44 protein-coding genes and 1 riboswitch (1 of these 45 cut by a window edge) are annotated in these 57,671 nt (G+C 63.4%); of the genes, 14 read left to right on the forward strand and 30 right to left on the reverse strand.

Annotated features, from left to right (window positions below):
- Positions 1 to 326 precede the first annotated feature (326 nt).
- The gene (gene thiC, locus B597_RS30895; protein ID WP_003293935.1) at positions 327 to 2,210 is read right to left on the reverse strand and encodes a phosphomethylpyrimidine synthase ThiC; all 1,884 of its coding nucleotides are present in this window, start codon (positions 2,208 to 2,210) and stop codon (positions 327 to 329) included.
- 98 nt (positions 2,211 to 2,308) lie between these two features.
- Positions 2,309 to 2,415: riboswitch (TPP riboswitch) on the reverse strand.
- 174 nt (positions 2,416 to 2,589) lie between these two features.
- Between thiC and B597_RS30900 the strand changes: the two genes are divergently transcribed.
- A complete protein-coding gene (locus B597_RS30900) occupies positions 2,590 to 4,050 on the forward strand; it encodes a TolC family outer membrane protein (protein ID WP_003293936.1) in 1,461 nt (486 codons plus the stop codon).
- Between the two features lie 223 nt (positions 4,051 to 4,273).
- On the opposite strand, the gene waaA is transcribed toward B597_RS30900, so the two are convergent.
- Positions 4,274 to 5,542 carry a lipid IV(A) 3-deoxy-D-manno-octulosonic acid transferase gene (gene waaA / locus B597_RS30905; RefSeq protein ID WP_003293939.1) on the reverse strand — a complete coding sequence of 423 codons (1,269 nt, stop codon included), beginning with the start codon at positions 5,540 to 5,542 and terminating at the stop codon, positions 4,274 to 4,276.
- A gap of 634 nt (positions 5,543 to 6,176) precedes the next feature.
- Between waaA and B597_RS30910 the strand changes: the two genes are divergently transcribed.
- The 4 genes from B597_RS30910 (at position 6,177) to B597_RS30925 (ending at position 9,720) form a co-directional block, all read left to right on the forward strand.
- Complete coding sequence (locus tag B597_RS30910; protein WP_003293941.1) at positions 6,177 to 7,352, forward strand: NAD(P)/FAD-dependent oxidoreductase; 1,176 nt, start codon at positions 6,177 to 6,179, stop codon at positions 7,350 to 7,352.
- A complete protein-coding gene (locus B597_RS30915) occupies positions 7,349 to 8,158 on the forward strand; it encodes an aldo/keto reductase (protein WP_003293942.1) in 810 nt (269 codons plus the stop codon). Before B597_RS30910 ends, B597_RS30915 begins: the two co-directional genes overlap by 4 nt.
- Before the next feature lie 161 nt (positions 8,159 to 8,319).
- Complete coding sequence (locus B597_RS30920; protein ID WP_024161828.1) at positions 8,320 to 9,207, forward strand: hypothetical protein; 888 nt, start codon at positions 8,320 to 8,322, stop codon at positions 9,205 to 9,207.
- A 246-nt stretch (positions 9,208 to 9,453) separates the two neighbouring features.
- Positions 9,454 to 9,720, forward strand: coding sequence for a helix-turn-helix domain-containing protein (locus B597_RS30925; RefSeq protein WP_003293945.1), 267 nt, complete (start codon positions 9,454 to 9,456; stop codon positions 9,718 to 9,720).
- Between the two features lie 277 nt (positions 9,721 to 9,997).
- On the opposite strand, the gene hldE is transcribed toward B597_RS30925, so the two are convergent.
- On the reverse strand, positions 9,998 to 11,419 hold the full coding sequence (gene hldE / locus B597_RS30930; RefSeq protein ID WP_003293946.1) for a bifunctional D-glycero-beta-D-manno-heptose-7-phosphate kinase/D-glycero-beta-D-manno-heptose 1-phosphate adenylyltransferase HldE: 1,422 nt from the start codon (positions 11,417 to 11,419) through the stop codon (positions 9,998 to 10,000).
- A 108-nt stretch (positions 11,420 to 11,527) separates the two neighbouring features.
- Positions 11,528 to 13,333, reverse strand: coding sequence for a lipid A export permease/ATP-binding protein MsbA (msbA, locus tag B597_RS30935; RefSeq protein WP_024161829.1), 1,806 nt, complete (start codon positions 13,331 to 13,333; stop codon positions 11,528 to 11,530).
- Positions 13,334 to 13,742: 409 nt separating this feature from the next.
- Here msbA and B597_RS30940 point away from each other — a divergent pair, with 409 nt between their 5' ends.
- Entirely contained in the window at positions 13,743 to 14,396 is a 654-nt protein-coding gene (locus B597_RS30940; protein ID WP_003293949.1) for a BUD32 family EKC/KEOPS complex subunit, read from the forward strand.
- Here the strand turns inward: B597_RS30940 and B597_RS46930 are convergent.
- From B597_RS46930 to glnE, 13 genes are all read right to left on the reverse strand, one after another.
- Positions 14,379 to 15,230: a lipopolysaccharide core biosynthesis protein gene (locus B597_RS46930; RefSeq protein WP_152028147.1), complete on the reverse strand. Its 852-nt coding sequence runs from the start codon at positions 15,228 to 15,230 to the stop codon at positions 14,379 to 14,381. The genes B597_RS30940 and B597_RS46930 overlap by 18 nt on opposite strands.
- An 18-nt stretch (positions 15,231 to 15,248) precedes the next feature.
- On the reverse strand, positions 15,249 to 16,565 hold the full coding sequence (locus B597_RS30945; RefSeq protein WP_152028148.1) for an O-antigen ligase family protein: 1,317 nt from the start codon (positions 16,563 to 16,565) through the stop codon (positions 15,249 to 15,251).
- 146 nt (positions 16,566 to 16,711) lie between these two features.
- Complete coding sequence (locus tag B597_RS46290; RefSeq protein ID WP_082321483.1) at positions 16,712 to 17,758, reverse strand: glycosyltransferase family 9 protein; 1,047 nt, start codon at positions 17,756 to 17,758, stop codon at positions 16,712 to 16,714.
- Positions 17,745 to 18,887, reverse strand: a complete 1,143-nt coding sequence (locus B597_RS0223225; RefSeq protein ID WP_003293955.1) for a glycosyltransferase — start codon at positions 18,885 to 18,887, stop codon at positions 17,745 to 17,747. The genes B597_RS46290 and B597_RS0223225 overlap by 14 nt, the downstream gene beginning before the upstream one ends.
- Complete coding sequence (locus B597_RS30950; RefSeq protein WP_003293956.1) at positions 18,884 to 20,629, reverse strand: carbamoyltransferase family protein; 1,746 nt, start codon at positions 20,627 to 20,629, stop codon at positions 18,884 to 18,886. The genes B597_RS0223225 and B597_RS30950 overlap by 4 nt, the downstream gene beginning before the upstream one ends.
- A gap of 83 nt (positions 20,630 to 20,712) precedes the next feature.
- On the reverse strand, positions 20,713 to 22,164 hold the full coding sequence (locus tag B597_RS30955) for a lipopolysaccharide kinase InaA family protein (RefSeq protein ID WP_003293957.1): 1,452 nt from the start codon (positions 22,162 to 22,164) through the stop codon (positions 20,713 to 20,715).
- 106 nt (positions 22,165 to 22,270) lie between these two features.
- Positions 22,271 to 23,008 carry a lipopolysaccharide kinase InaA family protein gene (locus B597_RS30960; protein ID WP_003293959.1) on the reverse strand — a complete coding sequence of 246 codons (738 nt, stop codon included), beginning with the start codon at positions 23,006 to 23,008 and terminating at the stop codon, positions 22,271 to 22,273.
- Positions 23,005 to 23,820, reverse strand: a complete 816-nt coding sequence (rfaP, locus tag B597_RS30965; protein ID WP_003293961.1) for a lipopolysaccharide core heptose(I) kinase RfaP — start codon at positions 23,818 to 23,820, stop codon at positions 23,005 to 23,007. Before rfaP ends, B597_RS30960 begins: the two co-directional genes overlap by 4 nt.
- A 571-nt stretch (positions 23,821 to 24,391) precedes the next feature.
- Positions 24,392 to 25,516 (reverse strand): glycosyltransferase family 4 protein, encoded by a 1,125-nt coding sequence (locus B597_RS30970; protein WP_003293962.1) that lies wholly within the window; start codon positions 25,514 to 25,516, stop codon positions 24,392 to 24,394.
- Between the two features lie 106 nt (positions 25,517 to 25,622).
- A complete protein-coding gene (waaC, locus tag B597_RS30975; RefSeq protein WP_003293963.1) occupies positions 25,623 to 26,624 on the reverse strand; it encodes a lipopolysaccharide heptosyltransferase I in 1,002 nt (333 codons plus the stop codon).
- On the reverse strand, positions 26,625 to 27,659 hold the full coding sequence (gene waaF / locus B597_RS30980; protein ID WP_003293965.1) for a lipopolysaccharide heptosyltransferase II: 1,035 nt from the start codon (positions 27,657 to 27,659) through the stop codon (positions 26,625 to 26,627). It abuts the gene before it with no gap.
- A 133-nt stretch (positions 27,660 to 27,792) separates the two neighbouring features.
- A complete protein-coding gene (gene ilvE / locus B597_RS30985; protein WP_003293966.1) occupies positions 27,793 to 28,716 on the reverse strand; it encodes a branched-chain-amino-acid transaminase in 924 nt (307 codons plus the stop codon).
- Between the two features lie 51 nt (positions 28,717 to 28,767).
- Positions 28,768 to 31,713 carry a bifunctional [glutamate--ammonia ligase]-adenylyl-L-tyrosine phosphorylase/[glutamate--ammonia-ligase] adenylyltransferase gene (glnE, locus tag B597_RS30990; RefSeq protein WP_003293968.1) on the reverse strand — a complete coding sequence of 982 codons (2,946 nt, stop codon included), beginning with the start codon at positions 31,711 to 31,713 and terminating at the stop codon, positions 28,768 to 28,770.
- Positions 31,714 to 31,983: 270 nt separating this feature from the next.
- Here glnE and aceE point away from each other — a divergent pair, with 270 nt between their 5' ends.
- Entirely contained in the window at positions 31,984 to 34,629 is a 2,646-nt protein-coding gene (aceE, locus tag B597_RS30995) for a pyruvate dehydrogenase (acetyl-transferring), homodimeric type (protein ID WP_031323306.1), read from the forward strand.
- 27 nt (positions 34,630 to 34,656) lie between these two features.
- Entirely contained in the window at positions 34,657 to 36,654 is a 1,998-nt protein-coding gene (aceF, locus tag B597_RS31000) for a dihydrolipoyllysine-residue acetyltransferase (RefSeq protein WP_003293970.1), read from the forward strand.
- A gap of 102 nt (positions 36,655 to 36,756) precedes the next feature.
- Here the strand turns inward: aceF and B597_RS31005 are convergent, their stop codons facing one another.
- The gene (locus B597_RS31005; RefSeq protein ID WP_003293971.1) at positions 36,757 to 37,239 is read right to left on the reverse strand and encodes a hypothetical protein; all 483 of its coding nucleotides are present in this window, start codon (positions 37,237 to 37,239) and stop codon (positions 36,757 to 36,759) included.
- Between the two features lie 153 nt (positions 37,240 to 37,392).
- Between B597_RS31005 and B597_RS31010 the strand changes: the two genes are divergently transcribed.
- Both B597_RS31010 and msrA read left to right on the forward strand, forming a co-directional pair.
- The gene (locus B597_RS31010; protein ID WP_031323307.1) at positions 37,393 to 40,065 is read left to right on the forward strand and encodes a sensor domain-containing protein; all 2,673 of its coding nucleotides are present in this window, start codon (positions 37,393 to 37,395) and stop codon (positions 40,063 to 40,065) included.
- A gap of 95 nt (positions 40,066 to 40,160) precedes the next feature.
- Positions 40,161 to 40,808: a peptide-methionine (S)-S-oxide reductase MsrA gene (gene msrA / locus B597_RS31015; RefSeq protein ID WP_003293974.1), complete on the forward strand. Its 648-nt coding sequence runs from the start codon at positions 40,161 to 40,163 to the stop codon at positions 40,806 to 40,808.
- Between the two features lie 413 nt (positions 40,809 to 41,221).
- On the opposite strand, the gene B597_RS31020 is transcribed toward msrA, so the two are convergent.
- The 8 genes from B597_RS31020 to bioB form a co-directional block, all read right to left on the reverse strand.
- Entirely contained in the window at positions 41,222 to 43,000 is a 1,779-nt protein-coding gene (locus B597_RS31020) for an acyl-CoA dehydrogenase C-terminal domain-containing protein (protein WP_003293975.1), read from the reverse strand.
- 359 nt (positions 43,001 to 43,359) lie between these two features.
- Complete coding sequence (locus B597_RS31025) at positions 43,360 to 45,165, reverse strand: phenylacyl-CoA dehydrogenase (RefSeq protein ID WP_024161834.1); 1,806 nt, start codon at positions 45,163 to 45,165, stop codon at positions 43,360 to 43,362.
- A 372-nt stretch (positions 45,166 to 45,537) separates the two neighbouring features.
- Entirely contained in the window at positions 45,538 to 45,786 is a 249-nt protein-coding gene (locus B597_RS31030) for a hypothetical protein (RefSeq protein ID WP_003293976.1), read from the reverse strand.
- Between the two features lie 87 nt (positions 45,787 to 45,873).
- Complete coding sequence (gene bioD / locus B597_RS31035; protein ID WP_003293977.1) at positions 45,874 to 46,560, reverse strand: dethiobiotin synthase; 687 nt, start codon at positions 46,558 to 46,560, stop codon at positions 45,874 to 45,876.
- Position 46,561: 1 nt separating this feature from the next.
- Positions 46,562 to 47,377 carry a malonyl-ACP O-methyltransferase BioC gene (gene bioC / locus B597_RS31040; protein ID WP_003293979.1) on the reverse strand — a complete coding sequence of 272 codons (816 nt, stop codon included), beginning with the start codon at positions 47,375 to 47,377 and terminating at the stop codon, positions 46,562 to 46,564.
- Positions 47,370 to 48,095, reverse strand: coding sequence for an alpha/beta fold hydrolase (locus B597_RS31045; RefSeq protein ID WP_003293980.1), 726 nt, complete (start codon positions 48,093 to 48,095; stop codon positions 47,370 to 47,372). Before B597_RS31045 ends, bioC begins: the two co-directional genes overlap by 8 nt.
- A complete protein-coding gene (bioF, locus tag B597_RS31050) occupies positions 48,088 to 49,266 on the reverse strand; it encodes an 8-amino-7-oxononanoate synthase (RefSeq protein WP_003293981.1) in 1,179 nt (392 codons plus the stop codon). The genes B597_RS31045 and bioF overlap by 8 nt, the downstream gene beginning before the upstream one ends.
- Before the next feature lie 108 nt (positions 49,267 to 49,374).
- Complete coding sequence (bioB, locus tag B597_RS31055; protein ID WP_003293984.1) at positions 49,375 to 50,430, reverse strand: biotin synthase BioB; 1,056 nt, start codon at positions 50,428 to 50,430, stop codon at positions 49,375 to 49,377.
- 85 nt (positions 50,431 to 50,515) lie between these two features.
- Between bioB and B597_RS31060 the strand changes: the two genes are divergently transcribed.
- Together B597_RS31060 and B597_RS31065 are read left to right on the forward strand one after the other, a co-directional pair.
- Entirely contained in the window at positions 50,516 to 51,220 is a 705-nt protein-coding gene (locus tag B597_RS31060; protein WP_003293985.1) for a ComF family protein, read from the forward strand.
- Positions 51,221 to 51,291: 71 nt separating this feature from the next.
- Complete coding sequence (locus B597_RS31065; protein WP_003293986.1) at positions 51,292 to 52,266, forward strand: serine/threonine protein kinase; 975 nt, start codon at positions 51,292 to 51,294, stop codon at positions 52,264 to 52,266.
- A gap of 153 nt (positions 52,267 to 52,419) precedes the next feature.
- Here B597_RS31065 and B597_RS31070 read toward each other — a convergent pair whose 3' ends face one another.
- Positions 52,420 to 53,259, reverse strand: coding sequence for a 23S rRNA (adenine(2030)-N(6))-methyltransferase RlmJ (locus B597_RS31070; RefSeq protein WP_024161835.1), 840 nt, complete (start codon positions 53,257 to 53,259; stop codon positions 52,420 to 52,422).
- A gap of 134 nt (positions 53,260 to 53,393) precedes the next feature.
- Between B597_RS31070 and B597_RS31075 the strand changes: the two genes are divergently transcribed.
- Both B597_RS31075 and B597_RS31080 read left to right on the forward strand, forming a co-directional pair.
- Entirely contained in the window at positions 53,394 to 54,437 is a 1,044-nt protein-coding gene (locus B597_RS31075; protein ID WP_003293987.1) for an NAD(P)H-dependent flavin oxidoreductase, read from the forward strand.
- 82 nt (positions 54,438 to 54,519) lie between these two features.
- Entirely contained in the window at positions 54,520 to 55,053 is a 534-nt protein-coding gene (locus tag B597_RS31080; protein ID WP_003293989.1) for a sterol desaturase family protein, read from the forward strand.
- Here the strand turns inward: B597_RS31080 and B597_RS31085 are convergent.
- The 3 genes in view from B597_RS31085 to crtY are tightly spaced (each overlapping or abutting the next) and all read right to left on the reverse strand, a layout consistent with a single transcriptional unit that may run on beyond the window.
- A complete protein-coding gene (locus B597_RS31085) occupies positions 55,013 to 55,939 on the reverse strand; it encodes a phytoene/squalene synthase family protein (protein WP_024161836.1) in 927 nt (308 codons plus the stop codon). The two genes, B597_RS31080 and B597_RS31085, sit on opposite strands and share 41 nt — an antisense overlap.
- Positions 55,936 to 57,441 (reverse strand): phytoene desaturase, encoded by a 1,506-nt coding sequence (locus B597_RS31090; RefSeq protein ID WP_003293994.1) that lies wholly within the window; start codon positions 57,439 to 57,441, stop codon positions 55,936 to 55,938. The genes B597_RS31085 and B597_RS31090 overlap by 4 nt, the downstream gene beginning before the upstream one ends.
- On the reverse strand, positions 57,438 to 57,671 hold the 3' portion of the coding sequence (gene crtY / locus B597_RS31095) for a lycopene beta-cyclase CrtY (protein ID WP_024161837.1). 936 nt of this gene lie beyond the right edge of the window; the window shows 234 of its 1,170 coding nt (coding positions 937-1,170); its start codon lies beyond the right edge, outside the window; the stop codon is at positions 57,438 to 57,440. Before crtY ends, B597_RS31090 begins: the two co-directional genes overlap by 4 nt.

Below are 57,671 nucleotides of genomic sequence, written 5' to 3' on the forward strand. Positions count from 1 at the left end.
ACCACCGAGCCAGGCCCTTTTCGCGGCCAGGGGCCGCTCCTACGGAGCCGTGTCTCGAATCCGCCACCTGCCCGTAGGAGCGGGCCGCGCCCGCGAACCGACTGACAACCACCGAGCCTGGCCCTTTCGCGGCCAGGGGCCGCTCCTACGGAGCCGTGCCTCGAGTCCGCCACCTGCCCGTAGGAGCGGGCCGCGCCCGCGAACCGACTGACAACCACCGAGCCTGGCCCTTTCGCGGCCAGGGGCCGCTCCTACGGAGCCGTGTCTCGAATCCGCCACCTGCCCCGTAGGAGCGGGCCACGCCCGCGAACCGATTCACGACATGGTCACACCTGCCTGTAAATCACCGACCCCTCGTCCTTGAAGCGTTCGGACTGCTCGGCGAAACCGGCCTCGATGGCTTTCTGTTCGTCGGTCAGGCCGTGTTCGGCGGCGTATTCGCGCACTTCCTGGGTGATCTTCATCGAGCAGAACTTCGGCCCGCACATGGAGCAGAAATGCGCCACCTTGGCCGACTCCTTGGGCAGGGTCTCGTCGTGGTAGGCGCGCGCGGTGTCCGGGTCCAGGCCGAGGTTGAACTGGTCTTCCCAGCGGAACTCGAAACGCGCCTTGGACAGCGCGTTGTCGCGGACCTGCGCGCCCGGATGGCCCTTGGCGAGGTCGGCGGCGTGGGCCGCGATCTTGTAGGTGATGATGCCGGTCTTGACGTCATCCTTGTTCGGCAGGCCGAGGTGCTCCTTCGGCGTCACGTAGCAGAGCATGGCGCAGCCGAACCAGCCGATCATCGCCGCACCGATGCCGCTGGTGATGTGGTCGTAGCCAGGCGCGATGTCGGTGGTCAGCGGGCCGAGGGTGTAGAACGGCGCCTCGTCGCAGCATTCGAGCTGCTTGTCCATGTTCTCCTTGATCATGTGCATCGGCACGTGGCCCGGGCCTTCGATCATGGTCTGCACGTCGTGCTTCCAGGCGATCTTGGTCAGCTCGCCGAGGGTTTCCAGCTCGCCGAACTGCGCGGCGTCGTTGGCATCGGCGATCGAGCCCGGACGCAGGCCGTCGCCCAGCGAGAAGCTGACGTCGTAGGCCTTCATGATTTCGCAGATTTCCTCGAAGTGGGTGTAGAGGAAGTTCTCCTGGTGATGCGCCAGGCACCACTTGGCCATGATCGAGCCGCCGCGGCTGACGATGCCGGTGACGCGCTTGGCGGTCAGCGGTACATAGCGCAAGAGTACGCCGGCGTGAATGGTGAAGTAGTCCACGCCCTGCTCGGCCTGTTCGATCAGGGTGTCGCGGAACAGCTCCCAGGTCAGGTCCTCGGCCACGCCGTTGACCTTCTCCAGCGCCTGGTAGATCGGCACGGTACCGATCGGCACTGGCGAGTTGCGGATGATCCACTCGCGGGTTTCATGGATGTGCTTGCCGGTGGACAGGTCCATCACCGTGTCCGAGCCCCAGCGGATGCCCCAGGTCAGCTTGGCCACTTCTTCTTCGATGGAAGATCCCAGCGCCGAGTTGCCGATGTTGCCGTTGATCTTCACCAGGAAGTTGCGACCGATGATCATCGGCTCCAGCTCGGTGTGGTTGATGTTGGCCGGGATGATGGCGCGACCGCGGGCGACTTCCTCACGCACGAATTCCGCGGTGATTTCCTTCGGGATGGCGGCGCCGAAGCTGTGGCCGGCGTGCTGCTCCTTGAGCAGGCCGGCTTCGCGGGCCTCGGCCAGCTTCATGTTCTCGCGGATGGCGACGTATTCCATCTCGGGCGTGATGATGCCCTTCCTTGCATAGTGCATTTGGCTGACGTTCATGCCGGCCTTGGCCCGGCGCGGGTTGCGCACATGGGCGAAGCGCATGGCGGTCAGTTCGGCGTCGTTCAGCCGGCGCTGGCCGAACTCGGAGGTCAGCCCCGCCAGCTTCTCGGTATCGCCGCGCTCCTCGATCCAGGCGCTGCGCACATCGGCCAGGCCCTTGCGCACGTCGATGCTGACGCTCGGGTCGGTGTAGGGGCCGGAAGTGTCGTAGACGGTGACCGGGGCGTTGATCTCGCCACCGAAATCGGTCGGCGTCACGTCCAGGCTGATCTCGCGCATCGGCACGCGGATATCGGGGCGCGAGCCCTGCACGTAGACCTTCTGCGAACGCGGGAAGGGTTGAATGGACTGTTGGTCGACCTGGGCGGATTCACTCAGATTTTTATTGCTTTGCACGCTCATCGGCTTCTCCTGGGAAATGTCGGAGCGAACCTGAGCAACACGGCGGATGAAGGAGGGCATCGGGCGCCGCAGCGGCGGCGAGAGACTCGCCGACTGATGGGCGAGGACATCTTGTTCCCTACGCAGGCCTTAACCTGATCAGGTTCAACGGGATCCGGAACTTTCCGATCTCAGCCTTCGCTTCAAGGCACCCCGACAAGAACATCGGCGAGTCTAATCAAGAGCCAGGGGGAACGCCATGGCAACGATGAAAGTAATCGACCGCTCGGTCACTCCAATCGGCTGGCACAAAGGCCGCCGGTCGCCCGCACGCGCGCCTTGACCCCCCGTCAGCCGGCGCTTAGCCTTGCCCATCAGCTCTATTCAGGATGGACCCAACATGCTGCGCAGACTCCCCCTGGCTCTCGCCGTGGCTTCCCTCACCGCCGGAGCGGCCTGGGCAGAGGAGAGCATCCCGCTGGCCAGCAAGACCGACCTGGTCAGCGTCTACCAGCAAGCCGTCAACAACAACGCCGACCTGGCTGCAGCACGTGCGCAGTTCCAAGCCCGCCAGCAAGTCGTGCCGCAGGCGCGGGCCGGCCTGCTGCCCAACCTGAGCGCTGGTGCCGAGTTGAGCGATAGCGAAACGGACGTGGACACCAGCATGGGCGCCAGATCGCTGTCGCGCAGCGGCACCGCCTACCAGGCGACGCTGAGCCAGCCGATCTTCCGCGCCGACCGCTGGTTCCAGCTCAAGGCCGCGCAAGCCGTCAGCGAGCAGGCCGCACTGGAATACTCCATCGCCGAACAGGACCTGATCCTGCAGAGCGCCCAGGCCTACTTCGCCGTGCTGCGCGCGCAGGACAACCTGGCGGCGGTTAAAGCCGAGGAAGCCGCGTTCAAGCGTCAGCTCGACCAGGCCAACGAGCGCTTCGAGGTCGGCCTCTCCGACAAGACCGATGTACTCGAAGCCCAGGCCGGCTACGACACCGCGCGGGCCAATCGCTCAATCGCCCGGCGCCAGGTCGACGACGCCTTCCAGGCGCTGTTCACCCTGACCAACCGTGAATACCTCGCCCTGGAGGGCATTCGCCATACGCTGCCGGTGCTGGCGCCGGTGCCGAACGAGGCCAAGGCCTGGGTCGATACGGCGACACGGCAGAACCTCAACCTGCTGGCGGTGAACTACGCGGTGAGCGCAGCCGAGGAAACCCTGCGCCAGCGCCGCGCCGGCCATGCACCGACGCTCGATGCGGTGGCCTCCTATCGCAAGGGCGACAACGACTCGCTGGGCTTCACCAACACCGATGTCACCGGCCTTCCGTCAGGATTGATGCCGCGCTATACCGGCGATGTCGAACAGCGCAGCATCGGCCTGCAACTGAACATTCCGCTCTACAGTGGCGGCCTGACCACCTCGCAGAGCCGTGAGGCCTATTACCTGCTCAACCAGAGCGAGCAGCAGCGCGAAAGCTTGCGCCGCCAGGTGGTCGAAGCCACCCGCAACCTGCACCGGGCGGTGAACACCGACATCGAGCAGGTCGAGGCCCGCCGGCAGTCGATCATCTCCAACCAGAGCGCGCTGGAAGCCACCGAGATCGGCTATCAGGTCGGCACCCGCAACATCGTCGACGTGCTCGATACACAGCGCCGCCTGTATGCGGCCGTGCGCGACTACAACAACGCCCGCTACGACTACATCCTCGACAACCTGCGCCTGAAGCAGGCCGCCGGGACGCTCAACCCGGACGACCTGCAACAGCTGGCAGCCTATCTGAAGCCCGACTACGACCCAGACACCGACTTCCTTCCCCCGGACCTGCCGCAGACCATCGGCCAGCCGGTGCGGGTGGATTATTGAGCTGGGGCTTTCGTGTTTCGCTTGGACCGTGACTTGGTGGGCTGAAGCCCACCCTACGGTTCGTCGCCGCCAGGCGACATGAAGTACCACCCGTGTCGGGCCGCGAAGCAGAGCGCAACGCGATCCCTTCAGCGTGGCCAGACCGTAGGGTGGGCTTCAGCCCACCAGCCGTTTTATCGAGCACCTCGCAGCTCACGCGCCAGGTCGACCCACTGCCCGCAGTCTAGCCAAGCAGGTCACCCAACCCCGCCAACAGGCGCTGCAACGCGCCCTGATTGGCCTTCAGCACGCCCAGCCCGGCGTCACGCATCCTTTGTGCCGCAGCCGGGTCGCGCCAGAGTTGGCCGACCGCCTGTGCCAGCTGGTCGGCATCCTGCACTTCGCGCAGGGCGCCGGCGTCGCGCAGCTGAGCGGATATCTCGAGAAAATTGAACAGGTGCGGACCGCTGAGCACCGGCTTGCCCAGCGCTGCGGGCTCCAACAGGTTATGCCCGCCATTGGGCACCAGGCTGCCGCCGACGAAGGCGATATCCGCCAGGGCATAGAGAAACAGCAGCTCGCCCATGGTATCGCCGACCAGCACCTGGGTTCCGGCATCGACCGCCTCGCCCGTGGACCGTCGAAGCGTGGCGAATCCCGCCTTGCGGCATAGCTCGACCACCGAGCCGAAGCGCTCCGGATGCCGCGGCACCAGGATCACCAACGCCTGCGGTTGCTGCGCCAGCAACTGCCGGTGCGCGTCCAGAATGATCTCGTCCTCGCCGGCATGGGTGCTGGCCGCGATCCATAGTGGCCGCGCCTGCGCAGCCCATTGCCCGCGCAATGCAGTCGCCCGCGCCAGCAGGGCCGGATCGACGGTGAGGTCGAACTTGATCGATCCGGTCACCTCGACACACTCGGGCCGCGCGCCTAGCTGGCGAAAGCGTTCGGCCTCGACGGCGGTCTGCACCGCAACCAGGCTCAGCTCGGCAAGCATCGGCGCGGTCAGTCGGGCGAACCGTGCATAGCCACGGGCCGAGCGCTCGGACAGCCGCGCATTGGCCAGCGCCACCGGAATACCGCGACGGGCACATTGATGGATATGGTTGGGCCAGAGTTCGGTTTCCATCACCACCGCCAGCTTCGGCCGGATACGATCGAGAAAGCGTGCCGCCGCCCAGGGCAGGTCATAAGGCAGGTAGCAGTGCTGCACGCTGTCGCCGAACAGCGCCTGAATGCGCTCGGAGCCAGTCGGCGTCATGCAGGTGACGGTGATGGGCAGTTGCGGATAGCGGGTCATCAGCTCGCGGATCATCGGCGCCGCGGCAATGCTTTCGCCGACCGAAACTGCGTGCACCCAGATGCCGCCTGACCGAAGGGGCGGCAATCCGACAGCGAAGCGCTCGCCGATGCGCCGTGAATAGGCAGGCGCCCGCCAGGCGCGCCAGAGCAGACGCAGGAACACCAGCGGCAGGCCAAGGTGAAAAAGGAGGCTGTAAAGGGTGCGATTCATGGCCGCGGAGTTTACTCGAAAGCAGGTAGCAGCCACGACCCGCCAGCAGCAAAAGCTCGCCCCGAGGGCGGGCCTCCCACAAAAGCCGTCAGCCACCACCAACCCCGTGGGAGGCGCGCCCCCGCGGCGATTACAGGCCACAGGCCTGCCTCAAGCAAGCAAGCCCCGAAGCCAGCCCTCCCACCAAAACAACCAGCCCCACCAACCCGTGGGAGGCGCGCCCTCGCGGCGATTACAGGCCACAGGCCTGCCTCAGGCAAAAGCAAACCCCGAAGCCAGCCCCCCACCAAAACAACCAACCCCACCAACCCCGTGGGAGGCGCGCCCCCGCGGCGATACAGGCCACAGACCTGCCTCAAGCAAAAGCAAAAGCAAACCCCGAAGCCAGCCCTCCCACAAAACAACCAGCCCCACCAATCCCGTGGGAGGCGCGCCCTCGCGGCGATACAGGCCACAGGCCTGCCTCAAGCAAAAGCAAAAGCAAAAGCAAACCCCGAAGCCAGCCCTCCCACCAAAACAACCAACCCCACCAACCCCGTGGGAGGCGCGCCCTCGCGGCGATAGCAGCCGGCGCAGGCCGGGCTCCGGTTATACTGCCGACCCGTATTTACAGTTTTACAGGCGAGGTCTGCACATGCCCGAATCCCTCAGCACCGACGTCCTGATCGTTGGCGGTGGTGTCGCCGGTCTCTGGCTCAACGCGCGCCTGCGCAGGCAAGGTTTTGCCACGCTTCTGGTGGACAAGGGCACGCTGGGCGGCGGGCAGAGCGTGAAGTCCCAAGGCATCATCCACGGCGGTACCAAGTATGCGCTGAGCGGCGCGCTGACCGGCGCCTCCGAGGCCATCGCCGATATGCCCCGGCGCTGGCGCGAGGCGCTCGAAGGCAAGGGCGAGCTGGATCTCACAGGCGTGCGCCTGCTTTCCGATGCGCACTACCTCTGGTCGCCGGGCACGCTGGCCGGCAACCTCACCAGTTTTTTCGCCAGCAAGGCGGTGCGTTCGCGGGTCGGCCAGGTCAAGGGCGACGAGCTGCCGCCGGCGCTGCAGCACCCGAAATTCAAGGGCAAGGTCTACCGCCTCAGCGAACTGGTGCTCGATGTGCCCAGCCTGATCGCACGCCTGGCCGAGCTGAGCGGCGACAGCCTGCTGGCCGGCCAGCGAATCGAACCGCTGCACGACGGCACTGAGCTGGTCGGCCTGCGCGTCGATGGCCGCGAGATACGGGCCCAGCGCATCGTCTTCAGCGCCGGCGGCGGGACCGCCGAACTGCTCGCCGCACTCGGACTGGAACAGCCGGCCATGCAGCGCCGCCCGCTGCACATGGTCATCGTCAAGGCGCCGACGCTCAAGCCGCTCTATGCCCACTGCCTGGGCGGCGGTACCAAGCCGCGGATCACCGTGACCAGCCATCCGGCAGCGGATGGCGAGTGGCTCTGGTATCTGGGCGGCGATCTGGCCGAAGCCGACGGTGTGGCCCGCGATGAGGCCGCGCAGATAGCCGCGGCGAAGAAGGAGCTGGCCGAACTGGTGCCCTGGATCGATCTGTCCGCCGCGCACTGGGCCACGCTGCGTATCGATCGCGCCGAGCCGGCTCAATCGGCCCTCGCCCGTCCGGACAATGCCTTCCTCGCCGAACAGGGCCGTCTGCTGGTCGGCTGGCCGACCAAGCTGGCGCTGTCACCGGACTTTTCCGACCGTGTCGAAGCCGCCCTCGCCCGCGACGGCATCCGCCCCGGCCAGCATCCCGCACTACCGGAACTGCCACGTCCGCCGCTGACCGGCCCCTTCTGGGAGGGCCTGCTGCCATGAACACGACGTTGCACGACCTGCATCGCCCGCTCGGCAGCACCGGCCTGACGATCTCGCCGCTGGGCCTGGGTACGGTCAAGCTGGGCCGCGACCAGGGCGTGAAATACCCCAATGGCTTCGCCATCCCCGACGACGCCCAGGCACGCCAACTGCTGGCGCTGGCCCGCGACTTGGGCATCAACCTGATCGACACCGCCCCCGCCTATGGGGTCAGCGAGGAGCGCCTGGGGCCATTGCTGGCGGGCCAGCGCGACGACTGGGTGATCGTCAGCAAGGCGGGCGAGGAGTTCGAGAACGGCCAGTCGCGCTTCGACTTCTCCGCCGCGCACACGCGCTTCTCCGTCGAGCGCAGCCTCGAGCGCCTGCGCACCGACCGGATCGAACTGGTGCTGGTGCATTCGGACGGCAACGATCTCGACATCCTGCAGCACAGCGAGGTCTACCAGACCCTCGCCGAGCTCAAGCGTGAAGGCAAGATTCTCGCGTTCGGCCTCTCCGGCAAGACCGTCGAAGGCGGACTGTTGGCGCTGGAACAGGGCGATTGCGCCATGGTCACCTACAACCTCGCCGAACAGGCCGAGCGCCCGGTGATCGACTATGCGGCGGCCCATGGCAAGGGCATCCTGATCAAGAAAGCCCTGGCCAGCGGTCATGCCTGCCTGGAGACGGGCGAGGACCCGGTACGGCGCAGCTTCGAGCTGCTGTTCCGGCAGCCCGGCGTGAGCGGCGCCATCATCGGCACCATCAATCCGCGGCACCTCGCCGACAACGTGCGCGCCGCCGCCGCCGTTCTGACGGGCAACTGAGGGGCAATTGGGCTAGGCTTCCCATCCCGCCGCCGCGCAATGACGCCGGTGGCGCCGGTAGGCTGAAACCCATTCTATGGATGAATTTCTGGCTTGCGGTATCTCCGCAGGCACTGCAACCCCGACGCCGCTAGCGGCGATCCGACGCAAGGAGGAGCCGAATGCCGAGAGTTCTGGTGCGCAAGAGCCCCGCCGCGTTCAAGACCCTGCCACTGTACGTCGAAGCCAGCCCGGACAGCCTGAGCTACCAGAGCCTGGGCCGCCCCTTGAACTTCAGCGAAGTGATCGAGCGCCGCCGCCCGGTGAGCGTACCCACCCCGGGCCATTTCGCCATCGAGCTGGCCAACCTTGGCGTCTCGGTGCGCCTGACCCTCGGTTGGCAGGGCCGCGAATACTGGGTACTGGTCCGCCAGCAGCGCCTGGACCGGGGCGACGTGGTGCTCAAGCTGATTTCCGGCTACGTCCCCGCGCACGAACTGAACCTGCCGCTGCTCACCGCGATCCAGGAAATCGCCGAAGAGTGCCTGCTGGAAACCCCGGAAGGCTGGCTCGCCGGGCGCTTCGGCGACACCTGGCTGCCGACCCCCTACGACGGCGCCCTGCGTTACCGGGAAGCGGTGCACTTCAAGCTCGCCTCGCAGTCGGGCGCCACGCGTCCGGTGCACTGCGGCAACATGGTGCTGATGGAGCGCCCGCGCGCCTATGTACATTTGCCGACCGCCTCGCTGCAGCTGGTCTACGACATGCGCCTGGAACTGCCGAAGGAGGCCCGCCAACTGAGCCTGTTCCACGTCGACGAACGCCTCGAGGACGGCCATCTGTTGGCACGCCTGGATCGCAGCCGGCCGGACCTCTACCTGATCCCGCTGCACCAGGGGCAGCCACAGGATCAGCTACTGCAACTGCGCAACGGCCAGTTCAGCCCGGTGGGCACGCGGGGGCTGTGGCTATCGGAAAGCTTCGCCCGGCAGGACGGCTGGGTGGTACGCGACGAACGTGTTCGCTGGAAGGACTGGTGGGCCGCCAGACCGGTCGCCCTGGCGCGCTGAACAGGTTGTGTACCGATTCGCCTGCGAACATGCACCATTGTAGGAGCGAGCCATGCTCGCGATCCCGGCCCTGCAGAGCTATCGCGGGCATGGCCCGCTTCTACAGGGAGACTCTACACGCCGACAAATAGGCAATAAATATCCATTTAATCACTCAGCAGCACAAAAACAGGTACTTTAATTGCCTTTAGCAAGATGCAGGCTACGCGCCTTCCTCAACGACTCGCCAGATGGAGACTCACCTGAATGGATATCACGGAGCGCGACCGCATCCTGACGGAGACACGGACGCAACTGGCGTCCGGCGATATCACCATTGGACAAGCCGTCCGCAGGCTCCGCAAGGAAATCACCGGCCTGCAGCAGGCCAGGTTCGCCCAGATGTGCAAGCTGTCCCTGCGCGCGCTGCGTCAGTTGGAGCACGACGAAGCCAATCCGACCGTGCACACTCTGAACAGCGTATTCGGGCCCTTTGGCATGCAGGTCGGCATCGTACCGAAGCCTCAGCGCTGACACCTACGCTGGGATTGCGTAAGGCCGCAGGACTGCTAAAGCTTGAAGCTTGAAGCTTGAAGCTTGAAGCTCAAAAGCATCGCCCCGACGTCGGGCATCCACAGGGACGTGGTGAATGCCGCAAGCCCGTCGGGAACGGGCGGCCTCCCACAAAAGCAGCGAGCACCACCGAACCCTGTGGGAGGCGCGCCCTCGCGGCGATGCAGTAGCCGTAGGGCGGGTGAAACCCGCCGTTATCGAGTTGGCATCCCGCTCGATCGGCGGGTTATAACCCGCCCTACGCCTTGCGGATCTTCTCGACGATGGCCGTGGTCGAGCTGTTCTCCACCAGCCCCAGCACCTTCACCACGCCGCCATAGGCCTTGACCAGGTCGGCGCCGACCACCTGATCGACACCGTAGTCGCCGCCCTTGACCAGTACGTCGGGGCGAACCTGAGCCAGCAGGTTTTCCGGCGTGTCCTCGGCGAAGCACACCACCCAATCCACCGCCTCCAGGCCGGCCAGCACCGCCATGCGACGATCCACCGAATTGATCGGTCGGCCCGGCCCCTTGAGGCGGCTGACCGAGCCATCGTCATTTACTGCCACGACAAGGCGGTCGCCCTGCGCGCGAGCCTGCTCCAGATACGTCACGTGTCCGGCATGCAGGATGTCGAAGCAACCGTTGGTGAAGACGATCTTCTCGCCCTGTGCGCGAGCGTCCTCGACGACGGTCAGCAATTGCTCGACGGTCATCACGCCGCGTTCGGAGCCCTCCTCGCGCTGCACCGCACGGCGCAGTTCCGGCGCGCTGATGGCAGCGGTGCCGAGCTTGCCGACCACGATGCCGGCGGCCAGATTGGCCAGCGCCACCGCCTGCGGCAGCTCCTCGCCGGCAGCCAGGGAGGCCGCGAGCGTGGAAATCACCGTGTCGCCGGCACCGGTTACGTCGAAGACTTCGCGCGCGCGCGCCGGCAGGTGCAGCGGCGCATGCTCGGGCCGCAGCAGGGTCATGCCGTGCTCGCCACGGGTCACCAGCAAGGCGCCCAGTTCCAGCTGGCGCATCAGCTCGGCCCCTTTGGCCACCAGTTCGGCCTCGTCGGCGCAGTGGCCAACGATCGCCTCGAATTCGCCGAGATTCGGCGTGATCAGCGACGCGCCCCGATAGATCTCGAAATCCTTGCCCTTGGGATCGGCCAGCACGGGAATGCCATGGCGGCGGGCGGCCTGGATCAGCGCCTGGTGATTCTTCAGCGCACCCTTGCCATAGTCCGACAGCACCAGCACCTTGACCCCGGCCAGCAGGCTTTCCACGTCCGTTAGCAGCGCGGCCGGATCGGTATCGAACGGCTCCTCGAAATCCATGCGCAGCAACTGCTGATGGCGGCTCATCACTCGCAGCTTGACGATGGTCGGCTGGTGTTCGAGGCACTGAAAATGCGCCCGTACACCCGCCGCGGCAAGACTATCGACCAGGCTCTGGCGCGCCTCGTCCTCGCCGGTCACCCCGACCAACGCAGCCGGAGCACCCAGCGCGGCGATATTCAGCGCCACGTTGGCCGCACCACCCGGACGATCCTCGACCTGCTCGACCTTGACCACCGGCACCGGCGCCTCCGGCGAAATCCGCGACGTACCGCCATGCCAGTAACGATCGAGCATGACATCGCCCACCACCAGAACGGGGGCTTGGTCGAAACGGGGCATGGACAGCTTCATGGGGGCTCCGGAGAGGAAGAGAAAACGGTGCAGAGCATACCAGCATGAAGCCATGCCAGTTCATTCCAGTCTGAGACCTGTGATTGCAGACCGGGAGGCCATCATCCGTTAGGCTTTGTCTTCATCCTTGAACTGCTTGGCATGCAGGCCGGCGTAAGCTCCGTTCGCCGCGAGCAGTTGCGTGTGGGTACCGCGCTCGACGATACGCCCCTGCTCCATGACCAAGATGAGATCGGCCTTCTCGATGGTACTCAGGCGGTGTGCGATGACCAGAGTGGTACGCCCGCTCATCACCTGGTCCAGCGCGCCCTGGATGTGGCGCTCGGATTCGGTATCCAGAGCCGAGGTCGCCTCGTCCAGAATCAGCACCGGCGCATTCTTCAGCAGTGCACGAGCGATCGCCAGGCGCTGGCGCTGGCCACCGGAAAGCAGCACGCCATTCTCGCCAACCGGGGTCTGGTAGCCCTGCGGCATCTGTTCGATGAACTCGTCGGCATAGGCTGCCTGGGCAGCGCGACGGATATCCTCGATCGGTGCGCCTGCGAGATCGCCATAGGCGATGTTGTTGGCAACCGTATCGTTGAACAGCGTGACCTGCTGGGTGACCAGTGCGATATGCCGGCGTAGATTGCGCAGCCTGTAGTCTTCGACCTCCGCGCCATCCAGCAAGATTTGCCCCCGATAATGGTGGTAGAAACGCGGAATGAGGTTAGCCAGGGTCGACTTGCCGCTACCCGAGCGCCCGACCAACGCCACCATCTGGCCCGGTTCGGCGGTGAAGCTGATGTCGTGCAGCACCTGTTTGTCGGTGCCCGGGTAAACGAAGCTCAAATCATTGACTTCCAGACGCCCGGCAACACGTTCGCGCTCGAGCGTTCCGCTGTCGGTCTCGGGCGACTCGTCCAGTTGCTCGAAAATGCTCTCCGCACCAGAAACGCCCTTCTGAATGGTGGAGCTCACCTCCGAAAGCTGCCTGATCGGCTTGGGCAACAGGCCGGCAAGCGTGATATATGCCACCAGATCGCCGGCCGACGCGTCGCCACGCATGTACAGCACCAGGAACATCAGTACGGCCATGGCACTGTAGATCACCAGTTGCAATGTCGGCGTGTAAACCGCGTTCGTCTTGACCATGCGTAACTGCTTGCCGGTATTGTCCCTGCTGGCGTCGAGAAAGCGGGCCTGCTCGTAGGCCTCGCCACCGAAGCTGCGCACCACCCGGTAGCCCTGGATGGTCTCGGATGCGACATGGGTGACGTCACCCATCGCGACCTGAATCTTCTTGCTTTGCTTGCGGAATTTCTTGCTGGCGCTGGCCACCATAAGGCCTATGAGCGGCAGGATCGCCACCATCACCATGGTCAGCTTCCAGTTCATCCAGAGCAGCGTGGCGAACAGGAAAATAACGGTCATACCCTCGCGCACCACCACCTTGATCGCATCCGTCGCGGCGCCCGTCACCATCGTCACGTTGTAGGTGATACGGGAAATCAGATGGCCGGAGTTGTGGCTGTCGAAGTAGCGGTTGGGCAGCGTCAGCATATTGTTGAACAGTGCGATGCGCAGATCATGCACCAGGCCCAGCGAAACCCTGGCCAGAAAATAGTTGCCGAGAAACGAACCGATGCCTTGCAGCAGGGCGATGAACACGATCAGCAACGGCACGGCTTGCAGCAGCTTCAGCTCCGCCAGCCACGCCTGATCCTGCAGATAGGGAACCTGAGCAAAAAAACTGGCGTCCGGGTTGTTCAGCCCATCGACGAAAAATTTGAGGATGTAGCCGAGCATCGGCTGGGTGGAGGCGAAGATCAGGAAGCCAAACAAGCTGATAGCGAACAGCCCCCAGTAGGGGAGCACGTAGCGCAGCAACCGCAGATACACCTTTACGCTGGATTGCTGGGTAGAATTGGCCATTCGGCGAGCCCCATGAAATGGCTAGAGAAACAAGATGCGGATTGTAACAGCGCCGGAACTGGAAAGCTGGCTGACCGGAGCGCCGACTGGGCCAGGCGGCGTAGAATATTAGCCACGTCAAGATGCGCGATAGATTGAGCGCTTTGCAGCGCTGACTGTTTTTGGCGACACCGATTAGCCAAGCGATCGAAACCGCAGTTATAGCGACCGGAGCCAAGCAATGAGCTTCGATTAGCGTGAACCGCAGGCTGTGCTACCCGCAAGATTCGACATGGATACAACAGGCCAGAACCTAGAAAGCCAAGTTCGCCCGCCTTCCTCGCTTCCGCTCACCGATGACATGAAAGGCCGCATAGCGGCGCGGGTTATAAAACTTCGGCACTCTGATAGACTTGGCAACGGAGACAGCATGCACTTTCTCAAAGAATCAGAATATCTCGCCCTGCGCCAGTCTGCCGAAGTGGTGGAAGCAGACCATTTTGGAGACAAGGTCTTGCGCCTAGCGGACGGCACTTACCTCAAACTTTTCAGACGTAAGCGACTCTTAACTTCAGCAATTTTTTACCCTTACGCACAGCGGTTTGCGGACAATGCCTCTATACTGTCAAGACTCGGCGTCCCGTGCCCCAAGATCAAGGCCAGCTACCGGATCCAATCAATTGCACGAGATGCCGTCCATTATAGCCCGCTTGCGGGGCTAACATTGAGGCAATTATCAGAGGCAAATGAACGGCAACCAGAACTGCAAATAAAACTTGGCAGTTTTATTTCAAGACTCCATGACAAGGGAATCTATTTTCGCTCCTTACATCTAGGGAATATTATAGAAACCCCCACTGGAGAGCTAGGCCTTATAGACATCGCCGACCTGAGCTTTCACCGCAAGCCACTGAGTACCGGCCAACGATTGCGTAATTTCAAGCATATTACCCGCTACCCTAATGACAGGAATTGGATAGCACTGGAAAAGAGTAAATTCCTCGCCAGCTACAAAGAAAGCTCGCTTTCTAAAACGAAACTCAACGAGGAAAAGCTTCTGATGCTACTAGACGCTAACCCCTAGGTTCGCGGAAATATATTCATCCAGCTCGGATAAAGCGATCTTTGGCAAAACAGACGCAGGCAATCGGCTATCTTTAGAAAGGTTGAATACCTGAAAGCCACCCTCCCGACAAACTTTGCGCGACATCAACTTGAAGCTGGGCACTATGTAGTCCTCATAATGCCTATCTAGCGACGTAGGCAATACCTTAGCCTCGTCGCTTTCGTAAAATCGTCCTACGCTTGGATTCAGGTCCATTCCCACAATGAAGACAAGCCTGAACCCCAGATGAAAGGCTAGTTGCGCCCCAGCGTAAGGTATGGTACGCGCGACGAAATACCCGCGACTCAGATTTCGGCTGAATCCAATGCGATTAGTCTTTTGCCTGAGAAGCGAAAATTTCAGGCAAATTTCCTCATCCTTTCTTACAGACCAGGCAAAGAGCCTATCCGACTTGACGCGATGACCGAATTGCCTGTTCGCTCTTTCCAGAAGATATATTTGCTTTCCTTCCAAAACCGCATCATCGTAAGCATGAATCTCTTTCAATACTTCTAAGCTTAGGGCTAGGTTTTTTCCTTGTTTCACTCCCAGCACGGCGAGATCAGGCCTACCTTTTACAAAATTCGGGTCATCACAAATATAAAAAAGCGGCTCGATAGCCTCCTGAACGCACCTTACAATAGAGCCATTCATAGCCACGAATGGATAGTCTCTATAGCGCTTGGCCGGAAACTGGGCAGCAGAAGCGCCTGAGGCCAACAAGAAGATCGGACCAGAAAAAACTTCACGACAATTTGCAAAATCCTTTAACGGGATTTTTTTTGACCATCTATCAGGCAATAGCTCCAACACCCAGGATCGGGGCGCAAATCAGGTTCGATTCGAAGCATCATAGCTCCTTGCAGAGAGTGCTAGCGCACCACCGACGGGAAGCCAAAACCATAGCCATACCATGTTCGGCGCACCAATGAACGAGTTCAGCTCAACCAGCATGACAACCGATACAGCTGCAAGAATTGCCATCCACAGGCAGGCAAGATTACTTCGAAGCCGATAAAGCACAAAAAATGCACCCAGCATTACTACAAGCGCTAACGCCAAGCCGATGGCGCCGAATTGATATAGAATTTCAAGATACAGGTTATGTGTATTGTGAACGATCTGAGCACCGCCGCGAATAGAAACCTCGCCGAGTGGCGTGCCACTTCCATGTCCGAGCAGCCAGTGACCACTCATCCTCGACATCACTTCAAGCCAAATTTCGTCGCGACTCGTAAGCCCCCTAGTACCAATTTCATAAGAGAGAGCCCTATGCCCAAGGATAGCGACGAAAACGGCAAGGGCGCCGAAAACCATACCAATACGTGCCAATTTCTTCCTATCAACCATCAACATCACAAGCACAGCCAGCCCGACGATACAAGCAACCCAACTGGCCCGAGAATAAGTAAAGTAAATATAGAGGCTCAAAACGAGCAGACAAAAAGACCACCATATGAAAGACTGCCTTGATCTTGCCCCCAGTGCCAACCAGGCTCCAGCGATAAAACACAGAGCATAATGCATACCTGCCACGATGGTGTTTCCGAAATCTGCCACATTTTTAATACCGGAAGAGACCATCCCTATCTTTCTATAGGAAAACGAAAACCCGCCCTCTTCCAAGCTATTTAAAAGCGAAGCGCCCGCCAACATGGCTCCGAGCAAGACCATGCTTGCCATGAGCGCTTTCCAGCAATTTTCGCGCTGGCCAAACAGAGAAACACCCAACACAAACACCGAGATGATCAGCGTACGCCTAAAATATTGCAGCGAGTCCGCCACAACCAACGAATTGAATGCCAAGTAACCGACAAAGACAAAAAACGCGAAGTGCAGAGAGGTCCAGCGCGGCCGCCGAATACAGACTGTCGCAATTCCGATCAGCAAGACCGGAAGAAGAGAGAATCGGATACTTCCCGTCCAAGAGGTAGACCCTCCTGGCCACCAGAATCTGCCCAAGAGCAATATTGCAGCTGTTATTAGAAGAAAAAAGGCACCGAAATAGCCAAGCCTGGTATCAGACGCTCCGCAACGCTCTCCATCAACCTTTTGCACAAACCACTCTCTTATATCAAAAAACCCTGCAAAAGCATCACGCCCTGCACGACCAAAAAGCAAAGACTTTTCCATTTTTACATTATTCATTCCAAGAAACACAACGAAGCCCCAGTAAGCGAACCCTATTTCCTGAAACTTCCCGCCCCCGGCAGTATCTGCGAGGTAAACGCTGCAGCGATGACCTCATAAGCGAAAAAGCAGCCGGGCGGCGGAGAGTTATGGCATTCGCCGAATCAGCATCGACCAATATCTTTCCGCCCAACGGACATACCACTACCCGATACGGCGCCAGAACAATCGCCCAGCCTATTCACAATAAGCCACACCGGCACGAATGGGCGCCAGACATACCGGCCCAATACTTTGAATCGGAAAAGCGGATACAGCACTGTATTTTGGCAGTTGAACCCGGGGCGCCAGGTAAAATGCTTCCTACGCCGGGTTATTGTAAAGGTGCGAAGGCCCATCAGCGACGCCAAGTGCCCACCTCCGGAATCGTTGCTAATTACAGTAGAAGCGGTCGCAACGTAATCAATCAGCCCCTTTATGTCGGCAAAACTGTTGACCTTGAACCCGCTCAGGGCAGCCTCCAGTTTTGGGCGCTCGCTCGGCATGACTACAAACTCAACATGCCAACCTTTTTTTCGAATTGCACGAGCTAGTAGCTTAAACCCGGCCATCCAGTAATTTTTCTTTCGCTGGGGCGTCGTGGGAAATATCAATACAAAGGGGCCGCTTCGTCCTCCCTCTGGCTTTCGGATCAACTCCCCTTCGGCCTCTGCCTCGATGCCAAACACATTCTTGGCATATGCATTAACCCAATCGACCATTGTAAGCCCAGCATCCGAGTCACCGCAAAAAGCCCTGCTCGCTCCCACAAAGCGTCGACCATGAATTAAAACCTCACGCCCACGAACTGCTGAGCCAGAAGGAATCTTCTTAGCGGTTACAAAAGCGACGTTTAGCAACCCGCCCTTATTGGTAAGCTCCGCTTCTACTTTCTGATCGCAATATTTTTCAAAACTGGCAATGACCAAATCAAATCTTGCTGCCACCGCCGACAGAGCTTCGCCTTCGGACCGAAAATCTAACCAAGGAAAATATTCGCGGGCGGAATAAAAAGCATCGCTAAAGAATTTCACATTTGCGCCTGCGGCTCGCATAACCCAAGCCAATCGCAAATAAATTGTAATATCGCCAAGCGCGGGAAATGGAAGTATGGCAACGCTTACTCCCTGAAAATCCGTACCGGGCTCACGATCTACTTCAAGAGTATTCATGAGCTGCCTTCCCCATAACCTCAACTATGCCTGGCAAGGACCAAAAGCGCCGGCAGGCGGTGGCGTCTGAGAAACGACAGCCAAGCTCCGCCAACATGGCCTGGCGCTCAGAGCCAAGAACAAGGGAGTTCCTTCTGGCCAGCTGGGCCAGATATGCAGCCAGTGCTTCCTCATCCCCTAGCGGGAAGAGATGGCCACAACCTTCGACTACTTCCCGCGAACCACCACAGTCAGTACAGACCAACGGCAGCCCGGCCGCCATCGCTTCCAGCAGCACCATGCCAAAAGGCTCGTGATCGGAAGTCAGCGCGAAAACATCGAAAGCCTTGAAATAACGGCGGCCGTTCGGCACCTGGCCCAGGAAGCGAACGGATCGATCCACACCCAGCTCCGCCGCCAGCGCCTTCAGCGACGATTCCAGGCGGCCGCTGCCCATGATTGTCAACAGGCTGCCGGCAGGCAGCTGCGGCAGGGCCCGGGCAAAGCCGCGAATCAGGGTCGCCTGGTCCTTGTCGGGATGCAGACGGCCGACATTGCCGACCACCCAGGCATCCTGTGGGAGCCCAAGGTGCGCCCGGGCCTCCTCACGAGTCACCTGCTCAGCTTGTACCGCGGCAACGTCGATACGGTTGTACAACGTCTCGATGCGCTCAGCAGGCCAGTCTGGCAGGCAGGCGCGCATATCGTCACGCACGGCATTGGATACCCCAAGCAATGCGAGGCGTTTCCGGTAGAAATTGGCGAACAGCTTTCGCGAGCGTCGCTTGAAACCGCCGAATGCGTGCTGTACGCCGATCACTGGCAGGTCGGTACCGAGCAACGCCACGTAGGTCGGCTTGAACCGGTGCGCGATACAGAAACTGAATCGCCGGCTTGCGGCAATCGCCCGCACCGCCTGCATCGCACCCAGCTTCAGGCCACGAAGGGAACGGCTGCTCCGGTCTAGAAAGATCACTTCCTCAGATGCGGCGCCCCGCCGGACCTCCTCGCTTGGAGCACCTGTCAGGAAGACGGTGCATACCTTATAGGGCGAACTCTCGAACAACGCCGCATATTGCCGTGCACAATCGAGAAAAGGACCGTCATAGCCGTGACACAACTGCAGCACCCATTTTTCAGATGCCGTCATACCGGGTCCCCATCCTCCTTCACCACCAGCACGTCTTCCATGATCAAATACTGCAAATCCGAGCCATAGAACATATTCAACGCATCGGTCGGCGAGCAGATCATGGGTTCACCACGGCGGTTCAGCGAGGTATTGAGCGATACGCCATTGCCGGTAAGCTTTTCCAACTCCAGCATCAGGTCGTACCAGCGCGGGTTATGCCGACGCTCGAGGACTTGGGCGCGCGACGTACCGTCTTCATGGACCACTTCGCCGACGCGCTCCTTCCAGCCCTCGTTGACTTCGAAGGTGAAGGTCATGAACGGGCTCGGGTGGTCGACCTTGAGCATCTGCGGCGCGACGGTGTCGAGCATCGATGGGCAGAACGGGCGCCAGCGTTCGCGGAACTTGATCTGCTCGTTGATGCGATCGGCCACACCCGGCACGCTGGGGCAGCCGATTATGGAGCGGCCGCCGAGCGCGCGCGGACCGAATTCCATGCGGCCCTGGAACCAGGCGACTGGATTGCCGTCGACCATGATTCTGGCGATGCGCTCGGGAACGTTGTCGAGCTTCTGCCACTTCGGCTGGTTCGGGTGTCTGGCGCAGGCGGCGATGACGTCCTCGTTGGAGTAGGACGGGCCGAGGTAGACGTGCTCCATCTTCTCCACCGGCACGCCACGCTGTACCGACACATAGGCTGCCGCGCCGACCGCAGTGCCGGCGTCGCCGGAGGCCGGCTGGACGAACAGCTCCTTGACCTCATCGCGGGCGATGATCTTCTGGTTGAGCTTGACGTTCAGCGCGCAGCCACCGGCGAAGGCGATCTTGCCGGTCTCGCGGATGATGTCGCCCAGGTAGTAGTCCATCATCTGCAGCGCCAGCTTCTCGAACAGCGCCTGCATGGCCGCGGCGTAGTGGATATAGGGGTCGTCGGCGATGTCGCCTTCGCGCTTGGGGCCCAGCCATTCGATCAGCTTGGGCGAAAAGTAGTAGCCCTTGCCCTTTTCCTTGTAGCGACGGAAGCCGATGACGTTGGCATAGTCGGTGTTGATGGTCAGTTCGCCGTTCTCGAAGGTGGCCAGACGCGAGAAATCGTACTTGGCGGCGTCGCCGTATGGCGCCATGCCCATGACTTTGAACTCACCGTCGAGCATCTCGAAGCCGAGGTATTCGGTGATCGCGCCGTACAGCCCGCCCAGCGAATCCGGATCGTAGAATTCCTTGATCTTGTGGATCTTGCCGTTTTCGCCCCAGCCGAAGAAGGTGGTGGCGTACTCACCCTTGCCGTCAATGCCGAGAATGGCGGTCTTCTCGGTGAAGCCGGAGCAGTGGTAGGCGCTGGAGGCATGCGCCAGGTGATGCTCGACCGGCTGCAGCTTGACCTTCTTCAGGTCGAAACCCAACTGCTGCAGGCACCACTCGATGCGCTTCTTGTAGCGATAGTAGCGGCGGTTGCCCATGAGGATGGCGTCGAGCGCGCGATCCGGCGCGTACCAGTAGCGCTTGGCATAGTGCCAGCGCGCCTTCTCGAAGATGCTGATCGGCGCGAAGGGTATCGCCACCACGTCGACGTCGGACGGCTTGATACCGGCCTGCTCCAGGCAGAACTTGGCCGACTCGTAGGGCATGCGGTTCTTGGCATGCTTGTCACGCACGAAACGCTCTTCTTCGACGGCAGCGATCAGCTTGCCGTCGATGTACAGGGCGGCGGAAGGATCATGACTGAGGGCGCCGGAAAGGCCGAGAATCGTCAATGCCACGGGTAATGCCTCTTGAAAGCAGCTACAAGCTTCAAGCTACAAGCTTCAAGCAACAGCGGTTATTGTTCCTGCCCCGTGGGGCTTTACTTGCAGCTTGAAGCTTGCCGCTTGAAGCTGCTTTTGGGTATTCGTTCATCCAGCAGCCGATATAACGCCGAATCGGTTGGCCAGTTGCGCAGAAAGCGCGCGCGATCCTTGGCGTAGGCCCGGGCGAAGCCGGCATCGCTGGTGTGCTGCTGTGCCGCATCCAGGTCGATCAATATCCAGCGGCCCCGCTCCCAGAACAGATTGGTGCCTTTCATGTCGCCGTGACTGATGCGCTCACGCAGCAACGCTTCGAACAGTTGATCCAGCGCCGACAGCTCGGGCTCGGGCGGTGAACCGGAGAGATACGACTGAAAACGGGTAATTATATCCTCGCCCGCGGTGTATTCGGTAATCAGATAGCTGCGTCGGCGCAGGCCGAGCCAACGTAACTCCAGCATCGCCAGGGGCCGGGGCGTGGCGATACCGAGGAACTCCAGGCGATTGCCTTCGACCCAGCTGTGCCAGGCGCGACTCGGCCGCCAGCAGCGCCGAAGCCAGTGCCCCAGCCCTTTGATGTTGTAGCGTTTGATGACCAGTTGCCGACCGGACTGCTCGACCAGGGCCACGGTGGCGCTGCCGCCCAGCTTCAGGGCACGGCCCGCCTCGACAGCCGCATCCGGCGCGGCCAGCAGTTCGCACAGCGCCGGCTCGTCCTCGCGCCGAACCACGCGCAGTTCACCGAGACGGCGGCTGACACTGAACAGCGAGCAGTCGCGCCCGAGCTTGTTCAGGTAATCGCGCAATCGCCACTTCCGGACACTGGCGATTTCCCGCTGCAACGCTTCCAGCGGCAGCGCATGCTCGCCATTGAGCAGAAGATAATGTACGAGCAGCTCCTCGAGATGAGGCTCGAGGCCCGCAGGCAACTGGGCAAAGAACACGCCGAGGTTGCCCAGCACCTTGTCTCGCGCCAGCGGCTTGCCCGGGGTTTGCGCCTGGATGCCGCCGCCATCGATAACGTACAGCTGCCCGTCGTGGCGCAGCAGGTTGTCCAGATGCAGGTCGTCCTGCCACAGCCCCCGGGCATGCAGTCGTGCGATTGCGCCCAACGCCTCGCCAAGGACGTCCTGCTGCCCATCGGACAACAACGGCTCGCCCGCCACGTCGCCCCAGGCCTGCTCCAGACTTTCGGCGTCAGCGAGAAAGTCGAACAGCAGCCAACCGCCCTGCCCGCTCACCAGGCCATCGGCAAGCAACGTCGGCGTGGTGATGCCCTGCTCGGCCAGCAGTTGTGCGCCCCGGCGTTCGCGCTCGAAATGACGCTCGGCCCTGGAGCCGACCAGAAGCTTGGCCAGCACCTCGCGGCCCTGCCATTCGGCTCTGCCCACATAGCGCTGCCCCGGCAGTACGCGCAACCATTGGCGCAGCGTCAGGTCGCCGTCGGCCAGCGTCACTGTCAGCGGGAGTGCCGGCGATCGTCCGGCATGTGCAAGTTCGTTGAGATTCATACGCGCCCCAGCTCGCTATCGCTCCAGACGGCAAGGCGGATCACCGTGCAGGGAGCGCCGATCCAATCGTCAACCCCCAGCGGGAACGGACGCGTCTGCCCCGGATTCATTCCCGCCCCTCGAAGTACCTGAGCACCTGATCGACAAGCGCTCGGTCCGCCGCTTCCAGGCGTGTGCGTTGCTGGTACTGCAGGTAGAAACGCAGCCGCTGCGTGCGACTCAGACAGTACTTGGCCACCTTGTCCAGGCATGCCAGGTCCTTGACGATACGCTGACGCAGGAACGGCCCCCACCAGAAGTTTCCCGACGGACAGTCGATCAGGAACAAATCACCGGCATCGTTGACCAGCAGATTGCGCCACTTCAGGTCGTTATGGGCAAAGTGGTGGTCATGCAGAGTACGAGTCACCTGCGCCAGCTGGCGACTGACGCGCCCGACCCAGTCTCGGTCGGCCAGGCGCGGGTCGCCGTTCCTTGCCATTGCCGCCATATCGGTCGTGTTCGGGACTTCCCGTGTGATCAATGCCCCGCGCACGAATGCACCGCCCCGCCGCTCCAGGCCCCAGGCAACCACGGGCGCCACGGAAATACCCCAGGACTCGAACTGCCGCAGATTCTGCCATTCGGCCTTGACCCGCGGACGCCCAACATAGCGGCGCAGCCCCTTGCCAGCAGCCCAGTAACGTTTGACGTAATAGCGCAGGCCAGCGCATTCGACCCGGATGACCTCGGATAGCGGGTCGCTGGTGATCGGCTCGCCGGCGAGCGCAAAGACCGAATCCAGGTCGGCAAAGGCCTGGACGGTATCAGCGCTTGTCCCCATGACGATTGTCCAGGCGCTCACCCTTGCGCTCCTGGTGCATATTTGCGTTCGTAGCGAGCCTGCAAGCGTGCAGCCTTGCGCTCCAGCCAGGCGAGCAATGCGGCTTCTTCATGCAGTATCCGCCGCAACGGCTGTCGGAAATAACCCTGCAGGAACCGCAGCTTGTCGCGCCGACTCAGGCCGATACCGAGTGCCGAGAAATACAACCCGGCCAGGTCCTTGTCGCGCCAGCGGCGTGGCGTCCGGGTGCGGGTCTGGGCGCGGTGCAGATCGATCAGCGAGAGAAGGAACTGGTCCGCCGTCACCGGCTTGTCGGTATGCAGCAGAAAGTGGCAGATGTAGAAATCGCGATGGTTGACCCCGGCGCGGTGCATGGTGCCGGCCATGCGCGCGACCTCGGCGATCAGCGCGCGCTTGAGAGCCGGCTGCGGCGGCTGTTCACGCCAGTTGGCCGAGAAATCCTCGAGGCTGACGGTCGGTGCCAGTTCTTCGGTGATGATGAACGAGTGCTGCGTCGCCGGATTGGCACCCCGCTCGCCATAGGCCACCGCGGTCATGGTCGGCACGCCGGCCTCGTGCAGGCGCTGGATGGCGCGCCATTCCTGCCCTGCCCCGAGTACCGGCAGCTTTGCGGTCAGCAGATTCTTGGCGATCTCGGCCCAGCCGATGCCGCGGTGGATCTTGACGAAGTAGCCACGACCGTCGACCTCGGTACGCAGGGTACGGCGCCCCTCCAGCTCGCGATAGACCTGACCTTGCAGGCGCTCGACCTCGACGAAGGGGTCCTTGCCTTGCCAAAGGCTCTTGAAGGGCTCCGATAATGTCAGGCGCATGTGGCCTCCGCAGTTCGGGTGGGAGCCTGCCGCTTTTGTGGGAGGTCCGACCTCGGGGTCATGCTTTTGTGCAAGATGGGCAGGCCTGCGGCCTGCGTTCGCCGCGAGGGCGCGCCTCCCACTGATTCGGTGGGTGCTCGCCGCTTTTGTGGGAGGCCCGACCTCGGGGCGATGTTTTGCAGCGCAGTGGGCAGGCCTGTGGCCTGCGATCGCCGCGAGGGCGCGTCTCCCACTGATTGGGTGGGGGCTTGCCGCTTTTGTGGGAGGTCCAACCTAAGGGTCATGCTTTGCAGCGCGGTGGGCAGGCCTGTGGCCTGCGATCGCCGCGTGGGCGCGCCTCCCACTGACTGAGTGGGGGCCTGCCGCTTTTGTGGGAGGCCCGACCTCGGGGCGATGCTTTGCAGCGCAGTGGGCAGGCCTGTGGCCTGCGATCGCCGCGAGGGCGCGCCTCCCACTGACTGGGTGGGGGCTCGCCGCTTTTGTGGGAGGTCTGACCTCGGAGTCATGCTTTGCAGCGCGGCGGGCAGGCCAACCGCCTGCGAGCGCTGCAAGTGCATGCCGGCCATGGGCTTCATGCCTGCTGCTCCCCAAGGATCACATCGGCCGCACGCTGCGGCATGGAATACAGGTCGGCGCTGGCGGCATAGGCCAGCCCGTTGCGGCCCCAGGCGGCACGCTGCTGGTCATCGGCGAGCATCTGCGCCAACAGTTGATCGAATACGTGCTGCTCGAAAGGATTGGGTACTACGCGACCACAATCGGCATCGGTGATGTAGTGGGCATAGCCACAGACCTCGCTGACCAGCACCGGCAACCCGGCGACCAGCGCCTCCAGCAGCACGGTGCCGGTATTTTCGTTATAGGCGGGGTGGATCAGCAGATCGGCTCCGAGCAGAAAGCGCGGGATGTCGCTGCGCCCCTTGAGGAACTCGACCATGCCAGAGACGCCCAGCGCCTTGGCCTGCAGCTTGAACGGCTTGGGATCATCCTGACCGATCACCAGCAGCCGCGTGCGGCTGGCCAGGTCGCGCGGCAACGCGGCCAGGGCCTTCAGGCTGCGGTCCACACCCTTGGTCTTGAAGCCGGAACCGATCTGCACCAGCAGCAGTTCTTCGGGCCTGACCTCGAACTCCTCGTGGAACTCGGCACGGACCTGCGCCGCATTGGCCGGCGCCCGGCGGTCCAGGGCGATGCCCGGCGGCAGCAGATGGAAGCGCTCGGCGGGCGTGCCGTAGTGCTTGACGAACAGGGGCTGCTGCACCTCGGAGATCATCAGGATCTCGGTCTTCGCCTCCGGGGCGAACACCGCGCGCTCGTACTCGGCGAAGTGCTTGTAGCGGCCCCAGCGTCGATAGATCGGGTTGCGCAGGGTCTGCGCCTTGTCCTCGAAGCAGGGGTCGGCGGCGTAGTACACGTCCAGCCCCGGCATCTTGTTGAAACCGATTACCCGGTCCACCGGCCGCTTGGCCAGATCGGCCTCGACCCAGGCGGTAAAGCGTTCGTTGCGGGTGTGATTGAACAGTGCCTTGACTGGCGCGATCAGCACCTCGAAGCCGTCCGGCACCTCACCTTCCCAGATCATCGCGTAGACGCGGATCGCATGACCACGGCGCTGGCATTCCAGGGCGATGCGCATGAAGTCGCGCTGCAGACCGCCGAAGGGGAAGTACTTGTAGAGGACGAAAGCCAGGCGCATCAAACCTTCTCCCGGACACATGCCGAGACCGGTAGCGGCCGCTGGGCGGTGGCTTCGTTGGGCTTCGCTACGCTCGGCGCCAATCTAGCGACAAAGGACAAGGACATCAGGTGGACTCCGGGGCCCGCAGCAGGGCTTTCAGTTCGGTGACGACGCGCTCGGGGCGCAGATCGTCGAAACAGGGCTTGTGGCGATCGCCGCTGCCGGCGTTCGGACCGCTGGCACACAGGTGTACCTGCGAGCGCCCATAGGCACCGACCCGCCCAGGCAGGGTCGGACCGTAGAGCGAAATGCTCGGCACATCCAGCGCCGCAGCCAGATGGCCGAGCCCGGTATCCACCGCGACACAGGCACGCGCGCCAGCGATCACCCGGGCGACGCCGGCCAGATTGAGTTTCGGCAGCACGGCGGCGTTGGCCACACCGCTGACGATGCGTTCGGCCCGGGCCTTTTCCTCGGCGTTGCCCCATGGCAGACGGATCGCCCAGCCGAAATCGCTCATGCGTTCGGCCAGCTCGCGCCAGTAGGCTTCGGGCCAGTGCTTGCTCGGCCAGGTGGTGCCATGCAGGAACAATAGATAGGGCTGATCGCTGGGCGCAGCCATCTGCTCGCGGTCCAGGCCGTAATCGGCAACATCCTGCGGCAGTGGATAGCCGAGCGCCTGGGCGAACAGCTGGCGTACCCGCTCCAGCGCATGCTGCTCACGCGGCACGCTGTAGCGCCGATCATAGAAGCGTGTCGCCAGCGACTCGCGGGCCGAGTCGCGATCCAGCCCGGCCACCGGCGCCTTGACATAGCGGGTCAGCCAGGCGCTCTTGAGCAAGCCCTGGGCATCGATCACCAGGTCGTAACGGCCTTCGCGCAGGCGCGCCTTGAAGCGGTGCCACTCGCCGCTGCGCAGGGTATCGATCGGATGCTTGCGCCAGCGACGAATCGCCACCGGGATCACCTGCGCCACCGCTGGATGCCAGGCCGGAATCTCGGCGAAGCCCTCCTCCACCACCCAGTCGAAGCGGATTCCGGGCAGTGCCCGCTGCGCATCGGTCAGGGCCGGCAGGGTATGCACGACATCGCCCAGCGAGGACGTCTTGACCAGCAGAACCTTCAATCAGCGTACCTCGATCGACTGCGGGACCAGACGATCCAGCGCCTCGACCACAGCGCGCGGCTTCAGCTCGCGCATGCAGTTGTTGTGACCGAAACGGCAGCTGCGCTCGAAGCAGGGACTGCAATCGAGCCCCAGGCGCACGACCTCGACCTGCTCGGAAAGCGGCGGCGTGAACGCCGGCGAGGTGGAGCCGTACACCGACACCAGCGGTCGGCCGAGCGCGGCGGACACGTGCATCAGCCCGGAATCGTTGGACACCACCGCGTCGGCGCAGGACAACAGATCGATGGCCTCGGCCAGACTGGTTTCCCCGGCGAGGTTCACCGCTTCCTCGCGCAGCCCGGGAATAAGGCGCATGCGAATGTCTTCGCCCACCGCATGGTCGTTCTTCGAGCCGAACAGCCAGACCTGCCAACCGTCACGAATCCTCAGCTCGGCCACCTTGGCGAAGTGCTCGGCCGGCCAGCGTTTGGATTCACCGAACTCGGCCCCCGGGCACAGCGCCAGCACCGGCCGGTCCAGGCTCAGACCGAAGCGCGCCAGCGCGACATCGCGGGTTTCGGCGTTGATACGCAGCGACGGGTTCGGATAAGGCTTGGGCAGTTCGGCACCCGGCTCGAAGGCCAGCGCCATGAAGCGCTCGATCATCAGCGGATAGCGCTGCTTGTCCAGCTTGCGCATGTCGTTGAGCAGGCCGAAACGCATCTCGCCACGCCAGCCGGTGCGCTTGGGGATGCCGGCGAAGAACGGCACCAGCGCCGACTTCAACGAATTTGGCAGCAGAATCGCCTGCTCGTACTGACCGCGCAGCCCCTGCGCCACCTTGCGCCGGGTCGCCATGTCGAGCACGCCATGCCCTACCGGAAAGCTCAGCGCCTGGCGTACCTCGGGCATGCGCTCGAGTATCGGCCGGCTCCACTCGGGCGCCAGCACGTCGATCTGGCAGTCGGGGTGGCGTTGCTTCAGGCAGACGAACAGCGTCTGCGCCATCACCATGTCGCCAACCCAGCTGGGGCCGATGATCAATATATTCATAAGGGCAGCTTCAAGTCGGTAGGTTGGGTTGAGCACAGCGAAGCCCAACGAGCGATATCCGGCCCAATGCGGCGCCTCCGTTGGGCTTCGGCGCTATGCGCCTCAGCGAAACGCCGCCCGACCCAACCTACGGTTATTTGACCAGTGTCCGCCATTCGGCATGACCGTCGGTCTTGCCGGTGACCAGGTCGAAGTAGGCCTTCTGCAGTTTCTCGGTGATCGGGCCACGACGGCCGATACCGATGGCGCGGCCGTCCACCTCGCGAATGGGCGTCACTTCGGCGGCGGTGCCGGTGAAGAAGGCTTCGTCGGCGATGTAGACCTCGTCGCGGGTGATGCGCTTCTCGACCACCTTCAGGCCGTGCTCGGCAGCCAGGGTCAGCACGGTGCCGCGGGTGATGCCGTTCAGGCAGGCGGTGACTTCCGGGGTGTAGATCACGCCATCCTTGATGATGAAGATGTTCTCGCCCGAGCCTTCGGCCACATAGCCTTCCGGATCCAGCATCAGCGCTTCGTCAGCGCCGCCGGAAATGGCTTCCTGCAGGGCCAGCATCGAGTTGATGTAGGCACCGTTGGACTTGGCGCGGGTCATGGTGATGTTGACGTGGTGACGGGTGAACGAGCTGGTACGCACCTTGATGCCCAGTTCCAGCGCCTCGTCGCCCATGTAGGCGCCCCAGTGCCAAGCCGCGACGATCACGTGCACCTTCAAGCCGCTGGCGCGCAGGCCCATGCCTTCGCTTCCGTAGAACACCATCGGACGGATGTAGGCGCTTTCCAGGTTGTTCTCGCGCACCGCGGCACGGGTCGCCTCGTTGATTTCTTCCTTCGAATACGGCATCTGCATGTTCATGATGTGTGCCGAATCGAACAGGCGGTCGGTATGCGCCTGCAGGCGGAAGATCGCCGTTCCGTCCGGGGTGTTGTAGGCGCGCACGCCCTCGAACACGCCCATGCCGTAGTGCAGGGTATGGGTCAGTACATGGGTGGTCGCATCGCGCCACTGCACCAGTTCGCCGTCATACCAGATGACGCCATCACGATCGGCCATCGACATCGTTGCCAGTTCCTCAGAATTCGAATTTGCCAGGTAGCCCGACGGAGGGACTCAGCTGAGCCCCAACTCACGCCAGATGCGCATGACTGCGCGGCGCTCGTCGTGGAATTGATCCCCACTCACCACTCCGGGCTGCTTCTGCAGTGATTGCCGGTGGGCTGCCGCACGGTAGGCCTTGTAGGCGTCCTGCAGCAGCCGCACCTCATCGCCGGTCATCAACCCGGCCTGCTCCAACCCATCGAGAATGCGGATGTTATCGGTATAGCGCAGCAGTTCGGGATGCTGGTGCGACCACGCCAAAGCCGCGTATTGCACCATAAATTCGATATCCACGATACCACCGGCGTCCTGCTTGAGATTGAACTCCGCGGCGCTGCCGAAGGCTTGCTCGGCGATGCCGGCCTGCGTGGCCCGGGTGCCGAGATTGTCGCGCATCTTCGCACGCATCTCGCTGACCTCGCGGCGCAGCGCCTCCAGATCGCGCTCACGCCCCAGCACCCCGGCACGCACCCGATCGAAGTCGGCGGACAGCTGCGGGCAGCCGACCAGCACCCGCGCCCGCACCAGCGCCTGATGCTCCCAGGTCCAGGCTTCTTCACTCTGATAGCGCTCGAAGGCGCCGAGCGAACTGACCAGCAGCCCGGCGGCGCCAGACGGCCGCAGGCGCATGTCCACTTCGTAGAGCTGGCCGGAGGTGGTCTGGGTCGTCAGCAGGTGAATGATGCGCTGCCCGAGGCGCGTGAAGAACTGCGCGGTGTCGATGGGCTTGGCGCCATTGGTTTCGGCGGCGGCATCGCCATCGTGGATGAACACCAGGTCCAGGTCGGAGCCATGACCGAGCTCGATGCCGCCGACCTTGCCGTAGCCGACGATGATGAACGCCGGATCGCAGAGCGTTCCGTCACTGCGCCGCGGCTGGCCATGGCGGGCGACGGTGTGGCGCCAGGCCAGGGTCAGCACCTCCTGCAGGATCGCCTCGGCGAGCCAGGTCAGGTAATCGCTGACCTTCATCAGGGGCAGCGTGCCGGCAATCTCCGAGGCGGCCACACGCAGCCGGTGCGCCAGCTTGAAATGGCGCAGCGCCTCCATCTGCTGCTCCAGGTCGTCCTCGGGAATGCGCATCAGCCGCTCGCGCAGCTCGGCGGCCAGTTCCGGCGCCAGCGGCGGACTGTAGAGTCGCCCGGCATTGAGCAGTTCGTCGAGCAGCAGCGGGAAACGTGCGATCTGCTCGGCGACCCACGGACTGGCGGCGCAGAGCTCCAGCAAGCGCTGCAGCGCGCCGGGGTTTTCCGTCAGCAGCACGAGATAGGCCGAGCGCCGGGCGACCGCCTCCACCAGCGGCAGCACGCGCTCGAGCACCAGATCAGGGTCGCGCTGCTCGACGATCTGCGCCAGCAGGCGCGGAATGAAGGCATCCAGCCGTTCGCGGCCGAGGCGCTGCATGGTGCGCACCTGGCTGGCGTTGCGCAGCGCGGCAAGCCGCTGGCAGGCAACCTGGCCGTCGCGGAAGCCCGCCTCGGAGAGCTGCCGGCAGGCGTATTCCTCGTCCCAATCCTGCTCCCACAGCGGCAACCATTCGCCACCGACCAGCGCCTCGCCCTCGGCACTCTCGTCCTCGTCCGGATCAGCGATGACCTGATGGAAATGCCAGTCGATGCGCTCCCGCCAATGCAGGAGCTGTTCATGGAACGCCTGCCAGCTGTCGAAACCGAGCATGAAGGCGACCCGCGCGCAGTCCACCTCACTCTCCGGCAGCATCTGCGTCTGGCGGTCGGCGATGGCCTGCAGCGCATGCTCGGTATAGCGCAGGAATTCGTAACCTTCGCGCAGCTCCGCCACCGCCGATGCCGGCAGGTAGCCCTGTCCCTCCAGCGTGGCCAGCACACCGAGCAGCGGACGCTGCTGCAGGCTGAGGTCGCGGCCGCCATGGATCAACTGGAACGCCTGGGCGATGAACTCGACCTCGCGAATGCCACCGGCACCGAGCTTGATGTTGGCGGCCATGCCCTTGCGCCGCACTTCCTGCTGGATCAGCTGCTTCATGGTGCGCAGCGCTTCGATCGCGGAAAAGTCCAGGTAACGCCGGTAGACGAAGGGCCGCAGCATCTCCAGCAGCTCCTTGCCGGCCTGCTGGTCGCCGCCGATGACCCGCGCCTTGATCATCGCGTAGCGCTCCCAGTCGCGGCCCTGGTCCTGGTAGTACTGCTCCAGCGCATTGAAGCTGTAGACCAGCGGCCCGGACGAGCCATACGGGCGCAGGCGCATATCGACGCGGAAGGCGAAGCCATCGACGGTGATGGCATCCAGCGCCTTGATCAGTCGCTGGCCGAGCCGGACGAAGAACTCCTGATTGTCCAGCGAACGCTTGGCCCCCACGGTTTCGCCACCTTCCGGGTAGCCGAAGATCAGGTCGATGTCAGAAGACAGGTTCAGTTCGTGCGCACCCAGCTTGCCCATGCCGAGGATGACCATGTGCTGCGGGTTGCCGCTGCGGCGCCCGGTGGGCACGCCGAACTGATCGCAATGGCGAGCGTAGAGCCAGTGATAGGCCAGATCGACGGAGGCATCGGCAAGATCGGAAAGGTCGCGGCAGGTTTCGCCAAGGTCGGCCTGACGGCTCAGGTCACGCCAGATGATCCGCACCTGCTGGCGCGTGCGGAAGCGCCGCAAGGTCAACGCCAGGGCGTCCTCGCCGTCGCAGGCGGCGACCTGCCCGGCCAGCGCCTTGCGCATCTCGTCAGGGGCCAGCGATCGCTCCAGCCAGCCCTGCTCGGCCAGTTGCAGCAACATCTGCGGATCTCGGCTAACCTGTTCGCTGACGAAATCGCTCGCCGCGCAAACGCGGGCGAACGTCTCATGATGCTCGGCCTGCCAGGCGCGACATCGTGCTGCGAATGCTTCCGACAGGCTGCCAACGGCGGCGAGGAACGACTCCTCGGCACGACTGACAAAGGGCAGGAGCGAGGACGGCAATGCAACCAGCGGTGGCAAACTCATTGAAGGGTTCCTTGGCAACAGCGAAAACGGTGAACCGCGCGATCCAGAGCCTCGCAAGTGCCTTTTTCAGGAAAATGCCAGTGCCGCTGATCTGTAGTTTTACTACTAAAGAGTATTTCAGGGGGCTGATCCCGGCGCCGTTTTGTAGTAAAACTACAGACGCCCGGTCCTATCCCCGGCATTCATCCAAGAACATTACACGCACCGGCCCACAAAGCCGGTAGCGAACAGGCGACCGATTCTGGAAGCCTTTCCGCCATGGAGCAAGCCATGCAAGACCTCGATCCCGTCGAAACCCAGGAATGGCTGGACGCCCTCGAATCGGTACTCGACCGCGAAGGTGAAGACCGCGCTCACTATCTGATGACACGGATGGGCGAACTGGCCACCCGTAGCGGCACGCCACTTCCTTATGGCATCACCACGCCCTACCGCAACACCATCCCCGTCACCCGTGAAGCCAAGATGCCCGGCGACCTGTTCATGGAGCGGCGTATCCGCTCCCTGGTCCGCTGGAACGCACTGGCAATGGTGATGCGCGCCAACCTGAAGGACCCGGATCTGGGTGGGCACATCTCCACCTTCGCGTCCAGCGCGACGCTCTACGACATCGGCTTCAATTACTTTTTCCAGGCGCCCACCGAGGAACACGGCGGCGACCTGATCTACTATCAGGGCCACGCCTCCCCCGGTATCTACGCTCGTGCCTTCCTCGAAGGTCGCCTGACCGAGGACCAGATGCTCAACTTCCGTCAGGAAGTCGATGGCCAGGGCCTGTCGAGCTACCCGCACCCCCATCTGATGCCGGACTTCTGGCAGTTCCCGACCGTTTCCATGGGTCTGGGCCCGATCACCGCGATCTACCAAGCGCGCTTCATGAAGTACCTGGAAAACCGCGGCTTTATTCCGAAAGGCAAGCAGCGCGTCTGGTGCTTCATCGGTGACGGCGAGTGCGACGAGCCGGAAACCCTGGGCGCCATCTCCCTGGCCGGTCGTGAAAACCTCGACAACCTGGTGTTCGTCATCAACTGCAACCTGCAGCGTCTGGACGGCCCGGTGCGCGGCAACAGCAAGATCATCCAGGAACTGGAAGGCGTGTTCAAAGGCGCCAACTGGAACGTCAACAAGGTCGTCTGGGGCCGTCTGTGGGACCCGCTGTTCGCCGCCGACGAAGACGGCCGCATGCAGCGTCGCATGGACGAGGCGATCGACGGGGAATACCAGAACTACAAGGCCAAAGACGGCGCCTATGTGCGCAAGCACTTCTTCGGCGCGGACCCCGAGCTGCTCAAGCGCGTCGAGAGCATGTCCGACGAGGAAGTCTGGAAGCTCAACCGCGGCGGCCACGACCCCTACAAGGTCTATGCGGCCTACCATCAGGCGGTCAACCACAAGGGCCAGCCGACAGTCATTCTGGCCAAGACCATCAAGGGTTACGGCACCGGTGCCGGCGAGGCGAAGAACATCGCCCACAACACCAAGAAAGTCGATATCGACAGCCTGAGGAAATTCCGCGATCGCTTCGACATCCCGGTCAACGATTCGCAGCTCGAAGAGCTGCCGTTCTACCGGCCGGCCGAAGACAGCGCCGAGATGCGCTACCTGCGCAAGTGCCGTGAAAAGCTCGGCGGCTCGCTGCCGCAGCGCCGGCCGAAGAGCTTCAGCATCCCGACGCCGCCGCTGGACACCCTCAAGGCCGTACTCGACGGTTCCGGTGACCGCGAGATTTCCACCACCATGGCCTTTGGCCGGATTCTCTCGCAGCTGGTCAAGGACAAGGATCTGGGCAAGCGCATCGTGCCGATCCTCGCCGACGAAGCGCGCACCTTCGGCATGGAAGGCATGTTCCGCCAGCTGGGTATCTATTCTCCGGTGGGGCAGCTGTACGAGCCGGTCGACCGCGACCAGGTGATGTACTACCGCGAAGAAAAGGACGGCCAGATCCTCCAGGAAGGCCTCAACGAGGCCGGCGCCTTCTCCTCGTTCATCGCTGCCGGTACCGCCTACAGCAACTACAACCAGCCGATGCTGCCGGTCTACATCTTCTATTCGATGTTCGGCTTCCAGCGGATCGGCGACCTGGCCTGGGCAGCTGGCGACGCCCAGACCCGCGGCTTCCTGCTGGGCGGCACCTCCGGTCGCACCACCCTGAACGGCGAAGGCCTGCAGCACGAGGACGGCCACAGCCATATCCTCGCCAGCACCATCCCCAACTGCCGCAGCTACGACCCCACCTACGGCTACGAGCTGGCGGTGATCGTGCATCACGGCATGCACGAGATGATGGAGCTGCAGAAGAGCGTCTACTACTACATCACCGTGATGAACGAGAACTACCAGCAGCCAGCCATGCCACAGGGTGTCGAGGACGGCATCATCAAGGGCATGTACCTGCTCGAAGAAGCCAAGGGCGACTTCAAGCACCGCGTTCAGCTGTTGGGATCGGGCACCATCCTGCGCGAAGTGCGCGCCGCCGTGGACATCCTCGCCAAGATGGGCGTCGGTGCCGACGTCTGGAGCGTGACCAGCTTCAACGAGCTGCGCCGTGACGGCCTGGCCGTGGATCGCTGGAACCGTCTGCACCCGACCGAAGAACCGCGCAAGAGCTACGTCCAGCAGTGTCTGGAAGGCCGCGAAGGCCCGGTAGTGGCCTCGACCGACTACATGAAGCTGTTCGCCGATCAGATTCGTCAGTGGGTTCCATCGCGCGAATACCAAGTGCTCGGCACTGACGGCTTCGGCCGCAGCGACTCGCGTGCCAAGCTGCGTGACTTCTTCGAAGTCGACCGCCGCTGGGTGGCCGTCGCCGCGCTGCAGGCACTCGCCGATCGCGGCGCCATCGAACGCAAGGTCGTGGCCGAGGCCATCACCGAGTTCGGTATCGACCCCGAGAAGCGCAATCCGCTGGATTGCTGATGCTGCGTGCGCACAGGAGAACCTATTGTGAGTGAAACCATACGCGTACCCGACATCGGCAGCGGTGAGGGTGAAGTAATCGAGTTGTTCGTCAAGGTCGGCGACCGTATCGAAGCCGACCAGAGCATCCTGACGCTCGAGTCCGACAAGGCCAGCATGGAAATCCCGGCGCCCAAGGCAGGCGTCGTGAAGGCCTTGAAGGTCAAGCTGGGCGATCGGCTGAAGGAAGGCGACGAACTGCTGGAGCTGGAAAGCGAAGACGGTCAAAGCAGCGAGGCGCCGGCACAAGCCGCCGCCGAGCCGGCCGGCGCGAGCAGCGGCGGCCCGGCCGATGAAGCTGAACAACCGACTCCTGCGGGCGATGAGAATCCGTCGGCTTCGGCTGGAGAAGGCGAATCGCAGGAGATCAAGGTTCCGGACATCGGATCGTCTGGCAAGGCCAGCGTGATCGAGGTTTCGGTCAAGGCAGGCGACACCATTGCCGCCGAACAGGCACTGATCACGCTCGAGTCCGACAAGGCCAGCATGGAGATTCCGTCTCCCGCCGCCGGCGTGGTCGAGAGCATTTCGGTGAAGGTCGGTGACGAAGTCGGCACCGGCGATCTGATCCTGGTCCTCAAAGGCGCGGCGCCCAGCAAGCCTGCGACTGCGGCCAGCGCACCGGCGGAAAAGCCGAAGGCGCAGCGCTCGGAAGCTGCTCAAGAGCCAGCGGCCGAGCCGGCCGGCGAGTCCGTGGAAGAAGTCCGCATCCCGGACATCGGTTCCAGCGGCGCCGCCAATGTCATCGAAGTGATGGTCAAGGCCGGCGATAGCGTCGAGGCAGACCAATCGCTGATCACGCTTGAATCCGACAAGGCCAGCATGGAGATCCCGGCGCCCAAGGCAGGCGTGGTGGAATCCTTGTCGATCAAGGTCGGCGACGAAGCCAAGACCGGCGACCTGATCCTGACGCTCAAGGTGGCCGGCGCGGCGCCAGCGAAGAAAGCCGAGACCAAGCCACAGGAAGCGGCGCCGCAACAGCAAGCCGTCGCACCGAACAAGCAGGGTGTACCGGAAGCCAAGGCCGCCGCGGCACCGGCTCCGGCCGTCAGCGGCCCAAGCAAGGCCGGCTCCAAGGTTCATGCCGGCCCGGCTGTACGCATGACCGCCCGCGAATTCGGCGTCGACCTGGCCGATGTTCCTGGCACCGGCCCCAGGGGACGTATTCTCAAGGAAGACGTCCAGGCTTACGTCAAGACGATGATGAGCAAGGCCAAGCAGGCGCCCGCCGAAGGTGCTGCGGCTGGGGCAGGCATCCCGCCGATCCCGACCGTCGACTTCAGCCGTTTCGGTGAAGTCGAGGAAGTGCCGATGACCCGCCTGATGCAGGTCGGCGCTGCCAACCTGCACCGCAGCTGGCTCAACGTGCCGCACGTGACCCAGTTCGAGTCGGCCGACATCACCGAGCTGGAAGCCTTCCGCGTTTCGCAGAAGGCCGTGGCGGAAAAGGCCGGCGTCAAGCTGACCGTCCTGCCACTGCTGCTCAAGGCCTGCGCACATCTGCTGAAAGAGCTTCCGGAATTCAATGCCTCGCTAGCACCCAGCGGCAAGGCGGTGATCCGCAAGAAGTACGTGCATGTCGGCTTTGCCGTGGATACGCCGGACGGCCTGATGGTGCCGGTCATCCGCAACGTCGACCAGAAAAGCCTGCTGCAACTGGCGGGGGAAGCGGCGGCACTGGCCGAGAAAGCGCGCAACAAGAAGCTTTCAGCGGACGAAATGCAGGGCGCCTGCTTCACCATCTCCAGCCTCGGTCACATTGGCGGCACCGGTTTCACGCCGATCGTCAACGCGCCGGAAGTGGCGATCCTGGGTGTCAGCAAGGCCACCATGCAGCCGGTATGGGACGGCAAAGCCTTCCAGCCCAAGCTGATGCTGCCGCTGTCGCTGTCCTATGATCACCGCGTGATCAATGGCGCCGCTGCCGCACGCTTCACCAAGCGGCTGTCGGAGTTGCTCGGCGACATCCGCACCATGCTGCTGTAACGGCGGCGGGAACGGACGAGAAGGCCGCATTGCCCTGCAGGCAATGCGGCCTTCTTATTAGCCATCCATCGACGAATTCGGTCTGAAGCGCTGAAGCGCGGATCAACCCTTCTGCAGATTCCGGATCAGGAAGGACAACGCCTTGGCCAGCGCCTCGGCACCTTCGGGGTCACGCTGAATTACCAGCAACGGCAAGCCGTCGACCGGGCTGTCTATCGAGCAACTGCGCCCCTGCGCAGGACACTGGTATTGCACATAGGGATCGACGCCGAATACCGACAGGTTGCGATTGCGCACTGCCACGCCGTTTTTGCCGCGCACGTGCTCGCGAATGCGCAATTGGCCGGGAGCGGCCACGCTGAGCGTGTAGAAGAAATCTTGCGGATTGGCCTCACCGACCTGGTAACCGGCACGCAGGGCATAGCTGTCGAGCATTCCGTTACTGTGCGCCAGCAGTGCGTCGCGGTCGTTGTCGGCCAGGTAGAGTTCGCGCAACCCGGTGAGATAACGCGCCGATTCGTCGGAGCCGAACTCGACCGGCTCGGCCGCAAGAGACGTTCCGATCGTGCAGATGACCCAGATCATCCCCAAGTTTGCCAGTCGACTTGTCAGTCCCTGTCGCATGATGCACCCTTGCCAAGAATTAATACCACTTAGCCATCGTCCGTCGCTGGAGCGGTGCCTGGAGCACAAAGCCAGCCCAACCCGGTGGAGAGCATACTGGAAGCCAATCGCTCGATGAAAATACATACCGATGCCGCCAGCCGTCTGGCGACCGAGGTTGTGACGCAGTTGCCGGTGCCAGCAAGGCTCGGCATGCTGCGCTTCGAGCGCTTGAACGAATCGAGCTGGACACTGCTGTTTCTCGATCCCGCCTGCGAGCGCTCTTTCGGCGTCTGCGCCAGCGATCTGTGCTCGCTGGTCGACTCTCCCTATGCCAGCCTGATGGAACCCAGCATTCGTCACCTGCTGCATGAGGACATCCAGCAGCAGCTGGCCGGACGCAGCCATTATCAGGTCAACTACCGCCTGCACACCCCCGACGGCATCCTGGACATCACCGAACTCGGCGAAGTCTTCCAGCAATACGGACGGGAACTGCTCAGGGGCTATCTGATGCCAGGTCACCTACCCGATTCGGATCATGACCTGCGCGCCCAGAACTCCAGGTTGAAGCTGGCACTGCAGCAGTACGAGCAGGCACAGGACGAACATGTCGAACACATGCTGCGCTCACGCACTCAGCAGAGCCTGATCGTGCGCCTGGCCCGGCATCGCTACGGCTCTGCCAACCCGCAACTCGAAGCGGCGCAACTGATCACCCAGGCGGCCTGTGAAGCCTACGAAGTCAAACGCGCCGCAATCTGGCACCTGAACGGAACGCGCCTGGAGCCGGTCGCCTGTTATGGCCGGGCGAGCGACAGCTACGAGACGCTGGACGCTCTGGAACTGGCGCCGTTTCCCGACTATCTGCAAGCCCTGCAAAGCGACCGCGCAGTCGATGCGCAGGATGTACTGCAGGATCATCGAACCTGCCAGCTCGGCGAATATCTGTTCCGCCCGCAGGGTGTCAGCTCGATACTCGATGCCAGTATTCGCGTCGGCGGCGAAGTGATCGGGGTATTGAGCCTGCAACATGGCGGAACGCCACGAACCTGGCATGCCGACGAGATCGCATTCGCCGGCGAGCTGGCCGATCAGTACGCCCAGGTACTGGCCCACCAGCAGCGCCTCAGCGCCACGCAGATGCTCAGCCTCTTCCAGCGCGCAGTCGAACAGAGTGCCAGCGCATTTATCCTGGTTGACCGTGAAGGCCGGGTGGAATACGTCAATCCGGCCTTCACCGTCATCAGCCAGTTTTCCGCTGCCGAGGTCCAGGGCAAGAGCCTGGCCGACCTGAAGGCACTGGGGCATCTCAGCGAGTTGCTCTTCGACACCTCATCGACACTCGCTCACAGCAACAGCTGGCAGGGCGAGTTTCGCTCGCGGCGCAAGAACCTGGAGCCGTACTGGGGCCAGCTGTCGATCTCCAAGGTATTCAGCGAGGACGGCACCCTCACCCATTACATCGGCATCTACGAAGACGTAACCCGCAGCAAACTGGCGCATCAGCACATCGAACGCCTGGCCTACACCGACAACCTGACAAGTCTCGGAAATCGACCCTACTTCATCCGCAGCCTGGAAGAACGTTTCGCTGCCACCGCGGAACCCAGGCTCTGCCTGTTGCTGGTCGATATCGACAACTTCAAGCGGATCAACGACAGTCTCGGCCACCAGACCGGCGACAAGCTGCTCTCCAGCCTTGCCCATCGCCTGCGTAACGGCCTTAGCCAGCAGAGCGTCATCGCACGTTTCGCCAGCAACGAGTTCGCCCTGCTGCTCGACGACACGGGGCTCGACGAGGGCATGCGCGTTGCCGACCAGGTCCTGCAGGTACTGGACAAGCCGTTGCTCGTCGACAAGCTGCTGATCAATGTCAGTGCCTCCCTGGGCCTGGCCTGTTCGCCCCAACATGGCCAAGATCCCGAGACACTGATGAAGCATGCCGGCCAGGCACTGCACAAGGCCAAGGCCAACGGCAAGAATCAGGTACAGATATTCACCGAATCCCTGCATGCCGAGGCCAACTACAAGCTGTTCGTCGAGAACCACCTGCGCCGCGCCCTCATACAAAACGAGCTGGAGGTGTTCTATCAGCCCAAGCTCTGCCTGCGCAGCGGCCGGCTGCAGGGGCTGGAAGCGCTGCTACGCTGGAATCATCCGGAACAAGGCATGATCCGCCCGGACCAGTTCATCAGCGTTGCCGAAGAGACCGGACTGATCATCCCGATCGGCAAGTGGGTAGCGCGCGAAGCGTGCCGCATGGGGGTCAAGCTGTCGGCGCTGGGTTACGGCAACCCACAAGTGGCGATCAATCTGTCGCCCAAGCAGTTTTCCGATCCCGACCTGCTGGGCTCGATCGCCGCGATCCTGCTCGAAGAGCAACTCCCGCCTGCGCAACTGGAACTGGAACTGACCGAAAGCCTGCTGCTCGACGCCACCGAGGAAACCAGGCAGCAGTTGATCGGCCTGAAGGCGCTGGGTCTGAGCCTGGCCATGGATGACTTTGGCACCGGCTACTCGTCGCTCAGCTACCTGAAGAAATTCCCGATTGACGTGATCAAGATAGATCGCAGCTTCATCAAGGATATTCCGGACAACGACGATGATGTGGAAATCACCTCGGCGGTGATCGCCATGGCGCGCAAACTGCGCCTGAAGGTAGTCGCCGAAGGCATCGAAACGGCCGAGCAGCTGAAGTTCCTGCGCCAGCATCACTGCGATATCGGTCAGGGTTACCTGTTCGACAAGCCGATCGCTGGCAGCGAGCTGAGCGAATCGCTTCGCCGTTATCCGCACTGGTGCTGAGCGGCGCCAGGCGACGCACGGCACCCCTGCTGCTTTCGCTGCCGCTCGGCCTTTTGTAGCCTACGGCTTCAGCTCCCGTCCTGATCGAGGCTCGTATGTCGCTACGCTCGCAGATTCTGATCGACAAACAGGCATTGCCAACCGCCGAACAGGCGCTTCCCGGCCGTTCGACCGCCATCCCGGTGCCTTCGGCTCACTACGTCAATGGCAATCCGCTTCAGCCACCCTTTCCCGAAGGCTTCCAGCAGGCCGTGTTCGCGATGGGCTGTTTCTGGGGAGCCGAACGGCGCTTCTGGGAGCAACCTGGCGTCTGGACCACTGCCGTGGGCTACGCCGGCGGGCTGACGCCGAATCCAAGCTATGACGAAGTCTGCTCCGGACTCACTGGCCATACCGAGGTGGTTCTGGTGGTCTTCGATCCACGGCTGATCGATTATGACCAGCTCCTGCGCCTTTTCTGGGAAGCCCATGATCCCACCCAGGGCATGCGCCAAGGCAATGATGTCGGCAGCCAGTACCGCTCAGCGGTCTACTGCACGAGCGCGCAGCAGCGTGCGGAAGCGGAGGCCAGCCGTGACCGCTTTCAACAACGCCTGAGCGCCGCCGGCTTCCCTGCGATCACCACGGAAATCGCCGACGCCCCGCCGTTTTACTACGCAGAGGCGTACCACCAGCAATATCTGGCCAAGAATCCGGGGGGTTATTGCGGGCTGAGGGGAACGGGCGTCTGCCTGCCCGCCTGACGCTGGGCAACAGTGGCCCCTAACTAAGCCGGCCACTGCCCGGGATGGGGTGGCCACTACGCATATCGTCAACCATGCAGGAAAAGAAAACCCCGCCGAAGCGGGGCTCTGCAGACTGAATCCTGACATCCGTGATCGCGTGCCGTCCTGGCACCGTTCCCTGTTGGTCCATTTTGTTGATCCGCGCTTTCCTTGCGCAACGTCCCTATGCAGTAGACTACCGCTCGACCTCGTGAGTCAGTAGCAGCCATGTGCAGCAGGCCATGTAAGCTTTTTCCTACATCGCGTCATCCGTGAAGCAGAGCTGTAGGTCCAGGCTTACATGGCGCGATTTTTATGACCCGAGCGGCGGCTTAATCGTTCCGTATCATGGCCAAATAACTTCATATTGCCTTTAGATTAAGTCGGCCTGCTTAGAACTGCGCCGCGTCAAGCAGGTACAGCGACTCGCTGCCGGCCTTGACCGAAGCGCTGAGCGAATGAATACGAGGCAGCAGCCGGGCGAAATAGAAGCGCGCGGTTCCCAGCTTGCTCTGGTAGAAATCGCCCTCGTCCTGCTTGGCCAACGCCACAGCGGCCATGCGTGCCCACATATAGGCATAGGCGGTGTAACCGAACACATGCAGGTATTCCACCGAGGCCGCGCCGATCTCGTTCGGGTCCGCCTTGGCCTGCTCGATCACCCAGGCAGTCAGCTCATCCAGGTTGTCCAGTGCAGCCTTGAGCGGCCCGACAAAACCGGCCAGGTCGGCACCGGCAGTCGCGATGAACCCACGTATTTCATCGGCGAAGGCCTGATACAGGGTACCCCCGCTGCCGACGATCTTGCGCCCGACCAGATCCAGCGCCTGGATGCCGTTGGTGCCTTCGTAGATCTGCGTAATGCGGCAGTCGCGCACCAGTTGCTCCTGCCCCCACTCGCGGATGAATCCATGACCACCGAAGACCTGCTGACCGTGAACGGTGGTTTCCAGCCCCATGTCCGTCAGGAAGGCCTTGGCCACCGGCGTAAGCAGCGCCACCTGGGCCTCGGCACGCTGCCGCGCTTCGTCGTCGTCACTGAACTTGGCGATGTCCAGTTGCAGCGCCACGTAGCTGGAAAACGCGCGCCCGCCTTCGTTCAGCGCCTTCATGGTCAAGAGCATGCGGCGCACGTCGGGATGCACGATGATCGGGTCGGCTGCCTTGTCCTGAGCCACCGGGCCGCTGGGCGCACGGCTCTGGATGCGATCACGGGCATATTCGATGGCGCTCTGATAGGAGCGTTCGCCCGTCGCCAGCCCCTGGATGCCCACACCCAGACGTTCGTAATTCATCATGGTGAACATCGCGGCCAGGCCCTTGTTCGGCTCGCCGACCATCCAGCCAGTCGCGCCGTCGAAGTTCATCACGCAGGTGGCCGAAGCCTGGATGCCCATTTTGTGCTCGATCGAGCCGCAGGACAGCGAGTTGCGCTCGCCCAGCGAGCCGTCTTCGTTGACCAGCACCTTGGGCACCAGGAACAGCGAGATCCCACGCGAGCCGGCTGGCGCATCCGGCAACTTGGCCAGCACCAGATGAATGATGTTCTCGGTCAGATCATGCTCACCGCCGGTGATGAAGATCTTGGTACCGCTGACCTTGTACGAACCGTCGGCCTGCGGTTCGGCCTTGGTGCGGATGATGCCCAGGTCGGTGCCCGCATGGGGTTCGGTCAGGCACATGGAGCCGGACCAGGTCCCGGCATACATGTTCGGCAGGTACTTTTGCTTGAGCGCTTCGCTGGCGTGGGCGTAGATCGACAGACAGGCGCCGGAAGTCAGCATCGGGTACAGCCCGAACGCCAGGCTGGCGGAGTTCATCATTTCCTCCACCTGTGCCGAGATGACCTTGGGCATGCCCATGCCACCGAAAGCAGGATCGCCACCGACCCCAACCCATCCGCCCTCGGCATACAGCTGGTAGGCCTCGCGGTACCCGGTTGGCGTGGACACCGCACCCGCGTCCCACCGGCAACCTTCTTCGTCGCCGCTACGATTCAGCGGTGCGATGCCGTTGGCCGTGATCTTGCCCGCCTCTTCGAGAATCGCATCAGCCGTCTCCGCGTCGACCACCTCGGCCAGCGCAGGCAACGCCTTCCAGAGTTTCGGCGCGTCGAAGACTTCATTCAGGACGAAACGCATGTCGCGCAGCGGCGCTTGGTAGTCAGCCATGGCAAGATTCCTCGCAAGACACTGGGTTGCGGCCACTACGGGCCGTTTCAGCGAGTCTAACCGAATAACCAAGATCGGATTAAGCGTCTTTTTATGACCGAATAGTTTTATCTGGTCACAACCAGAACCGCAATAGCGACTCCGAAATCTCGCGATATCTACGGCATACACCCCTACCAGCCGCCACGATTCGCTTTGTTGCTGGAGAGCGCCTGCCGGCGGCTCTGCTGATCTGGCTGGGTACACTGCCGCTGGATGGCTGGCGAGCCTTGCGCCACGAAGTACGGGAAAGCGAACAAAAATACCTGGCAATAAAAAAGCCGCTGCAGGGCAGCGGCTTCGTTTGTGCCATCACACCATCAGTAACCCAGCGCGAAGTCTTCCTCGGCCATGTCCATCAGGTTGTCCGCACCCGACAGCATAGCGTCGACATGCATGCGGGTACGCGGCAGGATGCGCTGGAAATAGAACCGCGCGGTCTGCAGCTTGGCCTTGTAGAACGCCTCGTCAGAAGTGCCCTCAGCCAGTTTCTCGGCAGCAACCCGAGCCATGTCAGCCCAGAAGTAGGCCAGGCAGGCGTAGCCGGAATACATGCAGTAATCGACGGACGCCGCACCGACCATTTCACGGTCCTTCATGGCCGCCATGCCGATCTTCATGGTCAGCTCGCCCCACTCCTTGTTCAGCTGATTCAGGGGGGCGACGAACTCCTTGATGGCCTCGTTGCCTTCCTGATTCTGGCAGAACTTGTGCACGATCTTGGTGAAGGACTTCAACGCCTCACCCTGGGTCATCAGCACCTTGCGACCCAACAGATCCAGCGCCTGGATACCGGTGGTGCCCTCGTACAGCATGGAGATACGCGCGTCACGCACGTTCTGCTCCATGCCCCACTCGGCGATGAAGCCGTGCCCGCCGTAGATCTGCACGCCATGGTTGGCGGCTTCGAAGCCCACTTCGGTCATGAAAGCCTTGGCGATCGGCGTGAGGAAGGCCAGCAGCGTGTCGGCCTGCTTCTTCTGCTCTTCATCCTGGCTGTTCTTGACGATGTCGACCTGCTTGGCGGTGAAGTAGACCATCGCCCGGTTGCCTTCGGCGAAGGCCTTCATGGTCAACAGCATGCGACGCACGTCGGGGTGCACGATGATCGGATCGGCGGGCTTCTCCGGCGCCTTGGGGCCGCTCAGCGCACGCATCTGCAGGCGCTCGCGGGCGTACTTGATGCCACCCTGGAAACCGATCTCGGCATGCGCCAGGCCCTGCAGCGCGGTACCCAGGCGTGCGGTGTTCATGAAGGTGAACATGGCGTTCAGACCCTTGTTCGGCGGGCCGATCAGGAAGCCGGTGGCGCCGTCGAAGTTCATGACGCAGGTCGCGTTGCCATGGATGCCCATCTTGTGTTCCAGCGATCCGCAGTTCACACCGTTGCGCTCGCCCTTCTCGCCTTCGGCGTTGGGCAGGAACTTGGGCACGATGAACAGGGAGATGCCCTTGGTACCAGCCGGAGCATCGGGCAGGCGAGCCAATACGATATGGACGATGTTCTCGGCCATGTCGTGCTCACCGGAGGAGATGAAGATCTTGGTGCCGTTCAGCTTGTAGCTGCCGTCGGCCTGGGGCTCGGCCTTGGTGCGCAACATGCCCAGATCGGTACCGCAGTGCGGTTCGGTCAGGCACATCGTGCCGGTCCACTGGCCGGACACGAGCTTGGTCAGGTAGGTGTGCTTCTGGTCGTCGGTACCGTGGGTGGCGATGGTGTTCATGCAGCCATGGGACAGGCCGGGGTACATGCCCCAGGACCAGTTGGCCTGACCGATCATTTCGCTGATCGCCAGACCGAGAGACTCGGGCAGGCCCTGGCCGCCGTGCTCGACGTCATGGGCCAGGCTCGGCCAGCCACCTGCCACGTACTGCTCGTAAGCTTCCTTGAAACCGGTCGGTGTCTTGACGCCCGACTCGCTCCAGGTGCAACCCTCGGTGTCGCCGATGCGGTTCAGCGGTGCCAGCACCTGCTCACAGAACTTCGCGCCTTCGTCGAGAATGGCATTGACCATGTCCGGGGTGGCATCTTCACATCCCGGAAGGCTCTGATAGTGCGCCTCGTAGCCGAGCAACTCGTCACGTACGAAACGGATATCGCGCAAGGGGGCCTTGTAGTCGGGCATAGCGTAAACCTCAGCGGTGAGTTCTTGTTACAAGCTGACCGGGACGGTCCGGCCTTTTGCATTCGATTTCGACCGTCGGACAACGAGCCGAAGGGTCAAACAGGCGTTTGAAACATACGTTTCGCCCTGGGCGATGTCAAGCGGGGGACCGGCCACCACCCATCGGCTGAATCGGCCAAATTCCGGTCAGGAGGGCGAGCCTGGGGCGAGTGACGGAAAAGCGAACGGATGTCGAAACGTGGCGTTGCAAAAACTTCGCTCGAGCGGAGTCACACAGAGGCCGCGGTAGATGGCGAAACAGGATAGGCGGACAAGCGGAGCTGGCCGAAGAACACGGCCCGCTGCAAGGAAGGAAAAGCGTCAGACCCGCGATCAGGCCTGGGTGTCGATCAACGTACCGAGCACTTCATCGGCGCTCTGAATCATGCGGGCCCCAACCTTGGCGCTGTGCTCGCCGACTTTCTGCTGGACCAGCTGCTCGGTGATTTCGGTCACCGCCTGGGAATTGCCCAATACAGGGGCATTGGCCGAGGCGATGGCCGACGCGGCTTGCTCGACACGCTGCTGGCCGCTCTGAAAGGCGCTCAGTCCGGCGCCGATGAGGCTATTGGAGATTTGCATGGTCACTCCACGCGCTATCAGGTTGCCATCATTCAAGCAGATGCCGGCACCTGCCGCAAGGCGCGTGCCGCCGCGATGTGCCTTCGATCACGCCGGATGCAGCGCGGGCAACGCCAGGTGGTGCGCAACCTGGCGCGCCGTCGGCTCAGCGATGCGCGGCACCCGGCCAAGGCAGGGTGCCGGCAGCAGCTCAGCGAGCGTGGCGAGATTCTCTTCCAGGCGCGACGTGGCAGGGTCGACGAGATTCGCTACCCAGCCAACCAGTTCCAGGCCGTCACGGGCGATCGCTTCCGCGCTGAGCACGGCATGATTGATACAGCCCAGCCGAACCCCGACCACGAGGATCACCGGCAGGCGCAACTGCACCGGTAACGCCGAAAGATATTCCTGCGCATTGAGCGGCACTCGCCAGCCGCCAGCACCTTCCACCAGGGTGAAGTCAGCCTGCCGGGCGAGGATCGGCTGCACGGCGCGAACCAGGCAGCCTGCGGTCAATTCGACGCCGGCTTCGCGGGCCGCGATATGCGGCGCAATGGCCGGCGCGAAGGCGAACGGGTTGACCATCGCATAGTCCAGCGCCGGGCTGCACTCGGCCTGCAAGGCCAGCGCATCGCTGTTGCGAAGGCCCTGGTCGGTCGGTTCGCAGCCGGAGGCTACCGGCTTCACCGCCGCGGTTGAAAGCCCTGCCATGCGTGCCGCATGCAACAGGCCAGCGGCGATGGTGGTCTTGCCCACATCGGTATCGGTACCGGCAATGAAGAAGGCACGGCTCATCTCATGGTTCCTTGCGCAGAATTCCGTAGACCACCTGATAGGTGGCCGGCAGTCCCTCGGGCCGGCGGAATCGCTCGTAGGCTTCGACCAGCGCACGGATGCGCGCACGCCCGGTCAGCCCGCCGGGGCGTCCGGGGTTGAGGTTGTGCGCGCCAAGTGCCTTGAGTTCATGGGTCAGTTGGCGAAGATCGGCGAAATACAACACCTCGGGGCGCACCGTGAGGCTGACCAGGCGCAATCCGCTTTGCTCACAGAGCGCCTGGTAGGTCGCCAGCGGACGGAAACGGTTGACGTGGGCAAAGCCATCCACGGCCTGCCAGCTATCGCGCAACTCCTGCAAGGTGCCGCTGCACAGGCTACTGAAAGCGAAGGTGCCACCGGGCCGCAAGACCCGGCGCGCTTCGCTCAGCACACCGGCAAAGTCCTCGCACCACTGCAGCGCCAGGCTGGAATAGACCAGCTCGACGCTGCCTTCGCGCAACGGAAGCCGCTCGGCATCGCCGGCAACGAAGTGTCGCGCTCCACCCTGGGGCCGGGCATGGCGCAGCATGCCTTCGGCGATATCCAGCGCGACGCCTTCGGCATCCGGAAAGGCCGTCGCCAGGGCGCGGGAAAAATAGCCGGTTCCACTGCCCAGATCGAGCCAGCATGCCGGCTGTCGATCCACAGGCAGACGCGCCAGCAGTTGGCTGCCGACCTGCCGCTGGAGGGCGGCGACGCTGTCGTAGCTGGCTGCGGCGCGGGAGAAGGACGCCGCGACCTGGCGTTTGTCCGGCAACAACGCGGCCGAGCGTTCGCCGAGTGACGTTTCAGTCATCCTCGCCCTCGCCCATGAAGGCCAGCATGGCCGTGGCGACGTCGTCGGCACGCTCCAGCGGCAGGCCGTGGCTGGCATTGGCCAGCACATCGACTTCCACGTCCGGCAACCAGGCCAGCAGGGCCTCGGCAGCAGCAGCCGGCACCAGCGCATCGCTGCTGGCGAACAGGTGCAGTTGCGGACCGACGTAGCGCTGCAGCGCCTCGCGCCCGTCCAGTTCGGCGAGCAATCGCAGACCTGCCGCCGAGACCGCCTGTGGCTGATCGAGCAGACTGACCTGCAGTTGCCGGGCCAGCGTACGCGGATCGTAGGCTCCTCGACTGCAAAGCAGGCTGAAACGCTTGAGCGTGTCCGCAGGGCCCAGGTGAAATGCCTGCTCGAAGGCGTCGAACACCTCGGCGGGCATGGCCGCCGGCCAGTCGGCACGGCTGCGGAAGCACGGATTGCTGCACATCGTTATCAGACCCGGGCAATTGTCGCCACGGCGAGCCGCCAGCTGGGTCGCCAGCATGCCACCCAGCGACCAGCCGCCCAGCCAGCTGTCGGCAGGCAACCGCGCATCCAGCTCGTCAAGCCAGGCGTCGGCCTGGTCAAGCATCGGCAGGGGAGCGATCTCGACCTGCAAGCGTGCGTCGCGATCACGCAACAGCTCGGCCAGCGGCTCCAGGGCAGCCGGGCCGAATGCCCAGCCAGGCAGAAGAATCAGTCGGTCACGCATCGTCGCACTCCTTGGGCAACAGGGCCCAGCACTCGGCCAGCGCCTCCAGCAGGCGTTCGAGCTGCGCATCGCTATGGGTCGCGGTGAGCGTGATCCGCAAGCGCGCGCTGCCGGCCGGAACGGTCGGTGGGCGAATGGCGCCGACCAGGATGCCGCGTTCGCGCAGCAGCGCCGACAGCCTAAGCGCCCGTGCGCTGCTGCCGACCAGCACCGGCTGGATGGGCGTCGGGCTGTCCATCAGCGCCAGCCCGATCTGCGCTGCGCCTTCGCGCAAACGCGCCACCAGCCGATCCAGATGCTCACGCCGCCAGCCCTCGCTGCGCAGCAGCTCCAGGCTTTTCAGTGTGGCACAGGCCACCGCGGGCGGCTGGCTGGTGGTGTAGATGTAAGGCCGGGCGAACTGGATCAGCGTTTCGATCAGCTCCTCGCTACCGGCGACAAAAGCACCCGCGGTGCCAAACGCCTTGCCCAGCGTACCGACCAGTACCGGCACGTCATCCATGCCCAGGCCGAAATGCTCGACGATGCCGCCGCCCGTCGCGCCCAGCGGACCGAAACCATGGGCATCGTCGACCATCACCCAGGCGCCGCGCTGCTTCGCTTTGGCGCAGAGCGCCGGCAGGTCGGCGAGGTCGCCGTCCATGCTGAATACGCCATCGGTCACCACCAGCGTATTGCCGCTGGCCTTATCGAGACGCTTGCCCAGACTCTCGGCATCGTTGTGCAGGTAGCGCGAGAAGCGCGCCCCGCAGAGCAGGCCCGCATCGAGCAGCGAGGCGTGGTTGAGGCGATCCTCCAGCACCGTATCGCCGTGCCCGACCAGCGCGGTGACCGCCGCAAGATTGGCCATGTAGCCGGTGGAAAACAGCAGCGCGCGCGGCCGGCCGGTGAACTCGGCCAGGGCCAGCTCGAGGTCGTGGTGCGGCATCGAATGGCCGACCACCAGGTGCGAGGCACCACCACCGACGCCCCAGCTCGCAGCACCCTGCCGCATGGCGGCGACCACCTCGGGATGGCTGGCCAGGCCCAGGTAGTCGTTGGAGCTGAAGTTCAGCAGCCGCTGGCCATCGACCACCACCTCGGGGCCCTGCGGACTCTGCAGCAGCGGGCGCTGGCGATAAAGGTGCGCGGCGCGGCGCTCGGCGAGACGGGAAGCTAGATCGAAAGACATGGCGATTCGGCGTGGCAAGTGGTGGATAAGCGCACGCGGGTCATCCACCTGCGAAAGGATTGGGCAGCGTAGGGTGGATGACGCTTTATCCATCCACCCTACGGGCCATCAGACCGCCGCGTTGTAGAACAGCTTGCTGTCGCGCTGTTCGATCAACGCCTGTTCGATGGCAGCCTGGTGCACCTCGTCGGCGTGTTCGTGGCGCTCTTCCGGCTTGATGCCCAGGCGCGCGAACAGCTGCATGTCCTTGTCCGCCTGCGGGTTGGCGGTGGTCAGCAGCTTCTCGCCGTAGAAGATCGAATTGGCGCCGGCGAAGAACGCCAGGGCCTGCATCTGCTCGTTCATCTGCTCGCGGCCGGCGGACAGGCGCACATGCGATTTCGGCATCATGATCCGCGCCACGGCGAGCATGCGGATAAAGTCGAACGGATCGACGTCCTGTTCGTCAGCCAACGGCGTGCCCTTGACCTTGACCAGCATGTTGATCGGCACCGATTCCGGGTGCTCAGGCAGGTTGGCCAGCTGGATCAGCAGGCCGGCGCGGTCGTCCAGCGACTCGCCCATGCCGAGGATGCCGCCGGAACAGATCTTCATCCCCGCCTCGCGTACGTAGCTGAGTGTTTCCAGACGCTCGCCGTAGGTGCGGGTGGTGATGATGTTGCCGTAGTACTCCGGCGAGGTGTCAAGGTTGTGGTTGTAGTAGTCCAGCCCCGCTTCCGCCAGCGCCTTGGTCTGCTCCTGATCGAGCTTGCCGAGGGTCATGCAGGTTTCCAGGCCCATGGCCTTGACGCCCTCAACCATCTTCAGCACGTAGGGCATGTCCTTGGCCGACGGATGCTTCCAGGCGGCGCCCATGCAGAAACGGGTCGAGCCAATGGCCTTGGCTTCGGCCGCCGCCTCCAGCACCTTCTGCACTTCCATCAGCTTCTCTTTATCCAGGCCGGTGTTGTAGTGGCCGGATTGCGGGCAATACTTGCAGTCTTCCGGGCAGGCGCCGGTCTTGATCGAGAGCAGGGTGGAGACCTGCACACGGTTGGCATCGAAGTGCTGGCGATGCACGGTCTGCGCCTGGAACAACAGATCGTTGAAGGGCTGTTCGAAGAGCGCCTTGACCTCGGCAAGGGACCAGTCGTGACGCGTAACGCAAGCGGAGGTGGCGCTCATGGGCATTCCTTGTGATAAATAGCGACTCAGCACGGATGCGGAATGGTTAGCCAAGCCCGATGCACTGTCAACCAGGAACGGAATCATGGTTTACAACTGGTCAATTAATGAACAGCACTGCTCGCTGTGTGACGAACCTTGCGAAGGCCATCCACTGTGCGGCCCCTGCGAGGCCGAGCTGCCGTGGCTCGACGGCCAGTGCGCGACCTGCGCGGTGCCGCTACCCACGCACGGGCTGCTTTGCGGCGAGTGCCTGAAACGCCCGCCGAGCTACGATCACGTCGAAGTGCCCTGGCGCTTCGCCTTCCCGGTCGACGCGCTGATCACCCGCTTCAAGCACCAGGCCCGCTGGCCATTCGGCCGCCTGCTTGGCGAGCGACTGGCGCTGCATCTGCAACACGCCTTCGCCGAGGGACTGCCTCAGCCTGACCTTCTCGTGCCGGTGCCGCTGGCACGCCGGCGCCTGCGTCAGCGCGGCTTCAATCAGGCGCAGATGCTCGCGCAGTGGCTGGGCGGCGCGTTGCAGCTGCCGGTCGATGGGCGCCTGCTGGAGCGGATCGTCGATACACCCCCGCAGCAGCAGCTGGACGCCGCCACGCGACGGCGCAATCTGCGCCAGGCCTTCGCCATCACCCAAGGCCGCGACATCAAAGGCCGCCATCTGGCGCTGGTCGATGACGTGCTGACCACCGGCGCGACCGCCGAGGCGCTGGCGCGACTGCTCAAGCGTGCGGGTGCGGCCCGGGTGGATGTCTATTGCCTGGCACGCACACCCAAGCCGGGCGACTGATCGCGGCGGACGCGCGGTTGTTTAAAAGCCCGGGTGCAATACACTGAACGGCCTATCCTGCGGAGCCGGTCATGTCTCATCCCTTCGATACACTCACGCCGGACCTGGTCCTCGACGCCGTGGAAAGCATCGGTTATCTCAGCGATGCCCGCGTGCTGGCGCTCAACAGCTACGAGAACCGCGTCTACCAGGTGGGCATCGAAGACGAAGCGCCGCTGATCGCCAAGTTCTATCGACCCGGCCGCTGGAGCAACGAAGCGATTCTCGAGGAGCACCAGTTCAGCCTCGAGCTGGCCGAACGCGAGGTGCCGGTGGTGGCGCCGCTACAGCGCAATGGCACGACGCTGTTCGAGCATGCAGGTTTTCGCTTCGCCCTCTTTCCGCGCCGTGGCGGTCGTGCGCCGGAACCGGGCAATCTCGATCAGCTCTATCGCCTCGGCCAGTTGTTGGGACGCATGCATGCGGTGGGCGTCAATCGGCCGTTCGAGCATCGCGAAACCCTGGGCGTACAGAACTTCGGCCATGACTCGCTGAATACCGTGCTGGAAGGCGGCTTCGTGCCTAGAAGCCTGCTGCCGGCCTACGAGTCGGTCGCGCGCGACCTGCTCAAGCGGGTCGAGGATGTCTTCGCCAGCACCCACTTCACCCCGATCCGCCTGCATGGCGATTGCCACCCGGGCAACATCCTCGCCCGCGACGATGCCTTCTATCTCGTCGATCTCGACGACTGCCGCATGGGCCCGTCGGTGCAGGACCTGTGGATGATGCTCGCAGGGGAACGCCACGAGCGCCTCGGCCAGTTGGCCGAACTGGTGGACGGCTACAACGAATTCCATGATTTCGCCCCGCGCGAGCTGCCGCTGATCGAGGCGTTGCGTGCGCTGCGACTGATGCACTACAGCGCCTGGCTGGCCCGGCGCTGGGACGATCCGGCCTTCCCCATGAGCTTCCCCTGGTTCGGCAGCGAACGCTACTGGGGCGACCAGGTGCTGATCCTGCGCGAGCAGTTGTCGGCGCTGCAGGAAGAGCCGCTCCGGCTGTTCTAGTGGCGGGCGGGTTTTGGTGGGCTGAAGCCCACCCTACGGATTTGGCATGGAGGCCCGGGCGTCGCAGGGTGGGCCTCAGCCTCGTAGGGTGAACTTCAGGTTCGTAGGGTGGGCTTCAGCCCACCAGAGGACCTGCAGAAGCTTCGCCCTCGATCAGGCCTCTTCGATCAGCCAGTCCAGGCGCCAGTTGCCCTGGCTCTGCGCCAGTTGCCCGGCCAGCCATGGCAATAGCTCACGCAACTCGTCCTCCAGCCCCCACGGCGGGTTGGCGATGGCCAGGCCCGAACCGCTCAGGCGGCTGGCATCGTCGGCGGGGTGGACGAACAGCTCGGCGCGCAACATCTTGGGCGCGCCGCTGCGGGCCAAGTCCTGATAGAAGCGCTTGAGCTGGCGCTCGTCCTTGATCGGGTACCAGATCACGCCGATGGTCTGGCGCATGCGCCCCAGTGCCTCCTTGAGTGCGCTCACGCAACGGCTCAGTTCATCGGCCTGCTCGAACGGCGGGTCGATCAGCAGCACCACGCGTTTTTCCTGGGTCGGCATCAGCGCCCGCGGCACGTGCCAGCCTTCTCCCAGATGCACCGCGACACGGCGGTCGCCGGCCATGTTGCCCTTGAGCAGGGCTCCGTCCTCGGGGTGTTTCTCGTTGAGCTGCAGACGATCCTGCTCGCGCGTCAATTGCCGCGCCAGCTCCGGTGATCCGGGGTAATAGCGCAGCGCACCGTCCGGGTTGAGTGCGCGGATCGCGCCGAGGTAGTCATCGAGCAGCGAAGGCGGCGTTTCGGCCTGCCAGATGCGTGCGATGCCCTGCAGCCATTCCCCGGTGCGGCTGGCCTGGTCGCCCGCCAGGTCATAGAGGCCGACGCCGGCATGGCTGTCGAGGTAGGCGAACGGCGCCTCCTTGCGTGACAGCAGGGCGAAGATCCGGCTCAGGACCAGGTGTTTGAGCACATCGGCATGGTTGCCGGCATGGAAGGCGTGGCGGTAGTTCATCTGATCCTCCTCGAGAGCCGCGCAGTTTACCTGTCCGCCTCGCACCGCGCAGGCCCTGCATGACCAGCGTCGTTTTCCTGGTCGCCGGCAGGGGCTAAAGTACTCGTCCCACGACGACTGAACGGAGCTGACTCATGGACCTGCGCGACCTTTTCGGCATCGAGCTGCCGATCATTCAGGCGCCCATGGCAGGGGTGCAGGACCACCTGCTCGCCGCCGCAGTGTGCGAGGCCGGTGGGCTGGGTTCGATCCCGGCGGGGATGCTCGATGCGCCGGCGCTGGATGCCGAGCTGACAGCCCTCGAGGCGCTGACCGAGCGGCCCTACAACGTCAATTTCTTCTGCCACCAGACGCCCGTCGCCGACCCGGCAGCCATCGACACCTGGCACCGGATGCTGGCGCCATTGTTCGCCGAGTTCGACATCGACCCGGCCAGCATTCCCGCTGGCGCGACCCGCCAGCCATTCGACGAGGCCATGGCCGACGTGCTGGAACGGCACCGCCCGGCCCTGGTCAGCTTCCACTTCGGCCTGCCGACGGCAGCACTGCTGCAGCGCGCCCGCGCAACCGGGGCGAAGATCGCCTCCAGCGCGACCACGGTCGCCGAAGGCCTTTGGCTGCAGCAGCACGGCGTCGACCTGGTGATTGCCCAGGGCCTGGAAGCAGGCGGCCACCGCGGCATCTTTCTCAGCGAGGACTTGACCAGCCAACTGGGCACCTTCGCCCTGCTGCCGCAACTGGTCGCCGCGCTCGACGTGCCGGTGATCGCCGCCGGCGGCATTGCCGACGGCCGTGGCGTGGCGGCTGCCCAGATGCTAGGCGCAGCCGGCGTGCAGCTGGGCACGGCCTATCTGCTGTGCCCGGAAAGCCGTACCAGTCCGTTGCACCGCGCTGCATTGCAGAGCCCGCAAGCGGCGCATACGGCGCTGACCACCCTGTTCAGCGGCCGCCCGGCCCGCGGCATCGTCAACCGCCTCATGCGCGAATTGGGTCCGCTACCGGAAGGCGTGCCGCCCTTCCCGCTGGCCGGCAATGCCATCGGCGTCCTGCGCGGCAAGGCGCAAGGCCAGGGGCTCGATCACTGCACACCACTGTGGGCCGGGCAGAACGTCAGCGGCTGCCGGGAGATCCCGGCCGGCCAGCTGACCCGTGAACTTGCGGCCGGATGGCGGGCCTGAGTCATTACGCAGTCCGTCGCGGCGAGCCCTGAGCCGCCGCGACGGGGCGTAGAATCGACCGCACGTCACACGGAATCCCGCCATGAGCCCACTGACCAATACGCTCGTCTTCCTGGCCACCCTGGCCGGCATGGAAGTCTTTGCCTGGTGGGCACACAAGTACGTGATGCACGGCTGGGGTTGGGGCTGGCACAAGTCGCACCACGAGCCACGCAGCGGCTGGTTCGAAAAGAACGACCTGTATGCGGTGGTGTTCGCTGGCGTGGCGATCCTGCTGATTGCCTTTGGCACGGCCGGCTACCACCCGCTGGAATGGATCGGCGCCGGGATGACGGCCTACGGCTTTCTCTATTTCGTCGCCCACGATGGCCTGGTGCACCACCGCTGGCCGCTGCGCTACGTGCCGCGTAACGGCTATCTCAAGCGCCTCTATCAGGCGCACCGCATGCACCATGCGGTCGAAGGCAAGGAGCGCTGCGTGTCCTTCGGCTTTCTCTACGCGCCGCCGCTGCCGGTGCTCAAGCGCCAGCTGCGCGAGCTGCACGACGGGCCGTTGCGCAAGCACCAGGGTGCATCTAGCGAGGACGTCTCCAGAGACCGTCAGGACGCGGCCTGACCTGCATCCGCCGCGAGGCCAGCGCCAGCACACCACCCCCCAGCAGGAACTGCAGCTTCTGCCCTTTGCTGGTCGACACCCGCGCATCCCACGCCGCCGCGCCGCGTGCCTTCACCTCGACGCCGATCTGCCGGTAGACGCCATGGGCCGTGGCAATCGACCAGGCCGAGCGCAGCGGCAGGTCGCGCAGGCCCTGCGACGCAGAGCGATAGTAGGGCTCGGCCAGATCCACCAGCCGCGCCGCCAGCGTCGCCAACGCGGCACGATGCCCAGGCAGTGCGATTTCATCTTCGGGAATGCCCACTTCAGCCAGCCACTCGGCCGGCAGGTAGACGCGGCCGATCTGCGCATCCTCGACGATATCGCGGGCAATGTTGGTGAGCTGAAAGGCCAAGCCCAGATCACAGGCGCGATCCAGCGTCGGCTCCGCTTCGGCGCCCATCACCCGCGCCATCATCAGGCCGACCACGCCGGCAACCCGGTAGCAATACAGCAGGGTGTCGTCGAGGGTCTGGTAGCGGTAGCCCTGCACATCCATGCGAAAACCCGCCAGATGTTCCAGCGGATGGGCCTTGGGAATCCGGTGACGCTGGATCACCTGCTGGAAGGCGGCGAACGCCGGATCGGCCATCGGCTCGCCGGCATAGGCGCGCTCGGTGAGATCGACCAGCTCGGCCAGCCGCGTCTTACCGCTGTTGCGATCACCGGCGAGCTGGCCATGGCCGAGGGTCTGGCCGTCGATCACATCATCGCAATGACGGCACCAGGCGTAGAGCATCACCGCGCTTTGCCGGGTACGCTCGTCGAACAGCTTCGCCGCCGCGGCGAAGCTCTTGGAGCCGACGTTGATCGCCCGAGTGGAGTGATCGATGACCCGGTCGTTCATCCGGCCTGCTCCTTCAACCCGAAGTCCTCCAGCATCAGCCCGGCGGTGGCCTTGGCCGAACCCACGACCCCCGGCACACCGGCACCCGGATGAGTACCAGCGCCGACGATATAGAGGTTGGCAATCACGTCGTCGCGGTTGTGCGGGCGGAACCAGGCGCTCTGGGTGAGGATCGGCTCCAGCGAAAACGCCGACCCCAGATGCGCATTCAGCTCGTCGTGGAAATCCTGTGGCGTGAAGATCCGGTGGGTCACGAGATCGCCGCGCAGACCGGGAATGTAGTGCCGCTCCAGGTATTCGAAGATGCGGTCGCGGTATTTCGGCCCCTCCTCTGCCCAGTCGATATCCGCCGTGCCCAGGTGCGGCACCGGCGCCAGCACGTAATGGCTGGCGCAGCCCTCTGGCGCCAGCGAGGGATCGGTGACGCAGGGTGCGTGCAGGTAGAGGGAAAAGTCGTCGGCCAGCGTCTCGCGCTTGAAGATCTCGTCGATCAGCTCGCGGTAGCGCGGGCCGAAGCACACCGTGTGATGCTGCAGACGTTCGTGGCGGCGCTTGAGGCCGAAATGGATGACGAACAACGACATCGAGAAACGCTTGCCGGACAGCCGTTTGGCCTCGTCGCGACCACGTTGCTCATGCCCGAGCAGCTGCTTGTAGGTGTTGACCACATCCGCATTGGAGGCCACCGCATCGGTGTCGAAGCGACGACCATCACCCGTGTTCACGGCCTTCGCGCGTCCACCCGCCAGTTCGATACGCGCGACCTCGGCATTGAGCTCCAGCTCGCCGCCCAGATCTTCGAACAGCCGGACCATCCCCTGCACCAGCGCCCCGGTGCCGCCGCGGGGAAACCAGACGCCGCCCTGACGCTCCAGGGCATGGATCAGCGCGTAGATGGATGAGGTTTCGAACGGATTGCCGCCCACCAGCAGCGAATGAAAGGACAGCGCCTGGCGCAGCCGGTCGTTCTCCACGAATTTGGCCACCATGCTGTACACGTTGCGCCAGGCCTGCAGCTTGGCCAGCTGCGGCGCGACACCGATCATGCTGCGAAACGACAGGAAGGGCACGGTGCCGAGCTTGACGTAGCCCTCCTCGTACACCGCCCGCGAGTAGGCGAGAAAGCGCTGATAGCCAGCGACGTCACGAGGGTTGAGCGCGTGGATCTGCCGGTCCAGCCGGGCCTGGTCGTTGACGTAGTCGAAGCTGTAACCGTCCTCCCAGCACAGCCGGTAGAAGGGGCTGACCGGCAGCAGCTCGACGTAGTCGGCCATGCGCTTGCCGGCGCCGCTGAAGAGTTCTTCCAGCGCTGGCGGATCGGTGATCACCGTCGGGCCGGCATCAAAGGTGAAGCCCTGGTCGTGATAGACGTAGGCGCGGCCGCCCGGCTTGTCGCGCTTCTCCAGCAGCGTGGTCTGGATGCCGGCACGCTGCAGACGGATGGCCAACGCCAGCCCGCCGAAACCGGCGCCGATTACCACCGCTCGTTTAGCTTGGTTCATCGGTAATCCTTGCGATGCCGATCATGGGCGGCGAGCGCGCGCAGCGCTTCGCCGAGCGGAACAGGAGGCTTGCCCGAGACGATGCGCAAGCGGTCGAGGGTGGTCAGATTGGCCGCGTAGAAGCGCTGGATCAGCGGTTCACGCAGCCGGTAGAAACGCTGCATCACCGCCCAGCGGCGATCCACCGGACCGGCCATGAACAGCATGCGGTTGAGCAGGCGGAAGAAGCC

The organism is Stutzerimonas stutzeri KOS6, from assembly GCF_000307775.2.
Taxonomy (GTDB): domain Bacteria; phylum Pseudomonadota; class Gammaproteobacteria; order Pseudomonadales; family Pseudomonadaceae; genus Stutzerimonas; species Stutzerimonas stutzeri_B.

Bases quoted from the DNA above. Each gene is read 5' to 3' on its own strand.
- B597_RS31025 (WP_024161834.1), bottom strand. From the start codon at position 45,165: ATGCCCGACTACAAGGCCCCCTTGCGCGATATCCGTTTCGTACGTGAC.
- B597_RS31070 (WP_024161835.1), bottom strand. From the start codon at position 53,259: ATGAACTACCGCCACGCCTTCCATGCCGGCAACCATGCCGATGTGCTC.
- bioD (WP_003293977.1), bottom strand. From the start codon at position 46,560: ATGAGCCGTGCCTTCTTCATTGCCGGTACCGATACCGATGTGGGCAAG.
- B597_RS31020 (WP_003293975.1), bottom strand. From the start codon at position 43,000: ATGGCTGACTACCAAGCGCCGCTGCGCGACATGCGTTTCGTCCTGAAT.
- B597_RS31075 (WP_003293987.1), top strand. From the start codon at position 53,394: ATGGACCTGCGCGACCTTTTCGGCATCGAGCTGCCGATCATTCAGGCG.
- B597_RS30955 (WP_003293957.1), bottom strand. From the start codon at position 22,164: ATGAATCTCAACGAACTTGCACATGCCGGACGATCGCCGGCACTCCCG.
- B597_RS30925 (WP_003293945.1), top strand. From the start codon at position 9,454: ATGGATATCACGGAGCGCGACCGCATCCTGACGGAGACACGGACGCAA.
- B597_RS31060 (WP_003293985.1), top strand. From the start codon at position 50,516: ATGGTTTACAACTGGTCAATTAATGAACAGCACTGCTCGCTGTGTGAC.
- B597_RS31065 (WP_003293986.1), top strand. From the start codon at position 51,292: ATGTCTCATCCCTTCGATACACTCACGCCGGACCTGGTCCTCGACGCC.
- B597_RS31045 (WP_003293980.1), bottom strand. From the start codon at position 48,095: ATGCGTGACCGACTGATTCTTCTGCCTGGCTGGGCATTCGGCCCGGCT.
- thiC (WP_003293935.1), bottom strand. From the start codon at position 2,210: ATGAGCGTGCAAAGCAATAAAAATCTGAGTGAATCCGCCCAGGTCGAC.
- hldE (WP_003293946.1), bottom strand. From the start codon at position 11,419: ATGAAGCTGTCCATGCCCCGTTTCGACCAAGCCCCCGTTCTGGTGGTG.
- B597_RS30970 (WP_003293962.1), bottom strand. From the start codon at position 25,516: ATGCGCCTGGCTTTCGTCCTCTACAAGTACTTCCCCTTCGGCGGTCTG.
- bioB (WP_003293984.1), bottom strand. From the start codon at position 50,430: ATGAGCGCCACCTCCGCTTGCGTTACGCGTCACGACTGGTCCCTTGCC.
- B597_RS31085 (WP_024161836.1), bottom strand. From the start codon at position 55,939: ATGAACGACCGGGTCATCGATCACTCCACTCGGGCGATCAACGTCGGC.
- B597_RS31090 (WP_003293994.1), bottom strand. From the start codon at position 57,441: ATGAACCAAGCTAAACGAGCGGTGGTAATCGGCGCCGGTTTCGGCGGG.
- B597_RS31010 (WP_031323307.1), top strand. From the start codon at position 37,393: ATGAAAATACATACCGATGCCGCCAGCCGTCTGGCGACCGAGGTTGTG.
- B597_RS31030 (WP_003293976.1), bottom strand. From the start codon at position 45,786: ATGCAAATCTCCAATAGCCTCATCGGCGCCGGACTGAGCGCCTTTCAG.
- bioC (WP_003293979.1), bottom strand. From the start codon at position 47,377: ATGACTGAAACGTCACTCGGCGAACGCTCGGCCGCGTTGTTGCCGGAC.
- B597_RS46290 (WP_082321483.1), bottom strand. From the start codon at position 17,758: ATGAATACTCTTGAAGTAGATCGTGAGCCCGGTACGGATTTTCAGGGA.
- B597_RS30945 (WP_152028148.1), bottom strand. From the start codon at position 16,565: ATGAATAATGTAAAAATGGAAAAGTCTTTGCTTTTTGGTCGTGCAGGG.
- B597_RS30915 (WP_003293942.1), top strand. From the start codon at position 7,349: ATGAACACGACGTTGCACGACCTGCATCGCCCGCTCGGCAGCACCGGC.
- B597_RS0223225 (WP_003293955.1), bottom strand. From the start codon at position 18,887: ATGACGGCATCTGAAAAATGGGTGCTGCAGTTGTGTCACGGCTATGAC.
- B597_RS30920 (WP_024161828.1), top strand. From the start codon at position 8,320: ATGCCGAGAGTTCTGGTGCGCAAGAGCCCCGCCGCGTTCAAGACCCTG.
- waaA (WP_003293939.1), bottom strand. From the start codon at position 5,542: ATGAATCGCACCCTTTACAGCCTCCTTTTTCACCTTGGCCTGCCGCTG.
- aceE (WP_031323306.1), top strand. From the start codon at position 31,984: ATGCAAGACCTCGATCCCGTCGAAACCCAGGAATGGCTGGACGCCCTC.
- B597_RS31080 (WP_003293989.1), top strand. From the start codon at position 54,520: ATGAGCCCACTGACCAATACGCTCGTCTTCCTGGCCACCCTGGCCGGC.
- B597_RS30940 (WP_003293949.1), top strand. From the start codon at position 13,743: ATGCACTTTCTCAAAGAATCAGAATATCTCGCCCTGCGCCAGTCTGCC.
- waaF (WP_003293965.1), bottom strand. From the start codon at position 27,659: ATGAATATATTGATCATCGGCCCCAGCTGGGTTGGCGACATGGTGATG.
- msrA (WP_003293974.1), top strand. From the start codon at position 40,161: ATGTCGCTACGCTCGCAGATTCTGATCGACAAACAGGCATTGCCAACC.
- msbA (WP_024161829.1), bottom strand. From the start codon at position 13,333: ATGGCCAATTCTACCCAGCAATCCAGCGTAAAGGTGTATCTGCGGTTG.
- bioF (WP_003293981.1), bottom strand. From the start codon at position 49,266: ATGTCTTTCGATCTAGCTTCCCGTCTCGCCGAGCGCCGCGCCGCGCAC.
- B597_RS30910 (WP_003293941.1), top strand. From the start codon at position 6,177: ATGCCCGAATCCCTCAGCACCGACGTCCTGATCGTTGGCGGTGGTGTC.
- B597_RS30900 (WP_003293936.1), top strand. From the start codon at position 2,590: ATGCTGCGCAGACTCCCCCTGGCTCTCGCCGTGGCTTCCCTCACCGCC.
- B597_RS31005 (WP_003293971.1), bottom strand. From the start codon at position 37,239: ATGATCTGGGTCATCTGCACGATCGGAACGTCTCTTGCGGCCGAGCCG.
- rfaP (WP_003293961.1), bottom strand. From the start codon at position 23,820: ATGCGCCTGACATTATCGGAGCCCTTCAAGAGCCTTTGGCAAGGCAAG.
- glnE (WP_003293968.1), bottom strand. From the start codon at position 31,713: ATGAGTTTGCCACCGCTGGTTGCATTGCCGTCCTCGCTCCTGCCCTTT.
- ilvE (WP_003293966.1), bottom strand. From the start codon at position 28,716: ATGTCGATGGCCGATCGTGATGGCGTCATCTGGTATGACGGCGAACTG.